The organism is Nitrobacter winogradskyi (genome assembly GCF_006539545.1).
Taxonomy (GTDB): Bacteria; Pseudomonadota; Alphaproteobacteria; order Rhizobiales; family Xanthobacteraceae; genus Nitrobacter; species Nitrobacter winogradskyi_A.
In genome coordinates, this window is record NZ_BJNF01000086.1 from 1 (window position 1) to 45,183 (window position 45,183).

Below are 45,183 nucleotides of genomic sequence, written 5' to 3' on the forward strand. Positions count from 1 at the left end.
AAGAGCTGAGTCATTGAAGCAGTAGGCCAATGCCCGAGCTGCCTGAAGTCGAAACCGTGCGTCGCGGCTTGCAGCCGGCGATGGAGGGCGCGACCATCGTCCGCGCCGAGACCCGGCGCAAGGATCTGCGGTTTCCGTTCCAGACCGATTTTGTCGCCCGACTGGAGGGTCAGGCGGTGACCGGGCTCGGGCGGCGCGCAAAGTACCTGCTGGCGGACCTCGCATCCGGCGATGTGCTGCTGATGCATCTGGGCATGTCCGGCTCGTTCCGCGTGATCGATGCGGCAGGTGTTATGTCTCCAGGCGATTTCCATCATCCGCGCGACGAGGGCCGTGCCCACGATCATGTGCGTTTTACGATGTCCTCCGGCGCCGAGATCGTGTTCAACGATCCGCGCCGTTTCGGGTACATGAAGATTGTCGCCCGCGAGGCGCTTGGCGATGAGCCGCTGCTGAAAGGACTCGGGCCTGAGCCGCTCGGCAACGAATTCGACGCGGCCATGCTGGCGCACGGCTGCCGCAACAGGAAGACCAGTCTCAAGGCCGTGCTGCTCGATCAGCGCGTGGTCGCGGGGCTCGGCAACATCTATGTCTGCGAGGCGCTGTTTCGCGCGCGGTTGTCGCCGCGCCGTCTCGCCGCAACGCTCGCCCTGAAAACCGGTGCGCCGTCCGAGCGCGCCGAACGACTGGCCGCGGCCATTCGCGACGTGCTCAATCAGGCGATCGAGGCGGGAGGTTCCTCGCTTCGCGATCATCGACAGACCACGGGCGAACTCGGCTACTTCCAGCACTCGTTTCGGGTCTATGACCGCGAGGGCGACAAATGCCGGACGCCGGCATGCAAAGGCACCGTGAAGCGATTCACCCAGAACGGACGCTCGACGTTCTGGTGTCCGGTCTGCCAGACGTAAACCGGCTTAGCGCGTATTCCGCAAAAGTGGATACCGGTTTTGCGATCAGAATACGCGCAAGTTTTTGATTGAACGTGTTTTCTTACGGCTAACCGGATTCCACTTAGCCGGAAAACGCTATAGCGAGCCGGTTTATCTCCGCACGCAGATGACGCGAACCACGGTGGCCTCCGCATCAAACGATCCATCGAACGGATCCACATCGTTGGCTTTCAGAAAAGCGCGCAGGGCTTCCGCTGGAGCCAGCATGGCCTGCGCGGAAGGCGCCGCACCCGAAAGGCCGGCGATGTCCGCAGGCTTCAGGAGCGCAAGTCCTGCGAGCTGTCCGTTTGCATCGAGCGCCGCCGCGCCGGAAAAGCCTGATGCGGGCGCCGGCGTCAGCATCGATTCGCCGCCGCCGCCCTGCGCCACCGAGGCCTTGACGCGACTGACGGCCGAGCCGCCGCCCTGGTTTTGCGGATCGGTGATGCCGACCAGATCGACGCCGCCTTTGGCATCGGGGCCGAGCGCGATCGGCTGCAACCCGTGCGCGCCGTAGACGCGCAGCAGCGCGAGGCCGTGATCCTTGTCGCTGGCGATCCTGTCGGCGTAGCCATGGCCCGTGACGACGATCGACCGGCATCCGTCGGTGGCGTCGTGACCGGTCAGGATCGTGCCGTCTTTGCTCACGATCACCCCGCTTGCATATTCCACGAGCTTGCGCGGCGGCGGACCGTTCGTCGGAAACGGATCGAATGCGCTCGACATCGCGATCACCACGGGCTCCATGACGCCTTCGGTGGCCTGATCGTAGAGAATGGTCAGGATGCGGGCTTCGCTGTCGCGGAGCTGGCCGCGCATGTAGAATTTCTTCAGGCCCTGTGTGCCCGACAGCACGAAGACATCCGGTTTGACGGCGCTGTAGGTAACCTTGCGGCCGGGGGGTTGCCTGCGTTCGTGATCGGCAAGCCTGGCGGTTGTGAGGCCGGCTTCCTTGCGGCGGGTCACGCTGATCTGGATGGTGCCGGTGGAGGAACTCCATGTCGTGCCGTCGCCTGCGCTCGATTGCTGCGGCGTCAGCCTCATGGGCAGGCCCAGCCGGACGCCGGTCGCCGCGTCGGTCGTGATCTTCCAGCCGACATTCACCCGCGCCTTCCGCGCGGCAGCAGTGAGAACGTCGCGTTCCTGCGGGTTGAGCACGCCGGTCTGCTTGCCGGCCTGGTCCTTCTGAAATGCCTTGATCGCAGCAATCAGCCGGTCGCCGACCTCGCCATTGATGAGGCCGTTGTAGTGACCGGTCCATGCCAGGTCGGACTGAAGCGCCTGCCGCGCCGCTGGCGCCATCGCCCTTACGGTATCGGCCGGAGTTTGCGCCGGCGGGGGGACGGCGGCTTCCGGTTTGCTTCTCGCGCGTCCGATGGTGTCGCCGGGTTGCGCCTGGGCGTACATCGTGGTGGCCACGATCATCAACGCCGCGGCGATCATCGCTCGCATGGCAGCTTTCGTCTCCGTTGAAACGGCGCTATTGAAACACATCTGCTGGGCCGGCAACAGCGGCCATCGGGGTTGTGGTCTGCGTGCCGCATTTGATCGACGGAGAGAACGGCAGGACCATGCTGAGCGCCGACGAACTTGAACGCTATTCCCGGCACATCGTGATGCGCGAGGTCGGCGGTCCGGGCCAGAACGCGCTGCGTAATGCGCGCGTGCTGATGATCGGAGCGGGAGGTCTCGGCGCGCCGGCGCTGATGTATCTGGCGGCCGCTGGCGTGGGGACGCTCGGCGTCATCGATGACGACATCGTGACGCTGTCGAACCTGCAACGCCAGATCATTCATGCGACGCCGGATATCGGCAGTCCCAAGGTCGAGAGCGCCGCGGACAAGATCCGCGCGCTCAACCCGCATGTCGCGTTCCGCGCGCACCATATGCGGCTGGATGCGTCGAACGCGATGGCGCTTTTGGCGGACTATGACATCGTCGCCGAGGGCTCGGATAATTTCGCCACCCGCTATCTGGTGGCGGATGCGTGCTTTCTGGCGAAGAAGCCGCTGGTGACCGCCGCGCTCGGGGTGTTCGACGGATCGCTGACGACGATCCGCGCGCACGAGAGAAACGCCGACGGCGCGTTCAACCCGACCTACCGTTGCCTGTTCCCCGAACCGCCGCCGGAGGGCACGGTGCCGAGCTGCCAGCAGGCGGGCATTCTCGGCGCGCTGGCCGGCGTGCTCGGCTCGATGGCGGCGTTGGAGGTGATTCGCGAGATCGTCGGATTCGGCGAGGGGCTGGTCGGACGCCTATTGATGGTGGATGCGCGCGCAATGCGGTTCGAGACGCTGAATTACAGGCGCGATCCGTCAAATCCGCTCAACGGCGATCATCCGACCATCACCGATTTAAGCGGCTGTCGCTGACCTCAAGATGAGGATCGGGGAATCTGATCCATATCCGTCATGCCCGGCTTTATACCGGGCATCCACGTCTTCCTTACTCAATCATTAATCCTGAGCAAGGCGTGGATGGCCGGGACCATGGAGCATTATCGCTTCTGATTGAATCAGAAGCGAAGCTCTGGATTGCTGTTTTGACGCGTTTTCTTCACGCGAACCGGTATCCACTTCGCTTGAAAACGCTCTAGTTACAACATGCTCGGCAGCACGCGGTCCGGCGGCTTGTGGTTGTCGAGGAAGGTGCGGATGTTGATGATGACCTTCTCGCCCATCTCGACGCGGCCCTCGATGGTGGCCGACCCCATATGCGGCAGCAGCACGACCTTGCCGGCCTTGGCAAGGCGGACCAGTCTCGGGTTGACCGCCGGTTCGTGCTCGAACACGTCAAGCGCGGCGCCCGCGATCTCACCGGCTTCGATCAGCTTGGTCAGCGTGTCCTCGTCGATGACCGTGCCTCGCGCGGTGTTGACGATATAGGCGTCCTTGCGGATCAGCTTGAGGCGGCGCGCCGACAGCAGATGGAAGGTGGCCGGGGTATGCGGACAGTTCACCGAGATGATGTCCATCCGCGCCAGCATCTGATCGAGCGAATCCCAATAGGTGGCGCCGAGCTCGTCGGCGATCTTCGGCGCAACGGGCTTGCGGTTATGGTAGTGGATCTGCAGACCGAAGGCGTGAGCCCGGCGCGCCACGGCCTGGCCGATGCGGCCCATGCCGATGATGCCGAGCCGCTTGCCGCCAAGACGCCGGCCCAGCATCCAGGTTGGCGACCAGCCCGGCCAGTCACCGCCCGCCGTCAGCAGCGCCGCGCCCTCAATGAAACGGCGCGGCACCGCGAGGATCAGCGCCATGGTCATGTCGGCGGTATCTTCGGTGAGAACGTTCGGCGTGTTGGTGACGGTGATGCCGCGCTCGTGCGCCGCGACGACATCGATGTTGTCGACGCCGTTGCCGAACTGCGCGATCAGCTTCAGCTTGCAGTCCGGCTGTTTCAACACCGCCGCGTTGATATGGTCTGTCACCGTCGTAACCAGGATGTCGGCGGTACGGACGGCGTCGATCAGCTGGTCGGGTGTCATCGGCCGGTCGTCGAGATTGAGTCGCGCATCGAACAGTTCGCGCATTCGGGTCTCGACCGAGTCGGGCAGCTTGCGCGTGATCACAACCAGAGGCTTCTTCTTGATCGACATTGGGTGCTCTCTAGTTTCCGGTTTCGAAGTTCGCAGACCGCTGCGGCAACCCCTTGATGAGAAACGAAGTGACGCCGTTACGCCGGGTGCGTCCAAATCCGGGAAACGGCCTGTGGCGAAAATGCGATAGCATTCAGTCCCTGTTAACCCACACGGTCGAAACTGCGGCTGCTGGCTGATATCGGCGTCGCCCTGGTATCCCGGGTTCCTCGCATCTTACGTGCATTTTCCCGGGCGTGCCCCGGTCATCCTGGGTCTGGTCCTCTCTAGCAGAAGGTCGTGCCAAGGCAAGACGGGGTCCGGAGGGCGGGCCGGCCGGATCTGGCGGCGTGGTGAGCTTCTCGGGGGCAGGTGATGATGGTGAAATGGCGCGCTCTTTCCATGGTGTTCGCAGCCGCGACGCTGGGTGCGGTTGCGATCGAAACGACCGCCGACGCCAAGGATTCCGCGCTGTCCACCAGCGGTCTGCCGGTTCCGCGCTATGTGAGTCTGAAGTCCGACCATGTGAACGTCCGCGCGGGCCCGACCAAGGATAACGACGTCGCCTGGGTCTATACCAAGGCCGGCCTTCCCGTCGAAATCACCGCGGAATTCGAGAACTGGCGCCGCATCCGGGATTCCGAGGGCGCCGAGGGTTGGGTCTATCACTCGCTGCTGTCAGGCCGCCGCACCGCAGTCGTTACGATGAAGGCGAAAGACGACTTCGCACCGTTGTATGATCGCGCTGATGTTCAAGGCAATGTGGTCGCCCGCTTGCAGGCCGGCGTCGTAACGCAGGTCAAGCGTTGCGCCGCAGGATGGTGCCATGTCATGGGAGACGGCTTCGACGGCTGGATCGAGCAGCAGCGGCTCTGGGGCGTTTACGCCGACGAGAAGGTCAACTGATCGTCGGTGGGTCCTGTCCGCCGGAATTGCCGGGGAGCCTTTCCGCTTCCGACAGAATTCGGCGCGAGGCTCTATGATCTTGATTCGACGCGCTTCTTCGCGCGGATCCTTGTCCCCGGGCACCATCGCGGACATGCCTGGCTCGAAACGCTCCAGGCGCTTCTGAAAAAACGCACCTCTCATAAAAACAAATGCCCGGCGCAGGGCCGGGCAATGCGAACGCGACCGTGTGGCGGTTCAGCGCTTCTTGCGCAGGCGCACGACCATATCGATGCGGCTGATCTCGTAGCCTTCCGGCACGTTCGGCATCTTCTGCAGCACCAGATGCGGATCGGGAATGTCCACCAGCTCGTGATTGTTTTCGAGGTAAAAGTGGTGGTGGGCGGTGACGTTGGTATCGAAATACGTCTTGGTGCCGTCGACGCTGACCTGACGCAGCAATCCGGCATCGGTCAACTGATTGAGCGTATTGTAGACGGTGGCCAGCGAAACCGGAACCTTGGCGAGGGTGGCTTCTTCGTAAAGCATTTCCGCCGTGAGGTGGCGCGCGCCCTTGCCGAACAGCAGCCAGCCCAGCGCCATGCGCTGCCGCGTCGGCCGCAGCCCGACCGATTGCAGCATTTCGTTGACGTCGTGCCAAGGGCAGCCCGTCAAAGTCGGCTGCCGTCCGTGACTGATCGCCGCGATATCACGGTCCTCCTCGGTCACAACCACGATGTTCTCGCTTGTACTCACGCCAGGCATTCGAAGCTCTTATCCAGCCGTCAACAGTCCCCACAGGAACCAACTATTTCGAACTATAGGAACAAAGGCGTTCAGATGCAAGTTTTTCGCAACTAGAATGGCTCAAAACTGGTGCCGGATCCGCCTTGGGGGCAAAGTGATGCGCGGAAGCGGGCAAACGGCGCCAATGAACATACACCCCGCAAGCCGGATCGCAAATCCGGGCGGAGGCTCGCGATCCTGTAAACCGCCTCTCTCGATCGGTGGGCTATCGGCCGGCGAATCCGCGCGCGGTTGGCTCGCTCCCCCCGAAACAACGGCTTGCATCCGGCGATCCGCGGCCACGGGTGCTCTTTGCCCCCTTCCGACCCTGTGTTAGAGAGCCACGAAGGCGAGGATCCCGGGATCGGTGTCCGACCGAGGTGCACCCACGTCTCGTGCGCCTTTCCAATCATCCATTGCCCAACAGAGAGAAAGGCCACGCAGCATGCAGGACCGGCGCAGCAGCTATGATTATGAAGGTTTGCTGGCGTGCGGCCGGGGGGAACTGTTCGGGCCGGGAAACGCCCAGTTGCCGTTGCCGCCGATGCTGATGTTCGATCGTATCACCGAAATAACGGAGGATGGCGGGGAGTTCGGAAAAGGATTGATCCGCGCCGAACTCGACGTCAAACCCGACCTCTGGTTCTTCGGCTGCCATTTCAAGGGCGATCCGGTGATGCCCGGCTGCCTCGGGCTCGATGCGCTATGGCAGATGGTCGGATTTTTTCTCGGCTGGACCGGGGGCGCGGGCCGGGGCCGAGCGCTCGGTCTCGGCGAGTTGAAGTTCACCGGTCAGGTGCTGCCGCCCGTTCGCAAGGTCGTATATAATGTCGACATCAAGCGGGTGATGCGCTCGAAGCTGGTGCTCGGGATCGCGGACGGGTGGCTTTCCGCCGACGATGATATTATTTACCGCGCGAAAGACCTGAAGGTCGGTCTGTTCAAGCAGGATGCAGAGTCGGGGGCCTGACAGCCGGGGCCGCCGGATGGTTCAGCTTGCGATTTTTTGACGAGGACGCTTCATGAGACAACATGACTTTGGTGCGAGGAGATCATGAAGCGGGTGGTCGTCACGGGGATGGGCATCGTCTCATCCATCGGAAACAGCACGCAGGAAGTGCTGTCCAGTCTCTTCGAGGCCAAGTCCGGCATCACGCGCGCGGAGAAGTATGCCGAACTCGGCTTCCGCTCTCAGGTGCAGGGCGCGCCGACGTTGAATCCGGCCGACGTGGTCGATCGCCGCGCGATGCGCTTTCTGGCCGAGGGCGCGGCGTGGAATCACGTGGCCATGGAGCAGGCGATCCGCGATTCGGGTCTTGAGCCTAACGAGATCTCCAACGAACGTACCGGGATCATCATGGGCTCCGGCGGTCCGTCCGCGCGCACGATCGTGGAAGCGGCCGACATCACCCGCAGCAAGGGGCCCAAGCGCGTCGGCCCGTTCGCGGTGCCGAAGGCGATGTCGTCCACCGCATCGGCGACGCTCGCCACCTGGTTCAAGATCAAGGGCGTCAACTATTCGATCTCGTCGGCCTGCGCGACCTCCAACCACTGCATCGGCAATGCCTATGAGACCATTCAGATCGGCAAGCAGGACATCATTTTCGCCGGTGGCTGCGAGGAACTCGACTGGTCGCTCTCGGTGCTGTTCGACGCCATGGGCGCGATGTCCTCGAAATACAACGATACGCCGGCGACCGCCTCGCGTGCCTATGACGTCAGTCGCGACGGCTTCGTGATCGCCGGCGGCGCCGGCGTCGTGGTGCTGGAAGAACTCGAACACGCGAAGGCTCGCGGGGCGCGCATCTACGGCGAAGTGGTCGGCTATGGCGCGACGTCGGACGGCTACGACATGGTCGCGCCGTCGGGCGAAGGCGCCGAGCGCTGCATGAGGATGGCGCTGTCGACGGTGAAAACCAAGGTCGACTACATCAATCCGCACGCGACCTCGACGCCGGCCGGCGATCCGCCGGAGATCGAGGCGATCCGCAAGGTGTTCGGCGTCGGCGACAAGTGTCCGCCGATCTCCGCCACCAAATCGCTGACGGGGCATTCGCTCGGCGCGACCGGCGTACAGGAAGCGATCTACTCGCTTCTGATGATGAACAACGGCTTCATTTGCGAAAGCGCCAACATCACCGAACTCGATCCGGTGTTCGCGGATATGCCGATCGTGCGTAAGCGTATCGACGACGCCAGAATTGGCACGGTGATGTCGAATTCGTTCGGCTTCGGCGGAACCAATGCCACGCTGGTTTTCAAACGACTGGATGCCTGATTTGTAGCGGCTGCTCGCAAGACCGGCGGCGGTCACAGTACCCATTTGTCAGGACCGGGCTAGGCGCGAAGCGTGTTTTGCGCGGATCACTAGGCCATCCCAACCTTCCAACCTGTCCACGTCGTCAAGGCGTGGATGCCCGGCACGGGGCCGGGCATGACGGAGTTTCCACATGACACACCTGATGCAAGGCAAGCGCGGCCTGATCATGGGCGTCGCCAACGACCACTCGATCACCTGGGGCATCGCCAAGACGCTGGCCGCCCACGGCGCGGAGTTGGCCTTCACCTATCAGGGCGAGGCGCTGGCCAAGCGGGTGCGGCCGCTCGCCGAATCGGTTGGCAGCAAAATGGTGCTGCCGTGCGACGTCGAGGACATCGCTTCTGTCGACAAGGTGTTCGCCGATATCGGCAAGGCCTGGGGCAAGATGGATTTCCTGGTCCATGCCATCGCGTTCTCCGACAAGAGCGAACTCAACGGCCGTTATGCCGACACGACGCGCGAGAATTTCGCGCGCACCATGCTGATCTCGTGCTTCGCCTTCACCGAGGCGGCCAAGCGCGCCGCCGCCCTGATGGCGGATGGCGGCAGCATGCTCACGCTGACCTATAATGGCGGCGACCGCGCGATGCCGAACTACAATGTGATGGGCGTGGCTAAGGCGGGGCTGGAAGCATCGGTGCGCTATCTGGCAGTCGATTTCGGCGCGCGGAACATTCGCGTCAATGCCATTTCGGCCGGCCCGATCCGCACGCTGGCCGGCGCCGGCATCGGCGATGCGCGCTTCATGTTCGCGTTCCAGCAGAAACATTCGCCGCGGGGACGCGGCGTCAGTCTCGACGAACTCGGCGGCGCCGGGCTTTATTTATTGTCGGATCTGTCCGGCGGAGTCACCGGCGAGATTCACTTCGTCGATTCCGGCTACAACATCATCGCGATGCCGCAGCCCGACGCGTTGCGCAGCGAAGGCATGAGCAACGGCGCGCCGAACGACGCGGCGAAGTAGGTCCTGGAGTCTTTCACCGTTCCGTGGAGACGGTGAAAGACTTTATCTTTTTCATTTGACGGGTTTTCTTCACGCGAACCGGATTCCATCCTTAGGGCTCAAGCCCGAGGACATGCTTCGCTCGAAAACGCTATAGAAGCAGCGCGCGGCAGTCGTCCTCTTCCGCGGTGAGGCTGTATCAGCCTGCCGCGATTTTCTCCGCGCGTTGAAACGCCGGCCGCGCCACGCAACGGTCGATGTAGCGATCGAAAGCTGGCCGCGGCGGCACCATCTTGAACTGGCGGATCGCAAAGTTCAGTCCGGAGCCGATCACGATGTCGGCGGCGGAGAAGTCGTCGCCGAGAATCCACGGCCCCTTTTCCACGGCCTTGTCGAGCACGTCGAACACCTGCGTGGCGTCCCCCCATGCGGCCGTGCTCGATGGCACCTGGAGCTTGGCGAAGATCTGGAGCAGCGCCGGTTCAATGCAGCTCGGTCCGAAGAACAGCCATTGCAGATATTTTGCCCGGCGCGCATCCCCGAGGGGCGGGGCCAGCTTCGCATCCGGGAAACGCTCGGCGACGTAGGCGCAGATCGCCGCCGCTTCGGCGATCGCGATGTCACCGTCGGTCAGCGCGGGCACCTTGCCCATCGGGTTGATGGCGAGAAATTCCGGTGTCTTCTGCGCGCCGGTGGAGATGTCGATCAGAGTCCGCTCATAGGGTTGACCGCTTTCCTCCATCAGCCAGAGCGCGGTGAACGAGCGCGAGCGCGGCGACCAGTAGAGTTTCATCATCGAACAGCGGTCCTTTCGTCAGGCGGTCCCGCATAAACAGGAGGGGATGGCCATACCGCTATAATAAAAAGCCCCTGCGGGAAATCGCAGGGGCTTTGGTTGAGGTGTGTTGTCGCGATCAGGCCTTGAGATCGAAGCGATCGGCGTTCATGACCTTGGCCCATGCGGCGGCGAAGTCATTTGCGAACTTCTCCCCGGAATCGGCGCATGCATAGACTTCCGCGAACGCGCGGAGCTGGGAGTGCGAGCCGAAGATCAGATCGACGCGCGTGCCCGTCCACTTCAGCGTGCCGGTCTTGCGGTCGCGGCCTTCGTAAACGCCGTCTTGACCGGCGACCGGTTGCCACTCGGTATCCATGGTGAGCAGGTTGACGAAGAAGTCGTTCGTCAGCTTGCCCGGCCGGGTGGTGAAGACACCGTGCTTTGAGTCTGCGGCATTGGCGCCCAGCACGCGCAGGCCGCCGACGAGAAGCGTCATCTCCGGTCCGGTCAGGTTCAGCAGTTGCGCGCGATCCACCAGCGCTTCCTCGGGCGCCATGAACTGGTGCCTGTCGCTGATGTAGTTGCGGAAGCCATCCGCGCGCGGCTCCAGCGGTGCGAAGGACTCCACGTCGGTCTGGTCCTGTGACGCATCCATGCGTCCGGGCGTGAACGGCACCTTCAAGTCGATCCCGGCGTCTCTGGCCGCCTTCTCGACCGCGGCCGATCCGCCGAGCACGATCAGGTCGGCGAGCGAGACCTTTTTGCCGCTGGTCCGCGCGCCGTTGAATTCGGCCTGGATCTCTTCGAGCTTCGCCAGCACCGCTTTCAGCTGGATCGGCTGATTGATCTCCCAATCCTTCTGGGGGGCAAGCCGGATGCGCGCCCCATTGGCGCCGCCGCGCTTGTCGGAGCCGCGGAAGGTGGAGGCCGAAGCCCAGGCGGTCGAAACCAGCTGCGCGACGGTGCAGCCGGAGGCGAGGATCGTGGCCTTCAGGTCGGCGATGTCATGGTCATCGATCAGTTCATGGTCCACGACCGGGATCGGATCCTGCCAGATCAGTATTTCCTTCGGTACCAGGGGACCGAGATAACGGTCGCGCGGTCCCATGTCGCGATGGGTGAGCTTGAACCATGCGCGGGCGAAGGCGTCCGCGAACTGGTCGGGATTCTCAAGGAAGCGCTTTGATATCTCTCCGTAGATGGGATCAAAGCGCAGCGACAGATCCGTGGTCAGCATGGTCGGCACATGCTTCTTCGACGGGTCGAAGGGATCCGGGGTGATGGCCGGGGCGTCCTTCGCCCTCCATTGGTGAGCGCCGGCCGGGCTCTTGGTCAGCTCCCATTCGAACCCGAACAGCGTATCGAAGAAGTTGTTGTCCCACCTGGTCGGGGTCTGGGTCCAGGTCACCTCCAGGCCGCTGCCGATGGCGTCAGCCCCCTTGCCCGTGCCTAACCGGCCCTTCCAGCCGAGACCCTGATCCTCGATCGGGGCGGAGTCCGGGACCGGCCCAACCAGCGACGCATCGCCGGCGCCGTGGGTCTTGCCGAAGGTATGGCCGCCCGCGATCAGCGCGACGGTTTCTTCGTCATTCATCGCCATGCGGAGAAATGTCTCGCGGATATCCTTGGCGGCTGCGAGCGGGTCCGGTTGGCCGTTCGGCCCTTCCGGATTGACGTAGATCAGGCCCATCTGCACCGCGGCGAGCGGCTCCGCCAGCTCACGTTCGCCGCTGTAGCGCTCGTCGCCGAGCCAGGTACCTTCCGGACCCCAGAACAATTCTTGCGGCTCCCATTCGTCGACACGGCCGCCGGCGAAACCCAAGGTCTTGAAACCCATCGATTCCAGCGCGGCATTGCCTGCGAGGACATAAAGGTCAGCCCAGGAAATCTTGCGGCCGTACTTCTGCTTGATCGGCCACAACAGGCGGCGCGCCCGGTCGAGCAGCACGTTGTCCGGCCATGAGTTCAGCGGCGCGAAGCGCTGCTGGCCGCCGCCGGCGCCGCCGCGGCCGTCGGTGATGCGATAGGTGCCCGCGCTATGCCACGCCATGCGGACCATCAGTCCGCCGTAGTGGCCGAAATCGGCCGGCCACCAGTCCTGCGAATCCGTCATCAGCGCTTTCAGATCGGCGATGACAGCGTTCAGGTCGAGGCTTGCGAACTCGCTGGCGTAGTCGAAGTCCCGGCCCATCGGGTTGGACAGGTTTGATTTCTGATGCAGGACCTGAACATCGAGCTGCTCAGGCCACCAGTCGCGATTCTTGTGTCCGCGACCGCTCGCAAACGGGCATTCGCCAGCTCTTTTATCGTTCGTCTTTGCGTCCATGATTGTCTCCGATGCTGTGCTGTCGCGTTGCCGGTCGGCCGCCAGCGCCATTCCGAAGCCGCGGATTACCGAGGAAGTGATCGACGCGGAGCTAAGCTCGCTTCTGTCCGGCGCTCCGGCGTCGGTCGTCGATAGGGTTCGGATCAGCCGAGGCCGCGGATCCTCCGGCAACATGAGGATTAGCTAAGTGTGGGGGAGATCCTTGATAAGGTCCATTCGATTTGTCTTCATAGCGCGATAAGCATATCTGATCGAAGATGGTGACCCTCAGACAACTCCGCTACCTCGCCGCGCTCGCCCGCCACGGTCATTTCGGGCGCGCAGCCGAGGCGTGCGCCATCACCCAGCCGGCGCTGTCGATGCAGATCCGGGAACTGGAACAGTTTCTTGGCGTGACGCTGGTGGAACGGCGGCCGGGCGAGGTGATGCTGACCGAAATCGGCCGCGAGATTTCCCGCCGCGCCGAGGACGTGCTGGCCTCAGCGCGCGATCTCGTCGATTTCGCCCGCCATCGCGGCCGCCCTCTGACAGGACGCCTGACCCTCGGCATTATTCCGTCGCTCGCGCCGTATCTGCTGCCGCGCATCCTGCCGGCGCTTCAGTCGCAATTTCCGGAGCTCGAACTGGAATTGCGCGAGACGCAGACCCGGCTGCTGGTCGAGGAGGTCAAGGGCGGCATGCTCGACGCCGCCATGCTGGCGCTGCCACTCGGCGAGCCCGATATCGATACGCTTGAGCTGTTCAACGATCTGTTCCTGCTCGCGGTGCCGGCGAGCGATCCTCGGCCTCGCGGACGCCGCGTGGCGGCGCGCGACATCGATCAAACGCGGCTGATCCTGCTGGAGGATGGCCACTGCCTGCGCGATCAGGCTCTCGCGTTCTGCGCCACGATTCCGCGGGGACCATCGCCCGGCGCGACCGGCATGACGTTCGGCGCGTCCAGCCTTGCCACGGTGATGCAGATGGTGGCCGGCGGCTACGGTCTGACGCTGATCCCGCAGATCGCCGCCGATGTCGAGGCGCGCGACGAGCGCGTCAAGATTCTGCGGCTTCAGGATCCGCAGCCCGGCCGTTGCATCGGGCTGGCGTTTCGCAAGACGTCGCCGCGCAGGGCCGATTTCGCGGCGTTGGGCGAGGTTGTGAAGGGATGTATTGCGGCGAACCACTCTTGAGTCGTCCGCTCGTGAGGGAGGGAGATCGCCGCGTCTGGTGAAGCACGTTCGCCGACGCGCGGCTCCAACGAAACGAACACAATAAAAAAGGGCGGCTCGAAGCCGCCCCTTGGTCATTTTGTGACTGCACCTGATTCTATGCTTTGTGCTTTGACGCGTTTCTTCGCGCGAACCGGATTCCATCGTCAAGCCCGGGGACATGCTTCGCTCGAAAACGCTACATACTTACTCGCCTGCTGCTTCCCGCGGCGCGTCGCTTTCGGCTTTCTGCTTGGCTTCGAGGTCCTCGCCGGTTTCCTGGTCGACCACCTTCATTGACAGCCGGGTCTTGCCGCGGTCGTCGAAGCCGAGCAGCTTGACCTTGACCTTGGCGCCTTCCTTGACGACGTCGGAGGTCTTCTGCACGCGGCCGGCGGCGAGCTGGCTGATGTGAACGAGGCCGTCCTTCGCGCCAAAGAAGTTCACAAAGGCGCCGAACTCCATCACCTTGACCACCGTTCCTTCGTAGATCTCGCCGACCTCGGGATCGGAGGCGATCGACTTGATCCACTTGATCGCGGCCTTGATCGATTCGCCGTCGCTCGAGGCGACCTTGACGGTGCCGTCGTCCTCGATGTTGACCTTGGCGCCGGTCTTCTCGACGATCTCGCGGATCACCTTGCCGCCAGTGCCGATCACTTCCCGGATCTTTTCGGTCGGGATCTTGAAGGTCTCGATCCGAGGCGCGTGTTCGCCGAGTTCGGCGCGAGCGCGATCGAGCGCCTTGGACATTTCACCCAGAATATGGATGCGGCCGTCCTTGGCCTGGCCGAGCGCGACTTTCATGATCTCCTCGGTGATGCCGGCGATCTTGATGTCCATCTGCAGCGAGGTGATGCCGGCTTCCGTGCCGGCCACCTTGAAGTCCATGTCGCCGAGATGGTCCTCGTCGCCGAGGATGTCGGACAGCACGGCGTAGCGGCTGCCTTCCAGGATCAGTCCCATCGCGATGCCCGCGGTCGGCCGCTTCAAGGGAACGCCGGCGTCCATCAGCGACAGCGAGGCGCCGCACACCGACGCCATCGAGGACGAGCCGTTCGACTCGGTGATCTCCGAGACGACGCGGATCGTGTAGGGAAACTCGTGATGCGGCGGCAGCACCGGACGGATTGCGCGCCACGCCAGCTTGCCGTGGCCGATCTCGCGGCGCTTGGCGCCGCCGAGGCGGCCGGTCTCGCCGACCGAATAGGGCGGGAAGTTGTAGTGCAGGAGGAACGTCTCCTTGTACGTCCCGGCCAGCGAATCGATATACTGCTCGTCCTCGCCGGTGCCGAGCGTGGTCACCACCATCGCCTGGGTCTCGCCGCGGGTGAACAGCGCCGAACCGTGGGCGCGCGGCAGCACGCCGGCTTCGGCGACGATATTGCGCACGGTCTTGACGTCGCGGCCGTCGATGCGCTTGCCGGTGTCGAGGATGTTCCAGCGAACGATCTTGGCCTCGAGCTCCTTGAACACGCCGGCGACGCGCAGCTTGTCGTATTTCGGCTCCTGGCCTTCCGGGAAGAAGTGAAGAAGCGCCTTCTCCTTGACCTTGCCGACGGCGGCGTAGCGGTCCTGCTTGACGGGAATGGCGTAAGCCGCGCGCAGATCCTGCTCGACCAGGCCGAGCATCTCCTTCTCGATCTCGGTATCGTCGATGACCTTGAGTTCGCGGGGCTCCTTGGCGGCCTTCTCGGCGAGTTCGATGATCGCGTCGATCACCGGCTGGAAGTGGCGGTGGCCGAACATCACCGCCTTGAGCATGATTTCTTCCGAAAGCTCCTTGGCCTCGGACTCGACCATCAGCACAGCGTCCGCGGTGCCGGCGACAACCAGATCGAGCTGGGTGTCGACGATTTCGTCGAGCGTCGGGTTGAGCACGTATTCATCATTGATGAAGCCGACGCGGGCGGCGCCGATCGGGCCCTTGAACGGCGCGCCGGACAGCGTCAGCGCGGCCGAGGCGGCGACCATCGCCAGGATGTCCGGATCGTTTTCCATGTCGTGCGACAGCACGGTCACGATCACCTGGGTCTCGTTGCGCCAGCCGTCGGCGAACAGCGGGCGGATCGGTCGGTCGATCAGGCGGGAGACCAGCGTCTCCTTCTCGGTCGGACGGCCTTCACGCTTGAAGTAACCGCCGGGGATGCGGCCGGCCGCATAGGTCTTTTCCTGGTAGTCGACCGTCAGCGGCAGGAAGTCGACGCCTTCGCGCGGCGACTTGGCGGCGACCACGGTGGCAAGCACGACGGTCTCGCCGTACGTGGCGACCACGGCGCCGTCGGCCTGGCGCGCGATCTTGCCGGTTTCAAGCTTGAGGGGACGTCCGCCCCAATCGATTTCAACGGAGTGTTGATTGAACATCGGATCCTTCTTTCATCGGATCCCGGAATGGCGGACGCCAGATGCCATAAGACCATGCCAAGATTGCGAGACGCTGGCGGTTAGCGCAGCGTCCGGCGATCCTGCCATGGCCTCGAGGTGGAAAATGGCCTCGAGGTGGAAAATGGCGTTCGTCCCTTCCGGGGTGCGGGCGCCGGCCTCCGGCCTTTCGTCCCGCGCGGCTGGGCACGAAGCCCATTTGCGCCAGCCGCCGGAATGCGGCTGGGCTAACGCACAGGCGGACACGAACTCGCCGGTGCGGTGATATTCACCGGGCGTGGTGGATACGACGTTTCGCATCCGCCAGCCCGGGCCATGTGAGCGATCGATCAGCGGCGGATGCCGTGCTTTTCGAGCAGCGCCTTGTAACGCGCCTCGTCCTTCTTCTTGACGTAGTCAAGAAGCGAACGCCGCGTCGACACCAGCTTCAACAACCCGCGGCGCGAGTGATTGTCCTTGGTGTGAGTCTTGAAGTGCGCGGTGAGGTTGGCGATGCGTTCCGACAGGATCGCGACCTGAACCTCGGGCGAACCGGTATCACCGGACTTGTTGGCGCTGGTCTTGATGACTTCCGCTTTGCGTTCTGCGGTAATCGACATCGTAAACTATCCTTGGCGATTGGGACTGGCGGTCAGTCCGGAGAGGTTGAACACGCGCTTGGGGATGAGTTCGCCATTGCCAAGCTCGGCGAGGGCCAGAAGCCGGCCCGCCACCGTGACATAGACTGTGCCGCTCATATTGGGCGCATCCCGTCCGCGCAACAAAACGGCCTGGCCCCGATGGAGCCTTGCCGCATCCGCCCGTGTGACGGCCAGTGCCGGGATGTCGTCCAGCGCGGTCTCAACGGGCAAAAGCGCGTCGGCGAGGTTTCCCTCGCCAGACGCGGCTCTATCGCACAAAGCCTGCAGATGTTCCAGCGGAATCATGCTCGTCTCGTCGAACGGGCCGACCAGCGTCCGGCGCAGCGCGCAGATATGGCCGTAGCAGCCCAGCAGCCGCCCCATGTCGCGGGCGAGCGCGCGGACATAGGTCCCCTTGCCGCATTCTGCCTCGAACACCGAATGTCCGCTATCCTGATGATCGGCAAGGTTTAAATGGTGTATCTCGACCGGGCGGGGCGCCAGCGGCACGACCTCGCCGTCGCGCGCCAGATCGTAGGCGCGCTCGCCCTGGATCTTCACCGCCGAATATTGCGGGGGGATTTGCTCGATCCTGCCGGTGAAGCTCGGCAGCAGCGCCATGATCGCCTCCGCCGTGGGACGCGCGGCGCTGGTCACAACCGCGCGGCCCTCGGTGTCGTCGGTGTCGCGTTCCTCGCCCCAGGCCACCGTGAAGCGGTAGCGCTTGCGGCCGTCCATCACGAACGGCACCGTCTTGGTGGCCTCGCCGAGCGCGATCGGGAGCCCGCCGGAGGCGAGCGGATCGAGCGTCCCGGCATGGCCGGCGCGCTTGGCGGAGAACAGCCGCTTCACCACCGCGACCGCCTGGGTCGAGGTCATGCCGACCGGCTTGTCGAGCGCAACCCAGCCATGGACGTCACGCTTGTCGCGGCGCGGCTGGTTGTTGTGTTGTCTTTTCCGGACCGGCGCGTTGAGAAAGTTATCGTCGGCCGCGGATTTATTTTTGTCGGCGCCGTTCGAATCGCTGATTTTGGAATCGATGGCGGCGTCAGGCGTGGTCATGATCGGTCAGCTTTCGTCGGTATCCGGTGCGAGGTCTCTCTGTACCGCAGGAGTTCTCAATAACTTCTCGATACGTTCCGCTTCGTCGAATCGCTCGTCGACCCGGAAGCGGATGTCAGGTGCAAATTTTAGGTTAACGCGTCGCGCGACTTCGCCGCGCAGGAATTTTCTGTTGCGATCCAGCGCATCGATCACGTCAGCGGTGTCGTGACCGCCGAGCGGCATCACGTAGATTGTCGCGAGCTTGAGGTCGGCCGACATGCGGACTTCGGGCACGGTGACAAGGTGTCCTTCAAGAACGGGATCATGAACCTGACCCTGTGCCAGGATATCCGCGATCGCGTGACGCACGGTTTCCGCGACGCGCAACTGGCGGTGCGAGCCGCCGGGATGTTTCTCTGGCTGGTGACGACGCGGCATGAACGTCCTTCGAAAACACTCGTCATGGCCGGGCCTGTCCCGGACATCCACGTCTTTTTCTTCCTGTAGAGTTTCTCAAGACGCGCATGCCCGGACGAAGCCGGGCATGACGTCGCATTCGAGTTGATCCGACGCTCTTGTGAGATTTGGACTCACAGCGAGCGCTGGATGGTCTCCACGCGGTAGCACTCGATAACGTCGCCGACGCGCATGTCGCCGTAACTCTCGAACGCCATGCCGCACTCCTGTCCCGACTGGACTTCCTTCACCTCGTCCTTGAAACGCTTCAGCGTCGACAGCTTGCCTTCGTGCACCACGACGTTGTCGCGGATCAGGCGGACATGGGCGCCGCGTTCCACATTGCCGTCGGTCACGCGGCAACCGGCCACCTTGCCGACCTTGGAAATGTTGAACACCTCCAGAATCTCGGCGTTGCCCAGCATGGTTTCGCGCAGCGTCGGCGCGAGCAATCCGCTCATCGCCTTCTTTACGTCGTCCACGAGGTCATAGATGATGTTGTAGTAGCGGATCTCGATGCCGTTGCGCTTGGCCGCAGCCGCGGCCTCCTTGTTGGCGCGAACGCTGAAGCCGATGATCGCGGCGTTGAAACCTTCAGCCAGCGTGACGTCGGATTCGCTGATGCCGCCGACGCCCGCATGAAGGATGCGCGCGGCCACTTCGTCGGTGCCGAGCTTCTCCAGGGAGCCGAGGATGGCTTCCAGCGAGCCCTGGACGTCAGCCTTGATGATCAGCGGGAAATCCTTGCGGCCCGCCGTCTTGAGCTGCGACATCATCTGCTCGAGCGATCCGCGCATGCCGGAGGCGCTCGCCGCGGCGTTCTCGCGCTTCTGGTGGGCGCGATAGCTTGTGACCTGGCGGGCGCGGGCCTCGTTCTCGACCACGGCAAGCCGGTCGCCGGCCTCCGGCGGTCCGTTGAAGCCCAGCACCTCGACCGGCACCGACGGGCCGGCCTCGTTGACGGTTTCGCCCTGATCCGAAATCAGCGCCCGGACGCGTCCCATCTCGGCGCCGGCCACGATGATGTCACCGACCCGCAGCGTGCCGCGCTGGACCAGCACGGTGGCGACGGGCCCGCGGCCGCGATCCAGCTTGGCCTCGATCACGGTGCCTTCGGCGGGCCGCGAGGCATTGGTCTTGAGGTCGAGCAGGTCGGCCTGCAGGGAGATCATTTCCAGCAGCTTGTCGAGGTTGGTCTTGTTCTTGGCGGAGACCTCGACGTCGACCACCTGGCCGCCCATCGATTCGACCTGCACCTCGTGCTGCAGCAGTTCGGTGCGCACGCGCTCCGGCTTCGCGTCGGGCTTGTCGATCTTGTTGATCGCGATGATCATCGGGACCTTGGCGGCCTTGGCGTGATTGATGGCCTCGATGGTCTGCGGCATGACGCCGTCATCGGCGGCGACGACCAGAATGACAACATCCGTCACCTTGGCGCCGCGGGCGCGCATTGCGGTGAACGCGGCATGGCCCGGCGTGTCGATGAAGGTGATCTTCTTGCCGTCCGGCGAGGTGACCTGATAGGCGCCGATGTGCTGGGTGATGCCGCCGGCTTCGCCCGACACCACGTTGGCGTGTCGCAGAGAATCGAGCAGCGAGGTCTTGCCGTGGTCGACGTGGCCCATCACGGTCACGACCGGCGAGCGGGGCTCGATATCGGTCGAGTTGTCGGCCACATCGAACAGGCCTTCCTCGACGTCGCTTGCGGCGACGCGCTTGACGGTATGGCCCAGTTCTTCAGCGATGAGCTGCGCGGTGTCGGCGTCGATCACGTCGGTGATCTTGTGCATCGCGCCCTGCTTCATCAGCATCCGGATCACGTCCACCGCGCGCTCGGCCATGCGGTTGGCGAGTTCCTGGATGGTGATCGCTTCCGGCACCACGACCTCTCGAACCAGCTTTTCCTTCGGCTCGTTCGAGGCATGACCCTTCAGGCGCTGGGTGCGGCGGCGGAACGAGGCGATCGATCGCTCGCGCACGTCGTCGGCGCTGAGCGCCGTCACCAGCGTCAGGCGGCCGCGCTGCTTGGCGGGCGCCGGCTTGGCGGCCGGCTTCGGGGCAACCACGGGACGCGCGGGGCCGCCGGGACGGCGCACCAGGCGCGGAGCCTCGTCCTCGTCGCTGCCGTCGGCGGCCACAGCGGCCGGCCGCGCTGGAGGGGCCGCGCGCGTGGTGGTGGTCGTGGTCTTGGCCGGCGCGGGCTTGGACTCGGTTTGTCCGAAGCGGCGCTTGGCTTCGATCTCGGCCTTACGCTTGGCCTCTTCTTCCTGGCGGTGACGCTCTTCCTCGGCCTTGCGGCGGGCCTCGGCGGCCTCGCGCTCGGCCTGCTCGATGCCTTCCTTGCTGTTGCGGCGGGCGGCTTCGGCTTCCGCAATCCGGCGCTCCTCCTCGGCGCGCACCTTGGCCTCGGCCAACGCGCTTGCGCGCGCGCTGCGCTCGTCCTCGGTGAGCTTCCGCAGCACGACGCCCGAACCCGCGCGTGGAGCGGCGGGTGTCGCCGCGCGAGCCGGCGGAGCCTTGGCGGCCGGCGTCCTGACACTGGCCTGCTCCGAGGTTCCAGCCGGTTCCGGGCCCGGGGAGTCGCCGCCGATTCGACGCTTGCCGCGTTTTTCCACCACCACCTGCTTGGTACGGCCGTGGCTGAAGCTCTGGCGCACGGTGCCCTGCTCGACGCGTGGCTTGAGCGTCAAGGTCTTGGTCGGGCTGACGCTCAGAGTCTTGTCGCCAGGATTTTTCGCATCAACCATTCAGCAGTCCCAATCTTGTTGCGCCGTACGCGTTCGCACGGGTCGTGTCGTTAGAATTCTTGCCGTATTCAGCTGTCCTGCCGCTGCCCGCCATCCTGGTATCGAACCAGTGTCTGGCTGCGCTGCTGGAAAGTCCTGCCCGCCGGACCTGCGAGCAGGGCAGCATGTATCACATTTGCCCTGCCAAGTGCCAAATCCAATTCTGCCGAGTTCAGGGCGGTGACAACCGGGATTTCCCGCGCTCCCCCGGACCCGGCCGCTATTTTCCTGACGGCGGCGTCCAGTTTCCGGATTCCGTCGGCCGCGCCGTCCGCGGCGTGGAGCAGGGCAACCGCCTGACGACGAAGCAGCGCGTCCTCCACCTTCGCAAATCCCGCGACGACCTGACCGGCCTTGGCGGCCATGGCCAGCGCGTCCATTGCGCTGCGGACCATCAATTGCCGGGTGTCCTCAGCCAGCGAGGCCGGCACGCGGACGTCCCGCTTGAAGCCCCTGCTGAACTGGTTACGGCGGACCGCCTCCGCAACAGCGGCGTGCGAGGCCGAAATCCACAAGCCCCGGCCGGGCAGCTTGCGCTTCAGGTCCGCGATTACCTCGCCCGAGGGTGATACCACGAACCGGATCAATTCGCCGATCGGGCGCACCTGTCGGGTGACCGCGCACATCCGGGTCGTCGCGGACCTGTTGGTCCGCGGCCCCTGATCCAGATCTGCCGGGTCGGCGATCGCGAGCATGTCCTCAGCTTTCTCCCAGATCACGATGGTTTTGGATCGGATCGATCCAAAACCATAAACGTGATCGATTCCAATATTTTGAGACGCGGGATGCGGGCGGAAAACCGCACCACACTTTTGCTCATCCCGCTCTAGAGCGTTTTCAAGCGAAGCGGACACCGGTTCGCGTGAAGAAAGCGCGTCAAATCAAAATCTGAGAGCCTCGCTTCTGATTCCGTCAGAAGCGACAGGGCTCTAAGGCGTTCGCTTCATTCGGCCGGCTGATCTTCAGCAGCGACATCCTCAGCCTCCGCCGGTTTCGCGAGGTCGGCCTCGCTGATCCAGCCGGCACTCAGGCGAGCCTGCATGATGATGGCCTCGGCGTCCTCCCGCGAAATCTCGATGCCGTCGAAATAACCCGCGTGCTTGACCGCCTCGCCCTCCTTGCGTTCGGTCCAGCCGACCAGATCGTCGGTGGCGCAGCCGGCCAGATCCTCGATGGTCCTGACGTCGTTCTCGCCGAGCTTCACCAGCATCTTCGAGGTCACGCCGGGTACGGTCTTCAGCGCATCATCCACGCCAAGCTCCTTGCGTCTGTTTTCCAGTTCGGCTTCGAGCTGCTCCAGATACTCTCGGGCCCGGTTCTGCAATTCGGTCGCGGTTTCATCGTCAAAACCCTCGATGCCGGCGATTTCCCGCGTGTCGACCAGCGTCAGCTCTTCAACTGAGGTGAACCCTTCCGACGCCAGCAACTGGCCCACGACCTCGTCGACGTTGAGCGCTTCCATGAACATGCGGGTCGCATTCTCGAAGTCCGCCTGGCGTCGCTCCGATTCCTCCTGCTCGGTCAGGATGTCGATATCCCAGCCTGTCAGTTGCGAGGCAAGCCGCACGTTCTGTCCGCGCCGTCCGATCGCGAGCGACAACTGGTTGTTGGTATCGGGGACCACGACCTCGATCCGCTCGCGGTCTTCGTCGATCACGACTTTCGCGACCTCCGCCGGCGCAAGCGCGTTGACGACGAAGGTCGCGATATCCGGCGACCACGGGATGATGTCGATCTTTTCGCCCTGCAACTCGTTGACGACCGCCTGAACACGCGAGCCGCGCATGCCGACGCAGGCGCCGACCGGGTCGACCGAGGAATCACGCGACACCACGCCGATCTTGGCGCGGGAACCGGGGTCGCGCGCCACCGCCTTGATCTCGACAATACCGTCGTAGATTTCCGGCACTTCCTGCGTGAACAGCTTCACCATGAACTGCGGATGAGTGCGCGACAGGAAGATCTGCGGGCCGCGGGTTTCACGGCGCACGTCGAAGATATAGGCCCGGACGCGGTCGCCGTTGCGGAATACTTCGCGCGGCAGCATCTCGTCGCGGCGAATGACGGCTTCGCCGCGGCCGAGGTCGACGATCACGCTGCCGTATTCGACACGCTTGACGATGCCGTTGACGATATCGCCGATGCGATCCTTGAACTCCTGATATTGCCGGTCGCGTTCGGCCTCGCGCACCTTCTGCACGATCACCTGTTTGGCGGACTGCGCGGAGATGCGGCCATATTCCAGCGGCGGCAGCGTATCGGCGATGGTGTCGCCGATCTGTGCGCCGGGATTGGCTCGCTGGGCGTCCTTCAGCGAGATCTGGTTCGCGGCATTCTCGACCTGTTCGACCACCAGCATGTGGCGGGTGAGCTGGAGCTGTCCGGTCTTCGGGTGAATCTCCGCATGAACATCAGTCTCGCTGCCATACCGCGCCCGCGCCGCCTTCGCGATGGCGTCCTCCATCGCGGCGATCACGATGCCGCGGTCGATGGTCTTTTCGCGCGCCACCGCGTCTGCGATCTGCAGCAGTTCGAGCTTATTGGCGCTGACGGCGGCCATGACTTATTCTCCTTCGATGGGATCGATGTCACCGCGCCGCAGGCGTTCCGCGGCCAGGCGATGTTCCTTGGTGTTGTTCGGCGGGTTTTTCCCGGGAGCTTTTTTGCCGTTCTTGAGTTTCGGTTTCGGCGTGTGGCGCCTTGCCGGATCGGTTTTCGCGTGCGGCGGAGGAGCCGGCAGAATTCCGAGGCTCTGCTTCATCTCGCGTTCCGCGATCTTGCCCCGGCGCATCGATTCCGCGATCAATTCGTCCGTCAGAACCAGCCGGGCGTCGGCGATATCCTCCATGACGAGCAGGACCTCGCTTTCGTCGTCATCATTCCGGATGTCGTCCCGATGCAGGCGCACGGTATTGTCCTCGACGCCCTGAAGGACGCCGCGGAATCGCTTGCGGCCGCGATGGGCGACCGCCATCTCGATCTTCGCGAGGTGACCGGCGTAGCGTTCGAAATCGGATCGGCGCACCAGCGGCCGGTCGATGCCGGGCGACGAGATTTCCAGCCGATAGGCCTTGTCGATCGGGTCGGCGACATCGAGCACCGGCGACAACGCCTTCGAGATCGCCTCGCAGTCCTCGATCTGGATCGATCCGTCCGGCCGCTCGGCCATGATCTGGACCGTGCAGCCCGCTTCGCCTGAGACTTTGATACGGACCAGCCGATACCCCATGCCCTGCAGCACCGGCGCGGCGACGGCCGCGACCCTAGCTGCGACGCCGGGCTCGACCACCAGACGCGGCTCGTCGATCAGCTCATGGTCCGGGTTCTGGGCGGATGGATCGGTCATATTCAAGGAATCGGCCTGATGGTGGCGGGACGGCGCCCACCGCGTTGTCGCCCGATCGGCGGTTGCTGCTGAAGGAACCCGTCCCTCGGTGCATGAGGTCCATTCAGGAAACAAAAAAGAGCGGGTCCGGAAGGGCCCACTCTCGATACGTTATCGTATGAGAAAATTTTCGCTGATATAGCTGTTTTCGTGCTCCTCGGCAAGGCCGGCGCAGGCCAAAAAGCCGATTCCGGCGATCGAACAATGATGATGCCAGAGCATTGTCGCTTATGATTGAATCAGAAGCAAAGCTCCGGATTGTTGTTTTGGCGCGTTTTCTTCACGCGAACCGATCATCCATCCTTAGGGCTCAAGCCCCAGGACATGCTTCGCTCGAAAACGCTATAGCTCCCGCCTCATGCGGTGGTGCGTTCGCGTCGGAACCGCAGATACGCCGCGCGTCGGCCCTCGCGCATCGCTTTGCGGCCGTAGCGCGTCATGGTGTAACCGGGCCACGGATCCTGCCAGTCGGCTGTACGTTCAGCGAGCCAGAGGAAGTCCGGTGACCGCGCCAGATGCGTCAGCGTCCATGCGCAGTAATCGTCGATGTCGCTGACGAAGCGGAATTCGCCTTCCGGCTGAAGCACACGCGCCATCGCCGCAACGGTCGCGTCCTGAACGAAGCGGCGTTTCCAGTGGCGGCGCTTGGGCCACGGATCGGGATGGATGAGATCGATCCGCGCCAGCGAGGCTTGCGGCAGACATGCCAGCAGCTGCGACGCATCGCCGGCGAACAGGCGGATATTGCGGATAGCGTGAGTCTCGATCTGCACGAGGATCTTGGCCATGCCGTTGACGTAGGGCTCGCAGCCGATGAAGCCGGTGCGGGGAAACGCCAGCGCTTCGGCGACAAGATGCTCGCCGCCGCCGAAACCGATCTCGATGCGCGTCTCATCAACCGGCGGGTCGAACAGCGCGGCAGGGCCCGACGGTCCAATCCCGGCAGGATCGAAACCGAGGCGCGGCAGCAGATGCGCGATCAGATCGTTCTGGTGCGGCCGCAGCCTGTGCCCCTTGCGGCGCCCAAAGAACGAGCCTTGCGGGCGGTCGCGGCTTCCCGTGCGGACGAGCGAGGCTGGCTCATCGCATGAGGGATGAGAATTCTGATGGTTGGAAACCATAGCCGTCATCGCAAACAAGGGTTGAGGCGGCTAGCGCTGGTCGGACGGCTCCCTCGCCGCGATCTGTTCGACCATGTCGACGATGCTGCGACGGAGCTTTGCGTCCGTGATCCGGGTGAATGCGCGGGTCAGCGCGAGACCTTCGGAGGTCGCGAGGAAATCCGAAACATAGGCGGGCGAAGGCGCCTCGCTCAGACCCTCGGCCCTGGCGACGCTCGTGACGGGACTGCCCTCGAACAGGAACGAGACCGGAACCTGAAGGATTTCGGAGATCTGCTGGATGCGACTGGCGCCGACCCGGTTGGTCCCCTTTTCATACTTCTGCACCTGCTGGAATGTCAGGCCGAGAGCTTCCCCGAGTTTCTCCTGGCTCATACCGAGCATGATGCGGCGCATGCGCACACGGCTGCCGACATGCTTGTCAACAGGATTGGGCGCCTTGGTAGACATCTGCTAGGTCTCCTCGGAAGGGGGCCGCGATCCGTGGATACGCTTGCCGAACCATTATCGTCAAACACGACTCAACCACTTGAGAACAATTCTTAATTTAATCAGTCGGCTGCATTATACCAGCCGGGTAAGTTGTTACACGAATTATATCGATCGTGTGAACGAAGCGCTGCCGTGAACATCGTGCCCGGTGATCAAGATGACGTGCGCGTCGCGGCTAATGCCCGCGACGCCGTCGAATCACCAGGACGAGCGCCATGGTCACCATGATTGCGGCGGGAATATCACCTGCGCGGGCGTAGGGCGTTGGCGTCATGTTGACGGGCAGGCGGGAGTCCAGAACGCCTTCCACGCCGAGATCAAGCCGTGCGACAATACGCCCCACAGGATCAGTGACTACGGAAATACCGGTATTAGCGGCCCGCACGAGGGGCAGTCCCTGCTCGATGGCGCGCAGCCGCGCCTGCTGAAGGTGCTGATGGGGCCCCGTGCTGATGCCGAACCAACCGTCATTGGTGAGGTTGACGATCCATCCCGGCCGGCCGCCTCTGGTCTCCATTCCGCCCGGAAAGATCGCCTCGTAGCAGATCAGCGGAAGCACGCTCGGGGCGTTGGGAAGCTCGATAGTCCGTCGGCCCTTTCCCGGAATGAAACCGCCCTGGACCTTGGTGAGTTGAATAAAGCCGAGCTTTTCCATCAGCCCCTGGAATGGCAGGAATTCGCCAAACGGCACCAAATGGAGCTTGTCGTAGATCGACAGGATGCCGCCGTCATCGCCGATGACATAGATCGAGTTGTAAGCTCGCGTGATCCTGCCATTCGGCGGCAGGTCGGGAGCGCGCACCGAGCCGGTCATCAGGATCGTGCCTTTCGGCAGGAGATCGGCGATTTCCGCCATCGCGTCGGCTTCGCGGGTCAGAAAAAACGGGAAAGCCGATTCCGGCCAGATCAGGATGGTCGCGCCGCTGACGCCGGTTGACTGCGGTCCGGTGGCCCGGTCCGAGAGCGTCAGATATTTCTGCATCACCGCCGTCTTGGCGGAATAGTTGAACCGCGCGTCCTGCGCCAGATTGGGCTGCATGATACGCAGTCTGACATTGCCCGTGAATTCCGTTGGATGCCGCGATAGCCGGACCGAACCGTAGATGCTCATGGCGGCGAGCAGCATGAGCGCGATGACCGGGACGAGCCACGGTCTGCGGCTACGGTTTCGGCCGTCGATCAGCACCGCGGGGCTCGCGAAGATGGCGACGCTGAGGAACGTCAAACCCCACAGTCCTATCAGCGAGGCGGTTTGCGCCAGCGCCAGCGGCTCCGTCAGCGCGTAGCCGAATGCATTCCAGGGGAAGCCTGTCAGGACGTGTCCGCGCAGCCATTCACTGATCGTCAGCGCGGCGGCGAGCGCAAGAATGCGCGAGGCGTCTGTGGTCCAGATCAGGCGCGCCAGGGCGAAACCGAGCGACGTAAAGAGCGCGAGATAGGCCGGCAGGCCAAGGATGGCGAACGGCATCAGCCATGCGAAGGTCTGCGCATCGACCAGGAAGGCGTTGCCGATCCAATAGAGTCCGGGGACGAAATAGCCGAATCCGAACAGCCAGCCGGCGAGCGCCGCGGCCGGCACGCCGCGCAGACGGCCGGCGGAGCCGTCGATCAGCCAGGTCGCCACCGGAAAGGTGACGAACAGCAGCGGCCAGGCGTTGAGGGGCTCCATGGCAAGCGAGGAGGCGGCGCCGGAGGCAAGCGCAACGAACGCGCGCTTCCATCCCCATGACAGCGTGACGGCAAGACCCGCCATCCTGGCGCTGCCCGCGATGCTCAGGCTCACTGGGATTCGCCTCCATCGCCCGGCGACGAAGGAGCGGCCGGGTCGCCCTGCGATGGCGAGGTCGCATCCGGCGCGCTCTCCCGACGCCGACCGTCGCGGGGCCGGACCGGGGGACGCTCGGCGCGCAGGCCGATCCGCAGCCGCTTGACGCGGCGAGGGTCGGCGTCGAGCACTTCGATCTCGAACGGTCCCGGCCCCAGAATGACCTCGCCCCGCACCGGCAGGCGACCGACGTAAGTGACGAGGAAGCCTCCGAGCGTGTCCACCTCCTCGCCCGCTTCGCCGGTCTCGAACGCCTCGCCGATCATGGCGCGGACGTCCTCGAGGCTGGCGCGGGCATCGGCAATGAAGGAGTTCTCGGTCAGGCGCACGATTGATGGCGGCTCGTCGCTATCATGCTCGTCATCGATTTCGCCGACGACCTGCTCGACGATATCCTCGATCGACACCAGTCCGTCGGTACCGCCATATTCGTCGACGACCAGCGCCAGATGGATGCGCGAGGCCTGCATCTGCGCCAGCAGGTCGATCGCAGGCATCGATGGCGGCACGTAAAGCAGCTTGCGGGTGATGTCGGCCTCGCTCAGCGGCAGCGCCAGATCAACGGCCCGCAGGTCGAGACCGGCCGTCGTCTTCTTCTTGCGTTTCGCCGTGGACGGCATCGCGGTTCGCGCCCGCTGAGCCATGAAAGCGAGGAGGTCGCGAATATGAACCATGCCTTCGGGATCGTCGAGGTTTTCGTGATAGACCACGAGGCGGGAATGCGCCGCGCTTTCGAACAGGTTGATCAACTCGCCGAGCGGAATGTCGTGCTTGACCGCGACGATGTCGGCGCGGTGGACCATGACGTCCGCGATGCGTCGCTCGTGCAGGTTGAGGATATTGCGCAGCATGGTGCGCTCGACCGCGGTGAAACTGGTCTCGTCCGGGGTCGAGGCGTCGAGCACCACCTGAAGGTCGGCCCGGACCGATCCCGCCTTCCATCCGAACAGCGAGCGGATCGCGCGCATCAGCCAGCGCTCGGGGGCCGGGCGCAACACCTCGCCATTGTGCACGGGCACCGGCAGGTTGCGGCTATCCTGCGCCGGCGGGCTCTCGCTGGTCTGGTCCTCCGAAGGCACTCAGGTCATCCGTTCCGGGGGCGCGTAGGGATCAGGAATTCCGAGCTGCGCCAGAATTTGACGTTCGAGACTTTCCATTTCCTCGGCTTCCCCGTCGGTCTCGTGGTCGTAACCGATCAGATGCAGGAAGCCATGGACGGCAAGATGGCTGAGGTGATGATCGAATGTCTTGCGTTCGTCATCGGCCTCGCGGCGCAGGGTTTCATAGGCGATCGCAATGTCCCCTAGCATGCGCGGCGGATCGTCCGGCAGGCATGGACCGGTCGGCTGCAACGCCGGGAATGACAGGACATTGGTCGGCTTGTCGAGACCGCGCCAGTTGGCGTTGAGGGTGCGGATTCCGGTATCATCGGTCAGCATGATCGCAAGCTCGGCATCGCCGGTGTCCTCATCGACCATTCCGGCGGCGGTGGCGATGGCGCGATGAATGACGGCCTCGGCATCCGCCTCGGCGCGCCAGCAATCGGCGACGACGAGAATTTCAGTCACGGGAGTAGCGGAGCGGATCATGATGTGTTTCTCGCCGCCGCGTCTTGCGCGGACCGGCTGTTCCCTGCACTCAGTGTTCGGCATCAAGGCTTGCCGGCTGCCGGCCGTTGCGGCAGCCCCTCATAGGCGGCGACGATCCGCGCCACCAGTTCATGACGGATCACGTCCTCGGCGGTGAATGTCACCTGAGCCACGCCTTCGACTCCGTCGAGCAGCCGCGTCGCTTCCGTCAGTCCCGACGTCTGGCCGTTCGGCAGATCGACCTGCGAGGGATCGCCCGTGACGATCATGCGGCTGTTTTCACCCAGCCGCGTCAGAAACATCTTCATCTGCATCGAGGTGGTGTTCTGCGCCTCGTCGAGGATGATCGCGGCGTTGGTCAAAGTGCGGCCACGCATGAAGGCGAGCGGGGCGATCTCGATCTCGCCGCTTTGCAGCGCGCGCTCGACGATGCGGGAGTCCATCAGATCGTACAGCGCGTCATAGATCGGCCGCAGGTAAGGATCCACTTTCTCGCGCAGGTCGCCCGGCAGGAAGCCGAGCCGCTCGCCCGCCTCGACCGCGGGACGCGTCAGGATAATGCGATCGACTTCCTTGCGCTCGAAGAGCTGGGTGGCCTGCGCCACCGCGAGCCAGGTCTTTCCGGTGCCGGCGGGGCCTATGCCGAACACCAGCTCATGACGTTTCAGCGCGCGGATGTAGAGATCCTGCGCGGCGGTGCGCGCCCGCACCGGACGCTTGCGCAGATTGATGGCTTCGAACCCTGAGCGGGGCGCCTTGACGTCGTCTTCGAACAGCGAGCCTTGTGCGATCGCGGCGCGAATCGCGCCCTCGACCTCGCCCTGCGAGAGATCATGGCCCTGTGCCGCCTGGGCGTACAGCGTTTCCAGCACGCGTTTCCCGGCGTCGCAGCCGTCGCGCGATCCGGCGATGGTGATGTGGTTGCCGCGCGAATCGACGACCACGCCGAGCCGCCGCTCAAGCTGCGAGAGGTTCTGTCCGTAAGGGCCGACCAGCGCCGATACCGCGCGATTGTCCTCGAAATCGATGACGACCTGCGTTTCGGGCGGACCCTGGACCTCGGGTTTCCGGCTGGGAGCAAGCGGAGGAGAATCCGATGCGCTCTTGGGCAAGGGGTCAGACTCCGGCGGTCGTCTGGAACTGCGCGCCGCCCGTCGCGGCATGGTTCGAAGGTTCGCCGGATGCCGGCTGGGATGCCAGCGTTCCGAACAGGCTGTAACGTTCCAGGCTGGCGACGGTTACGGGCAGCACCTGTCCGATGATGGCATCGGACGCCTCCACATGGGCGGGCTGCAGGTAGGGGGTGCGGCCGACGATCTGGCCCGGCTTGCGTCCGGGACGATCGAACAGCACGTCGATCGTCCTGCCCAGCGCGGTCCGGTTGAAGGCGGATTGCTGGCTGTCGATCAGGTTCTGAAGTTGCACCAATCGCTGGTCCATGTCGGCCGTTGACACCGTCTCCTGCATGTCCGCCGCCGGCGTTCCGGGGCGAGGCGAGTATTTGAACGAATAAGCGGCAGCGTATCCGATCTGGCCGACGAGCGCGAGGGTGGCGGCGAAATCTTCCTCGGCTTCGCCGGGGAAGCCGACGATGAAGTCCGACGAGAACGCGATGTCGGGCCGGGCATCACGAAACCGGTCGATCACCCGGCGGTAATCATCGGCGGTATGCCTGCGGTTCATGGCGGCGAGGATGCGGTCTGATCCTGATTGCACCGGCAGATGCACGAACGGCATCAGCGCGTCGAGATCGCGGTGGGCGTCGATCAGGGTGTCCTCGACGTCGCGCGGATGGCTGGTCGAGTAGCGCAGCCGGACGATGCCCGGAATCCCGGCGAGACGATACAGCAGCTTGCCGAACGGCCAGGGCCGCCCGTCGGAACCCTCGCCGTGATAGGCGTTGACGTTCTGCCCGATGAGGGTGATCTCGCGCACGCCGTTGTCCGCCAGGCGCCGCACGTCGTCGATGACTTTCGCCACCGGACGCGACGCCTCGGCGCCGCGGGTATAAGGCACGACGCAGAAGGTGCAGAATTTGTCGCAGCCTTCCTGCACCGTCACGAACGCCGAGATGCCGCGGGCGCGGATCGCCTGCCGCGACGGCTGCGGCAGAAAGCCGAACTTGTCCGCGACCGGAAACTCGGTCTCCAGCGCCCGGCCACAGGTCTTTGCGCGTGCGAGCAGTTGCGGCAGATGATGATAGCTCTGCGGACCCACCACCACATCGACCACGGGCGCGCGCCGGATGATTTCCTCGCCTTCGGCCTGCGCGACGCAGCCGGCGACGACGATGTTCATGCCGCGGCCATCACGCGCCGCCTGTTCCTTCGCGGCGCGCAGGCGGCCGAGTTCGGAATAGACCTTCTCGGACGCCTTCTCGCGAATGTGGCAGGTGTTGAGAATGACGAGATCAGCGCCCTCGGCGCTGGCGGTCTCGACATACCCTTCCGGCGCCAGCGTGTCCGCCATGCGCTGGGCGTCGTAGACGTTCATCTGGCAACCGTAGGATTTGATATGCAGCTTGCGCGGCGGCATGCGGCTTTCCGGCATTTCGACAGGCACCTGCGACTTATTCGTCATCCATCGGCACGCAATAGAGTTCGAGCCGATGATCGACCAGCCGGTAGCCGAGCTTGCGGGCGACTTCGGCTTGCAGCTTCTCGATCTCGTCCGACGTGAATTCGATCACCTGGCCGTCGCGCAGGTTGATCAGATGATCGTGGTGGCTGTCGCGCATGGTCTCGTAGCGGGCGCGGCCTTCCCGAAAATCATGCCGTTCGATGATGCCGGCATCCTCGAACAGCTTCACCGTGCGATAGACCGTCGAGATCGAGATCTTGTCATCCACCGCGGCGCAACGCCGGTAGAGCTCCTCGACGTCGGGATGATCGGACGCCTCCGCCAGCACGCGCGCGATAACGCGGCGCTGTTCGGTCATGCGCATTCCGGCGGCCGCGCAACGCGTCTCGATCGTGGTTGGCTCCTGCACGGTCGTCGATTTGAGTGCCATCATCTCAAGTGTCCGGTTCCGATGGCGCATGATCCGCTCATATGTGCGTAAGATAATGCGCGCGAACGATATAAGGAGTGCGACCGGACGAAAAAACCGATGCACCTTTGCCGGTGGTTCTCCTTAGCTCCTTTTGCCACTCCGCAGAGGTTACGACAAGTTGCGGCGCATCACCAATGCGTTCAGTTCCAGCCCACCCGCCTCGCGGTAGTAACGTTCGCGGCGTCCGACGACGGCGAAACCCGCGCGTTCGTAGAGACGCCGCGCGGGTTGATTATTTTCCTCCACTTCGAGAAATACCGTCCGCACGCCGCGCCCGGCGAGGTGGCCAAGGTGCGTGAGCAGCAGATTGCGCGAAAACCCCTGGCCGCGATAGCCGGCGTCGATTGCGATCGACAGGATCTCGGCCTCGTCCGCGGCAATGCGGGAGACGGCAAAACCGATCACGCTCGATCGCAGCCGCAGACGCTGAACCAGCGTGTTGCGCTCGGCGATCATGGTCTCGAATTCGCTTTCGCCCCAGCCGCGATGAAATGATGCGCCGTGAATCGCGGCGAGGCGCGCCGCGTCGTTCGGGCTCGCGGGCTCGACAACGGGAACTGCGCGCTCCCTGCCGGGGAACCACGTCATCATGATGCGGCCAGCGCCCGTGGTTTTAGCAAGGAATCGCCGGCCGGCCTGGCGTCGGGCGCGCGCAGGTAATACGGTCGCGGCGGCGCGGCATCCGGGCTGACGGCCGCGCCGAGCCACGCCACCCACGCGATATCGGGCGCTGCCTGCTGATCGACCGCGACCGGCGGCGGAGCGTGCGCGGGCCAGCGGTCGGCGAGAAGCCTCGCGGCATTGCCGACCAGATGCGGCGCGCCGAAGCGCGATGCCGCGAGCGCCTCCGCGACCGGCGCGACACGCGGCTGGATCAGCGCGTCGCCGTCACCGTTCATGGCCTGAAAATAAACCTGATCATGCCGGGCATCGATGGCGGAGATCACCGGCGGCTTCCGATCCTCGCCGATCACCGGGGCCGCGAAGGCCGCGAGAGTGGTTACGCCGACCACCGGCTTGTTGGCGGCCAGCGCGATGCCCCGTGCGGCCGACAGCCCCACGCGCAGGCCGGTGAAGCTGCCGGGACCGGCGGTCGCGGCGATGCGGTCCAGCGCCGTAAAGCCGATTCCCGCGGATTCGATGACCCTGGCGATCAGCGGCATCAGGGCTTCCGCGTGGCCGCGCTTCATCGGCAGCGTTTCCTGAGCGATCAGGCGGCCATCGTCGGTGTCCAGTATGCCGGCGGCACAGGCATCGAGGGCGGTGTCGATCGCAAGGACGAGCATCGGACCAGACTAGCACCCTTGCCCAGGGATTACCTGCGGTTTGGACGAAGGAACCCGGGTTTTTGACACCAGATTGCCGCGATCGGGCTGTTTATCCTATGGTCACTATCGGGGTCCTGCTCAATTTAATCCGCATTTAACTAAAAGTCGCCTTAATGGCGCTTAGCAAGTCTGCCACAGCTTCGTGGGGAACTTTGGGGTTTAGCGAATCAGCCATGCGCAGCCTTGATCCGGGCATGCCGGCGTTGTGCAGCATCTTGGTGCACCGCCCGCGGAGACCGGAAAGGCCGCGACTCTGGATGTGGGGCGAATGACGTACGCTACGGGCAGACGTTACTATGAGGCTGCGGCTCACTCCGCCGATCTGCCCCGCAAGGCGGTTCCTCAGAATATACTGGGTTTCGCCGGGCTCGCCTGCATCGGGCTTGCCTGCGCCTGGACGCTCTACACCCATGTTTCCGGTGAGTCCGCGGAACTGGTCACGGCATCGCTGCCACCAGTTGTCTCGGGCCGTTCAGCGGAGCCTGTGCGCCGCATCGCGGCCGCGTATGAGGCCCTGGAGGAGATTCCGGGGGCGGGGGCCGCACAGGCGACCGTCGGAGTCCGCGCGGCCAGGTTTCCTGTCTCCAAGGCTCCTGTCTCGAAGGCTCATGTAGCCAATGCCCGTGTCGAGGATCCCCAAGCGAGGGTCCGCACCGCATTGCTCTACGGTCCGCGCTTTCTCGGTTCCCGGCCCGGCACCTTCGAGCCGGCGGCTGCCTCGCAGGCCGTTGCCTTCGCTTCCGCCGAGACCCAACCGGAGATCCTGCCGCTTCCGCAGGCACCGCAAATCGCTGCGATTGTTCCGATGCCGGCCCCGCGTCCCTCCGAACTGCGTCAGCTTCAGGCTGCCTCCGCCCCGTCCCGCAGCGAGATCGCGCAGGCCAGCGCCGCTGTCACGCCGGAGCCGAACAAGCCGTCGATCTTCGAGAAGCTGTTCGGCAGACCCGCGGCCGGTCTGCAATTGGCGTTCGCGGCGCCCGACGGCGGGGTGAGCAGCGACGGTGAGAGCCTGACCCTCGGCCGCATCCCCCAACATGAATCCACCGCCATCTATGACATTTCCGCGCGTACCGTCTACCTGCCGGACGGCACCCGGCTCGAAGCGCATTCCGGGCTTGGCAAAATGATGGACGATCCGCGCTACGCCGACAGGAAGATGCGTGGCGTGACGCCGCCTCACATCTATGACCTGTCGTTGCGGGAACGTCCGTTCCACGGCGTGGAGGCGATCAGGCTGAAACCGATCGGCGGCGAGGACAAGATATACGGGCGCACCGGGCTGCTGGCACACACCTATATGCTCGGGCCGAGCGGCGCCTCCAACGGCTGCGTGTCGTTCAAGAACTACGATGCATTCCTGCGCGCCTACAAGAACGGCAAAATCAAGCGGCTGGTGGTCGTCGCCAAGCTCTAAACCGGCCGCACCTCGACAACCTCGGGCACGAAGTGTTTCAGCAGGTTCTGGATGCCGTTCCGCAAGGTCACCGTCGATGACGGGCATCCGGAGCATGCACCCTTCATGTTCACGTAGACGATCCCGTCCCTGAAGCCGCGGAAGGTGATATCGCCACCGTCATCGGCGACCCCCGGCCGCACCCGCGTCTCGATCAGGTCCTTGATCAAGGTCACGGTCTCGGCATCCGCTTCATCGAAGAATTCGACGTCGCTGTCCGTGTTCGCTTCGCTGCTCCCCTCGCCGTCCGCCAACAGCGGCGCACCCGCCATATAGTGTTCCATGATGACGCCGAGGATGGCCGGCTTGAGATGCTGCCAGTCGCTGCCCTCTTCTTTCGTCACTGTGATGAAATCCGAGCCGTAGAATACGCCGGCGACGCCGTGGACGGCGAACAGCTTCACGGCGAGCGGCGAGCGGGCGGTCGTGCTGGCGCTGGTGAACTCCATCGTGCCTTTGCCGAGCACGGTGCGGCCCGGAAGGAACTTCAAGGTGGCTGGATTGGGGGTGATTTCGGTCTGAATGAACATCGGTCTCTCCGTCGCCGCCGGTTCAAGGCCGGCGCGTAGGTTCCCCTAGCAGATAGCCATCGCAAAGGCACGGTCAAGGGCGTGGAAGCGAGGGTCAAACACCTAGAGCGTTTTCGAGCGAAGCATGCCTCGGGCTTGAGCCCTAAGGATGGATGCTGGTTCGCGTGAAGAAAACGCGTCAAAACAATATCTGAGAGCCCCGCTTCTGATTAAATCAGAAGCGGAAAGGCTCTAGGACAGCGCGTCGATAGCGTCGTCGGTCAGGGCGCCCGGCACGATCGTCACCGGGATCGGAAAGTTCCCGGCGGTCTTGGCCAGCGTCGTGATGATCGGCCCCGGACCTTCGGGACCACCGCTCGCGGCGAGCACCAGCATCGATATATCCAGATCCTTCTCGATGACATCCAGAATTTGTTCGAGTGGATCGCCCTCGCGAATGATCCGCTCCGGCGTGATCGCGGCGATCCCGTTGGCCCGGCCGGAGGCGCGGTCGAGCGCCGCATCCGCGCCTTCATAAGCCTCGGCCCGGATCACTTCGGCGACGCCGAGCCATTCCTGATTGCGGTCTTCCGGCTCCACCACGCGCAACATGATGATGCCCCCGCCGACGCGGATGGCGCGGCGGCTCGCGTAATAAACGGCGCGATCCCATTCCGCGCTGTCATCGACCACGACCAGATATTTCGGCTTGTGGCCGCTCTCGTAGCTTCGGCGTTGTGCGCTCATGCATGTCCCGGTGCTGAACCAGCCGTCGCCATGCTGCCACGGCAAAGGCCGCCCCGACAAGCAGCTTGCGGGAGAGCAATCAACAGGAACCGATGTGGTGGAAGGTGATGTTAGAGCATTTTCCGGCGAAGTGGATACCGGTTCGCCGCAAGAAAATGCTTGATCAAACACCTAGCGCTTGCGGATGAAGCCGACGATGTCCTTCACCGCGTCCATGGTCTGCGATGCGATCGCGCTGGCGCGTTCGGCGCCCTCGATCAGAATCCGGTCGACATGGGCCGGATCGTCGGTGAGCCGTTTCATCTCATGGGCAATCGGCGACAGTTTCGCGACGGCGAGATCGACCAGGCTCGATTTGAAGCTCGAGAACTGCGCGCCGCCGAACTCGGCGAGCAACGCGGACTTGGGCTTCCCCGACAATGCCGCATAGATGCCCACCAGATTGTCGGCCTCGGGGCGGTTTTCCAGCCCCTTTTCCTCCGACGGCAGCGGTTCCGGATCGGTCTTGGCCTTGCGGATCTTCTGCGCGATGGTATCGGCGTTGTCAGTCAGATTGATGCGCGAATAATCGGATGGATCCGACTTCGACATTTTCTTGGTGCCGTCGCGCAGACTCATCACGCGCGTCGCGGGTCCGGTGATCACGGGCTCCGGCAGCGGAAAGAACGTGTCGCCATGGCCGTTGGCGGCGATCGATTCCGAAAAGTCGTTGTTGAATTTCTGCGCGATGTCGCGGCTGAGTTCGAGATGCTGTTTCTGATCCTCGCCGACAGGAACGTGGGTGGCGCGATAGACCAGGATATCCGACGCCATCAGCACCGGGTAATCGTAAAGCCCGACCGAGGCGTTCTCGCGATCCTTGCCGGCCTTTTCCTTGAACTGGGTCATGCGGTTGAGCCAGCCGAGCCGCGCCACGCAGTTGAGCACCCACGCCAGTTCGGCGTGTCCTGCCACCTGACTCTGGTTGAAGATGATGTGCTGCTTCGGATCGATACCGCTTGCGATGAAGGCCGCCGTCACTTCGCGGGTGGCGCGGCGTAACTCGTCGGGCCCGCCCCAGACGGCGACGGGCACGGTGATGGCGTGAAGATCGACCACGCAATAGAGACACTCGTGGTCCGCCTGCAACTTCACGAAATTAACGATGGCGCCGAGATAGTTGCCGAGATGCAGATTGCCGGTCGGCTGAACGCCTGAGAAAACCCGTGTCGTCATCGTCATGTTCCTGCTTGCCCGCGCGATTGATCGACATGCTCGCGAAACGCTCGCTCATGCCTTCGGTCGGGCGTGCCGTCCATTGTCACGCGCGGCTTTAGAGCATTTTCCGGCCAAGTGAAATCCGGTTCGCGTAAGGAAAACGCGTCAAAACATAATGATAGAGTCTTTATACCGTTTCCATGAAGCGGTGAAAGACTCTCAGGCGCGCAAGTCGCCGGATCGCGACCGCGCCAGCGCGGTCTGGATGGCGTTGCGATCGATGACCCGGAAGGTCAACAGAAGGAGGCCATAGATCGTGGCGCCCGCGGCGATCAGGATGACGAGCGTGGCCGCCTGGAGCAATCCGTGTGCGCCGGACATCGGGGCCAGCAGCCGCACGGCGAGCCACAAAACTCCGCCCATCACCAGCGCCGCCAGCGCGATGCGCGGCAGGCGCCGGCGCGCTTCCGTATCGATGGAAAATCCAAAGCCGCCAGCCATGCTGCGGGCAAGGCTCGCCGCGCTGCTCCACGCACCGAGCGCCATCGCTACGGCTACTCCGCAGACTCCGATCATCCATCCGAGCGCGACCGCGGACACGATTGTGACCGCGAGGCCCTTCAGTGTCGCAAGCAGCGGCGTCATTGTGTCGCCACGCGCGAAGAACGCCGGAGACAGCGCCTTGATCAGGATATGGGCGGGAAGGCCGAGGGCAAGGCAGCCGAGCGCCAGCGCCGTGGCGTGCGTGTCGGCCGCGGTAAACGCGCCGTGCTCGAACAGCACGCGAACGATAGGCTCGCTGAGAACGATCAGGCCGAGCGTCGCGGGCAAGGCGAGCGCCGCCGCCAGTTCGATTCCGCGTGATTCGGCGTGAACCGCCGCCGTTCTGTCGTCTTTGCTGAGGGCGCGGCTCATTTCCGGCACCAGCACGGTGCCGATGGCGACGCCCACCATTCCCAGCGGTAATTCGATCAGGCGGTTCGCGAAATAAAGCCACGACACTGCCGACGGCGACATCGAGGCGACGATCGCGCCGGCGACGATCAGCAGCTGTGGCCCGGAATTCGCGATCATGCCGGGCACGGCCTTGCGGGCGAAATCCCGCATCCCGGGGCCGAACGATATGCGCAAGGGACTTGCGAGATCGTCGCGGCGGGTCAGAAGCGCAAGCACCGCAAGTTGCAGCAATCCCGCGACGCCGACGGTTGCCGCCATCGCCAGCGCGGCAAATTGTGAGTCCCGTTGCAACCACAGCAGCAGCGCGGCGGCGAGAATCAGGGCGACGTTGAACAGCAGCGGCGAGAAGGCGGCGATGGCGAAGCGATGCCGGGCGTTCAGCAGGCTCATGATGACCGTCGCGGGGCCTGCGAAAGCGAGATAGGGCAGCATCAGCCGTGCGTCGGTGACCGCGAACTGCAAGCTCTCGCGACCGACGAAACCGGGCGCGAGCATCCCCACGAGAAGCGGCATCGCCACGCCGGCGACGGCGGCCAGCGCGATCAGCGTCGCGCTCACGGTCGCGAGCACGTTGCCGGCGAAGGCCGATGCGGCGGCAAGGCCGCTGACCTCGCGCAGGCGCATCCACGCCGGCACCAGCGCCACGTTCAGGGCGCCTTCACTGAGCATCCGGCGGATCACGTTGATGAACTGAAATGCCATCAGGAAGGCGTCGGCCACCGGGCCCGCGCCGAGCAGCGCCGCGGTCAGCGCGTCGCGCCCGAACCCGAGCAGGCGCGAAGCCAGGGTGCCCGAGGAGACGGTGAGAATGGAGCGGATCATGGCGAGGCTGCCGTACCGAGCTTGATGGCATGGGGACGCCATGATAGGCGGCACCTTCACAGGCTGGGAGTCTGAGCGGATTCCTCGCCATACCGCAATTGCCGCGACGGGATATTTTTAATGGCTGCAGCGAAATACGACGTGCTTGCGATCGGCAATGCGATTTTCGACGTTCTGGTGCGAACCGATGAGGGGTTTCTCGCCGCTCACGGCATGACCAAGGGCGGAATGGCGTTGATCGATGAGGCGCGCGCGGCCTCGATCTATGCCGACATGGGGCCTGCGACCGAAATGTCGGGTGGTTCGGCCGCGAACACCATTGTGGGTCTGGCGGGGTTCGGGGCCAGCACCGCCTATGTCGGCAAGGTGAAGGACGACCAGATCGGCCGCCTCTATATTCACGATATTCGCGCCGCGACGGTGGCTTTCGATACGCCGCCGGCATCCGACGGTCCCGCCACCGGCTGTTCCTACATCCTGGTGACGCCGGACGGGGAGCGCACCATGAATACCTATCTCGGCGCGGCACAGGATCTGTCGCCGACCGATATCGATCCGGACACCGTCGCGGCGGCGTCGATCCTCTATCTCGAAGGCTATCTGTGGGACCCCAAAGCCGCCAAGGAGGCGTTCCTCAAGGCCTCGCGGATCGCGCATGACGCCGGGCGGCAAGTCGCGCTGACCCTGTCGGATGCGTTCTGCGTCGATCGCTACCGTGATGAGTTTCTTGCATTGATGCGCGACGGCACCGTCGATCTGATCTTTGCCAACGAGTCTGAACTGCACTCGCTCTACCAGACGTCCGACTTCGATACGGCGCTCGCCCAGTTACGCCAGGACATCGCGCTCGGCGTCGTCACCCGAAGCGAGAAGGGCTGCGTGGTCGCGACGGAAGGCGGCGTTGTCGCGGTGCCCGCGTGTTCGATCGACAGGCTGGTCGATACCACGGGCGCAGGCGATCTGTTCGCGGCGGGATTTCTGTTCGGACTGGTGCGCGGGGCCGGCCACGAAGACGCGGGGCGGCTCGGCGCGCTCGCCGCCGCCGAAGTGATCCAGCACATCGGCGCGCGGCCGCAGGTGTCGCTCAAGGAACTGGCGCAAGCGAACGGGCTGCCGGTGTAGAGCGTCGCTTGTGATTGAATCAGTTTTCCGGCAGCGGAATGAATTCGTGCTCGTTCGGCACAGGCGCGAAGCGGCCGGTTTTCCAGTCGTCCTTGGCCTGTTCGATACGCTCCTTGCTTGACGAGACGAAATTCCACCAGATATGTCGCGGTCCTTCGAGCGCATCGCCGCCGAGGAACATCATCCGCGCCGGCTGTGTCGCGCGCACCGTGATGCGGTCGCCGGGTCGGAAGACCAGCAACTGCGGCGCTTGGTGCCGGTCGCCCGCGATCTCGATCTCGCCGTCGACGAGATAGATCGCGCGCTCCTCGTGGTCCGCGTCAAGCGGCACGCTCATGCCGGCCTCGAGCGCGACCTCCGCATAAAACCACGGCGACACCATCTCGACCGGCGAGGTCGCGCCGAACGAGCTGCCGGCGATGACGCGGGCGCGGAATCCCCTGTCCTGCACGGTCGGCAGGCTGTCCGCGCCGTAATGCTGGAACGTCGGCGCGATTTCCTCCTTGCCTTTCGGCAGGGCGATCCAGCTTTGCAGGCCGAGCATCGTCTGCCCGCCCGCGCGTTGCGCATCCGGCGTGCGCTCCGAATGCGCGATGCCGCTTCCCGCCGTCATCAGGTTCATGGCGCCCGGCTGGATTTCCTGGATGTGGCCTTCGCTGTCGCGGTGCATGATGCTGCCGTCGAACAGATAGGTGACGGTGGCCAGTCCGATATGCGGATGCGGCCGCACGTCCATCCCCTTGCCGGACACGAACTGTATCGGGCCGAAATGATCGAAGAAGATGAACGGACCGACCATTTGCCGCCTGCCATGAGGCAGTGCGCGGCGCACGGCGAATCCGTCGCCGAGATCGCGGACGCGCGGGACGATCACAAGTTCGAGCGCATCGCATGATTGGGGGTCGCCGAGCGCGGGATCGTTGGAAGGAAGCCAGCTCATATTGCCTCCGTCAGGTCATGACGATTTTCAGTCCCGATTATCGTGCGCGGTGGTCTGATTGACAACCGCGCGCGGTGAAATGGACTTCAGTTCGTCTTCAAGAACCCGTTGCGTTGAGCGGGAGGCTTTGCGGAGAGGCCCGGTATCGTTCGACCGCAACGTTTGGACAAGCCTTTGCCGCGACTTCCGGTGGCTATAAAGAATAGCGGCAGGCCGCGAGGTGGCCGACCCCGTCGCTTGAGTCTGGTTCAACTGCGTTAAATCAGACCTAGCCTTAACTTTTGATCGAGCATGATCTTATCCGAAAACCGGTTTTCCACTTTTCGGGATCATGCTCCTAGTCGAACAGGCCGAACGGATCCCACCCGGCGTTGCGGGCATAGCGCGGGCGCTCGACCCCTGGCGCGATCCTTGGGGAACGGGCATGAGCGAGTTGCTTACGCGTCGCCGTCTTCGCCGTGGGTTTTGGTTGGTCCGGGATCGCTTCCTTCGGCATTTCCGCGCGAGCTTCGTAGACGTGATTCGCCGGTAGATAACGGAGCTGGCGCTCCCATTGCAAACGATCCGGGGTGGGCGCCAGCGTGGCGATGTTCGGATAGAAGACCGGACGAGAATCCTGCTTGATTCGCTCGAAGCGCTGTTCCGAGTAGCGCCGGTTCAGAGCTTCCGTCTCTCCGGCGGATCGCTCAATAGGGCTCGCAAATCCGGAATCTGCGGAAGAAGGTTTCGCGACGACGACCGGTGCGAAGTAATAATCGACCTTGGCCTCGCGTTCGCCGGGCCACATCAGGTCCACCGCAAAAAGCAGGCCCAACAGGCAGCAACCCATCACCACGAAATAACGGAGGACCGGCATCATACTCACCAACGCCTACTACTCGGACAATTTAACGCGACCCGTAAGATTAGGTTCCTGATGTCGGGTTCAGGTTCAAGTGAATATCGGAAATATGGTTCACGCTCCCGAGACCGGGAACATATGGCCGCAGATTGCCACGAGGATGTGACTGTGGTCGTCTGCCGGGCGCGGGCAGCGGAGTTCGTTAACCGCCGGTTCCTCCGACCGTTATCCGCTCCATTCGCAAGGTCGGCTGACCGACGCCGACGGGAACGCCTTGACCGTTCTTGCCGCAGGTGCCGACACCGTCGTCCAGCGCGACGTCGTTGCCGATCATGGTGATGCGGTGCAGGTCGGTCGGTCCGTTGCCGATCAGCATCGCGCCTTTCAGCGGCGCTCCGACCTTGCCGTTCTCGATCCGGTAGGCCTCGGTGCACTGGAACACGTACTTGCCCGAAGTGATGTCGACCTGGCCGCCGCCGAAATTGACGGCGTAGATGCCGTTCTTCACCGAGGCGAGGATTTCCGCCGGATCACGATCGCCCGCCGGCATATAGGTGTTGGTCATCCGCGGCATCGGAACATGGGCGTAATCCTGGCGGCGGCCGTTGCCGGTCGGCTTCATGCCCATCAGCCGCGCGTTCTGTCGGTCCTGCATATAGCCGACCAGGATGCCGTCCTCGATCAGCACGGTCCGGCTGGTCGGCGTGCCCTCGTCATCGATGGAGAGCGAGCCGCGCCGCGCGGATATGGTGCCGTCGTCGACCACGGTGACGCCCTTGGCCGCGACCTGCTGCCCCATCAATCCCGCGAAAGCCGAGGTTTTTTTGCGGTTGAAGTCGCCCTCAAGGCCGTGTCCCACAGCTTCATGCAGCATCACGCCGGGCCAGCCGGGGCCGAGCACCACATCCATCTCGCCGGCCGGCGCGGGGATTGATTCGAGGTTGATCAGGGCCTGGCGGATCGCACCGTCCGCGACCTCGCGCCACGCTTTGCTTTCCACGAAACGGGCATAGCCTTCGCGGCCGCCATAACCCTTGCTGCCGGTTTCCTGGCGATCGCCCTGTCCGGCGACGACGGAAATGTTCACCCGAACCAGGGGGCGGATATCGCGATAGGTTTCGCCATCAGGCCGCATGATTTCCACGACCTGCCAGGTCGCGCCGAGGCTGACGGATACCTGACGCACCCGCGGGTCCTTGTCGCGCACATAGGCATCGATTTCCGCGAGCAGCTTGACCTTGGTCTCGAAACCCAGCCCGTCGAGCGGATTGTCGTCGCCGTAAAGCCGCACATTGGTATGGCCAGGCGCGACGGCGAAGGCGCCCTGATAGCCGCCGCGCACGGCGCCGACGGCATCGGCGGCGCGGATCAGGGCGGGCAGCGAAACGTCGGACGAATGGGCGTAGCCGACGGCGTCGTCCTTGACCGCGCGAAGGCCGAAGCCTTGCGAGGTGTCATAGGTCGCCTGCTTGAGCCGGCCGTTGTCGAACATCAGCGCTTCGCTCTGGCTGTATTCCAGAAACAGTTCGCCGTCATCCGCGCCTCGCAGGCCTCGCGCAATTTCGTGGCGGACGGAATCGCGGTCGAGATCGGCGCGGTCGAGCAGGGAGGCGGTGATCGGGCTGGTCATGCAAACTCCGGTGCAACGGCCCGTTCCGTGCGGTTCAGGCGGACAGACGTTCAAGATAGGTATGATTGCCACCAAATGGGAGGCTTGTCTGTCAAACTTCGTTGAAGGGCCGTTCGCGTATGCTGATCGCAAAACCATTATCGACTTTGTGGACTACACGCTAAGGCAGCTTGTCGTAACCTTCGCCGAGCCCGTTCAGGCTGAGCGGAAAGCCGATGCCTTCTTCGGGCGTTTCAAAGATGATGAATGTCGCCGTCTTCGCGCCGCGCAACTGTCCAAGCAGCTTGTCATCCAGAACCACCTCGGCGACGCAGCCGTTGGGAAGGCAGCGCACGAAACCGGCGCGGCCGACGTCGACATTGTCGAGCTTCAGTCCGAGGCCGGAGGGCAGCAGCACGCCGAGCGGCGCCACCACGCGCATCAGGCGGCTTTTCTGGTCGGCGGTCTTGAGCACGATCACCGTCAGCCCGGCATTGGAGCGATCTTCCGCCACCACGCTCTGGATCAAGGCGCATTGTTCGGCCTTGGCTCCGGGAGGGGTATCGCAGCGGATCTGCCAATCGCCGTGAACCGATTTGACGGCTCCCTGGGCCTTGGCCGCGCTGGCAAAGCCGGCGACCAGAAGTGCGGCGGCCCAACTCGCCAGGATATGGAGCGGCTGACGCCGGGCCGTCCTGCGCGAAGACGCATATCCGATATGCTGGTTAGAAGGCCCCATCCGGGTCGATCCTCTGCTTTCGACCATGCCTCGCCCGCCTGACGGTAAGTGACGGCGCCTAGAAGGGTGACGGCGCCTAGAAGGTGGTCCGGCCCGGATCAGCCCGAACCATGGCCGAATCTGCGAAGCGGCCCAGCCTGTGCCTACATCGGACAATCCGCCTGTCAAGCGGCGTGCTGCCGTGAGATGCCATGTTGCGCTCTGCTTCGTCGGCCAGATGCGTTGATCCGCCGGCGCGGCCCGCGCTGTCGTTTGAAGCATTGCTCAACTCGCTGTCCCTGGTCCCTTGCGAGGCGCGACAAATTATGGTTTGAGAGAGGCGGCTTTGGACGCATTCTAGCCAAACGGCGCGCAGGCTGTTCGCAGATGCGTCACATGAGCGGCAGGCTCGTCGTCGGCGGGAACTGCTTAGGGGGTTGTTTAGGGTGAA

42 protein-coding genes are annotated in these 45,183 nt (G+C 64.0%); 10 read left to right on the top strand and 32 right to left on the bottom strand.

Annotated elements, in window-relative coordinates:
* Window positions 1-29 precede the first annotated feature (29 nt).
* Window positions 30-911: a bifunctional DNA-formamidopyrimidine glycosylase/DNA-(apurinic or apyrimidinic site) lyase gene (gene mutM, locus NWI01_RS14855; protein ID WP_141384760.1), complete on the top strand. Its 882-nt coding sequence runs from the start codon at window positions 30-32 to the stop codon at window positions 909-911.
* 132 nt (window positions 912-1,043) lie between these two features.
* On the opposite strand, the gene NWI01_RS14860 is transcribed toward mutM, so the two are convergent.
* A complete protein-coding gene (locus NWI01_RS14860; protein WP_141384761.1) occupies window positions 1,044-2,384 on the bottom strand; it encodes a serine protease in 1,341 nt (446 codons plus the stop codon).
* Window positions 2,385-2,503: 119 nt separating this feature from the next.
* Between NWI01_RS14860 and NWI01_RS14865 the strand changes: the two genes are divergently transcribed.
* Window positions 2,504-3,304 (top strand): HesA/MoeB/ThiF family protein, encoded by an 801-nt coding sequence (locus tag NWI01_RS14865; protein WP_141384796.1) that lies wholly within the window; start codon window positions 2,504-2,506, stop codon window positions 3,302-3,304.
* A 224-nt stretch (window positions 3,305-3,528) separates the two neighbouring features.
* On the opposite strand, the gene NWI01_RS14870 is transcribed toward NWI01_RS14865, so the two are convergent.
* Window positions 3,529-4,530, bottom strand: a complete 1,002-nt coding sequence (locus NWI01_RS14870) for a 2-hydroxyacid dehydrogenase (protein ID WP_141384762.1) — start codon at window positions 4,528-4,530, stop codon at window positions 3,529-3,531.
* 354 nt (window positions 4,531-4,884) lie between these two features.
* Between NWI01_RS14870 and NWI01_RS14875 the strand changes: the two genes are divergently transcribed.
* Complete coding sequence (locus NWI01_RS14875) at window positions 4,885-5,415, top strand: SH3 domain-containing protein (RefSeq protein WP_141384763.1); 531 nt, start codon at window positions 4,885-4,887, stop codon at window positions 5,413-5,415.
* A gap of 237 nt (window positions 5,416-5,652) precedes the next feature.
* Here the strand turns inward: NWI01_RS14875 and irrA are convergent, their stop codons facing one another.
* Window positions 5,653-6,159, bottom strand: a complete 507-nt coding sequence (irrA, locus tag NWI01_RS14880) for an iron response transcriptional regulator IrrA (protein WP_141384764.1) — start codon at window positions 6,157-6,159, stop codon at window positions 5,653-5,655.
* Between the two features lie 466 nt (window positions 6,160-6,625).
* On the opposite strand from irrA, the gene fabA reads away from it, so the two are divergent.
* The 3 genes from fabA to fabI all read left to right on the top strand — a co-directional run bounded on the left by fabA (window position 6,626) and on the right by fabI (window position 9,464).
* Window positions 6,626-7,150 carry a bifunctional 3-hydroxydecanoyl-ACP dehydratase/trans-2-decenoyl-ACP isomerase gene (fabA, locus tag NWI01_RS14885; RefSeq protein ID WP_141384765.1) on the top strand — a complete coding sequence of 175 codons (525 nt, stop codon included), beginning with the start codon at window positions 6,626-6,628 and terminating at the stop codon, window positions 7,148-7,150.
* A gap of 84 nt (window positions 7,151-7,234) precedes the next feature.
* Window positions 7,235-8,458 (top strand): beta-ketoacyl-ACP synthase I, encoded by a 1,224-nt coding sequence (fabB, locus tag NWI01_RS14890; protein ID WP_141384766.1) that lies wholly within the window; start codon window positions 7,235-7,237, stop codon window positions 8,456-8,458.
* 172 nt (window positions 8,459-8,630) lie between these two features.
* Window positions 8,631-9,464, top strand: coding sequence for an enoyl-ACP reductase FabI (fabI, locus tag NWI01_RS14895; protein ID WP_141384767.1), 834 nt, complete (start codon window positions 8,631-8,633; stop codon window positions 9,462-9,464).
* A gap of 178 nt (window positions 9,465-9,642) precedes the next feature.
* Here fabI and NWI01_RS14900 read toward each other — a convergent pair whose 3' ends face one another.
* Window positions 9,643-10,239: a glutathione S-transferase family protein gene (locus tag NWI01_RS14900; RefSeq protein WP_141384768.1), complete on the bottom strand. Its 597-nt coding sequence runs from the start codon at window positions 10,237-10,239 to the stop codon at window positions 9,643-9,645.
* Between the two features lie 118 nt (window positions 10,240-10,357).
* Complete coding sequence (gene katG / locus NWI01_RS14905) at window positions 10,358-12,547, bottom strand: catalase/peroxidase HPI (RefSeq protein WP_141384769.1); 2,190 nt, start codon at window positions 12,545-12,547, stop codon at window positions 10,358-10,360.
* Between the two features lie 257 nt (window positions 12,548-12,804).
* Between katG and NWI01_RS14910 the strand changes: the two genes are divergently transcribed.
* Window positions 12,805-13,719: a LysR substrate-binding domain-containing protein gene (locus NWI01_RS14910; protein ID WP_141384770.1), complete on the top strand. Its 915-nt coding sequence runs from the start codon at window positions 12,805-12,807 to the stop codon at window positions 13,717-13,719.
* Between the two features lie 225 nt (window positions 13,720-13,944).
* On the opposite strand, the gene pnp is transcribed toward NWI01_RS14910, so the two are convergent.
* The 4 genes from pnp to rbfA form a co-directional block, all read right to left on the bottom strand.
* Window positions 13,945-16,101, bottom strand: a complete 2,157-nt coding sequence (pnp, locus tag NWI01_RS14915) for a polyribonucleotide nucleotidyltransferase (RefSeq protein ID WP_141384771.1) — start codon at window positions 16,099-16,101, stop codon at window positions 13,945-13,947.
* 347 nt (window positions 16,102-16,448) lie between these two features.
* A complete protein-coding gene (rpsO, locus tag NWI01_RS14920; protein WP_141384772.1) occupies window positions 16,449-16,718 on the bottom strand; it encodes a 30S ribosomal protein S15 in 270 nt (89 codons plus the stop codon).
* A 6-nt stretch (window positions 16,719-16,724) separates the two neighbouring features.
* Entirely contained in the window at window positions 16,725-17,801 is a 1,077-nt protein-coding gene (gene truB, locus NWI01_RS14925) for a tRNA pseudouridine(55) synthase TruB (RefSeq protein WP_141384773.1), read from the bottom strand.
* Between the two features lie 6 nt (window positions 17,802-17,807).
* Entirely contained in the window at window positions 17,808-18,170 is a 363-nt protein-coding gene (rbfA, locus tag NWI01_RS14930; RefSeq protein WP_244613795.1) for a 30S ribosome-binding factor RbfA, read from the bottom strand.
* On the opposite strand from rbfA, the gene NWI01_RS19740 reads away from it, so the two are divergent.
* Window positions 18,108-18,290 (top strand): hypothetical protein, encoded by a 183-nt coding sequence (locus NWI01_RS19740; RefSeq protein WP_244613796.1) that lies wholly within the window; start codon window positions 18,108-18,110, stop codon window positions 18,288-18,290. The genes rbfA and NWI01_RS19740 overlap by 63 nt on opposite strands.
* A gap of 83 nt (window positions 18,291-18,373) precedes the next feature.
* Here the strand turns inward: NWI01_RS19740 and infB are convergent, their stop codons facing one another.
* The 14 genes from infB to tsaB all read right to left on the bottom strand — a co-directional run bounded on the left by infB (window position 18,374) and on the right by tsaB (window position 33,775).
* Entirely contained in the window at window positions 18,374-20,986 is a 2,613-nt protein-coding gene (gene infB / locus NWI01_RS14935) for a translation initiation factor IF-2 (protein WP_141384775.1), read from the bottom strand.
* 68 nt (window positions 20,987-21,054) lie between these two features.
* A complete protein-coding gene (locus NWI01_RS14940; RefSeq protein WP_141384797.1) occupies window positions 21,055-21,720 on the bottom strand; it encodes an RNA-binding protein in 666 nt (221 codons plus the stop codon).
* A gap of 248 nt (window positions 21,721-21,968) precedes the next feature.
* Window positions 21,969-23,585 carry a transcription termination factor NusA gene (nusA, locus tag NWI01_RS14945; protein ID WP_141384776.1) on the bottom strand — a complete coding sequence of 539 codons (1,617 nt, stop codon included), beginning with the start codon at window positions 23,583-23,585 and terminating at the stop codon, window positions 21,969-21,971.
* Between the two features lie 3 nt (window positions 23,586-23,588).
* The gene (gene rimP, locus NWI01_RS14950; RefSeq protein ID WP_141384777.1) at window positions 23,589-24,371 is read right to left on the bottom strand and encodes a ribosome maturation factor RimP; all 783 of its coding nucleotides are present in this window, start codon (window positions 24,369-24,371) and stop codon (window positions 23,589-23,591) included.
* Between the two features lie 395 nt (window positions 24,372-24,766).
* On the bottom strand, window positions 24,767-25,540 hold the full coding sequence (locus tag NWI01_RS14955; RefSeq protein WP_141384778.1) for a tRNA (guanine(46)-N(7))-methyltransferase TrmB: 774 nt from the start codon (window positions 25,538-25,540) through the stop codon (window positions 24,767-24,769).
* 21 nt (window positions 25,541-25,561) lie between these two features.
* Window positions 25,562-25,981 carry a helix-turn-helix domain-containing protein gene (locus NWI01_RS14960; protein ID WP_141384779.1) on the bottom strand — a complete coding sequence of 140 codons (420 nt, stop codon included), beginning with the start codon at window positions 25,979-25,981 and terminating at the stop codon, window positions 25,562-25,564.
* A gap of 217 nt (window positions 25,982-26,198) precedes the next feature.
* Window positions 26,199-27,776, bottom strand: a complete 1,578-nt coding sequence (gene lnt, locus NWI01_RS14965; RefSeq protein WP_141384798.1) for an apolipoprotein N-acyltransferase — start codon at window positions 27,774-27,776, stop codon at window positions 26,199-26,201.
* 26 nt (window positions 27,777-27,802) lie between these two features.
* Window positions 27,803-28,927, bottom strand: a complete 1,125-nt coding sequence (locus NWI01_RS14970) for a hemolysin family protein (protein WP_141384780.1) — start codon at window positions 28,925-28,927, stop codon at window positions 27,803-27,805.
* On the bottom strand, window positions 28,928-29,437 hold the full coding sequence (gene ybeY / locus NWI01_RS14975) for an rRNA maturation RNase YbeY (protein ID WP_181410509.1): 510 nt from the start codon (window positions 29,435-29,437) through the stop codon (window positions 28,928-28,930). It abuts the gene before it with no gap.
* 62 nt (window positions 29,438-29,499) lie between these two features.
* Window positions 29,500-30,549 carry a PhoH family protein gene (locus NWI01_RS14980; protein WP_141384782.1) on the bottom strand — a complete coding sequence of 350 codons (1,050 nt, stop codon included), beginning with the start codon at window positions 30,547-30,549 and terminating at the stop codon, window positions 29,500-29,502.
* Window positions 30,550-30,553: 4 nt separating this feature from the next.
* Complete coding sequence (miaB, locus tag NWI01_RS14985) at window positions 30,554-31,987, bottom strand: tRNA (N6-isopentenyl adenosine(37)-C2)-methylthiotransferase MiaB (RefSeq protein WP_181410512.1); 1,434 nt, start codon at window positions 31,985-31,987, stop codon at window positions 30,554-30,556.
* A 19-nt stretch (window positions 31,988-32,006) separates the two neighbouring features.
* Complete coding sequence (locus NWI01_RS14990) at window positions 32,007-32,450, bottom strand: Fur family transcriptional regulator (RefSeq protein ID WP_141384784.1); 444 nt, start codon at window positions 32,448-32,450, stop codon at window positions 32,007-32,009.
* A 147-nt stretch (window positions 32,451-32,597) separates the two neighbouring features.
* Window positions 32,598-33,080, bottom strand: coding sequence for a ribosomal protein S18-alanine N-acetyltransferase (gene rimI / locus NWI01_RS14995; RefSeq protein ID WP_141384785.1), 483 nt, complete (start codon window positions 33,078-33,080; stop codon window positions 32,598-32,600).
* Window positions 33,077-33,775 (bottom strand): tRNA (adenosine(37)-N6)-threonylcarbamoyltransferase complex dimerization subunit type 1 TsaB, encoded by a 699-nt coding sequence (tsaB, locus tag NWI01_RS15000; RefSeq protein WP_141384786.1) that lies wholly within the window; start codon window positions 33,773-33,775, stop codon window positions 33,077-33,079. Before tsaB ends, rimI begins: the two co-directional genes overlap by 4 nt.
* Window positions 33,776-34,085: 310 nt before the next feature.
* Here tsaB and NWI01_RS15005 point away from each other — a divergent pair, with 310 nt between their 5' ends.
* Window positions 34,086-35,231 (top strand): DUF2778 domain-containing protein, encoded by a 1,146-nt coding sequence (locus tag NWI01_RS15005; protein ID WP_141384787.1) that lies wholly within the window; start codon window positions 34,086-34,088, stop codon window positions 35,229-35,231.
* Here the strand turns inward: NWI01_RS15005 and NWI01_RS15010 are convergent.
* The 4 genes from NWI01_RS15010 to murJ form a co-directional block, all read right to left on the bottom strand.
* Entirely contained in the window at window positions 35,228-35,800 is a 573-nt protein-coding gene (locus NWI01_RS15010) for a NifU family protein (protein ID WP_141384788.1), read from the bottom strand. The genes NWI01_RS15005 and NWI01_RS15010 overlap by 4 nt on opposite strands.
* Before the next feature lie 231 nt (window positions 35,801-36,031).
* The gene (locus NWI01_RS15015; protein WP_141384789.1) at window positions 36,032-36,526 is read right to left on the bottom strand and encodes a universal stress protein; all 495 of its coding nucleotides are present in this window, start codon (window positions 36,524-36,526) and stop codon (window positions 36,032-36,034) included.
* Between the two features lie 171 nt (window positions 36,527-36,697).
* Window positions 36,698-37,747, bottom strand: a complete 1,050-nt coding sequence (trpS, locus tag NWI01_RS15020; protein WP_141384790.1) for a tryptophan--tRNA ligase — start codon at window positions 37,745-37,747, stop codon at window positions 36,698-36,700.
* Between the two features lie 195 nt (window positions 37,748-37,942).
* Window positions 37,943-39,502 (bottom strand): murein biosynthesis integral membrane protein MurJ, encoded by a 1,560-nt coding sequence (gene murJ, locus NWI01_RS15025; protein ID WP_141384791.1) that lies wholly within the window; start codon window positions 39,500-39,502, stop codon window positions 37,943-37,945.
* 120 nt (window positions 39,503-39,622) lie between these two features.
* Here murJ and NWI01_RS15030 point away from each other — a divergent pair, with 120 nt between their 5' ends.
* Window positions 39,623-40,624 (top strand): adenosine kinase, encoded by a 1,002-nt coding sequence (locus tag NWI01_RS15030; RefSeq protein ID WP_141384792.1) that lies wholly within the window; start codon window positions 39,623-39,625, stop codon window positions 40,622-40,624.
* 19 nt (window positions 40,625-40,643) lie between these two features.
* Here NWI01_RS15030 and NWI01_RS15035 read toward each other — a convergent pair whose 3' ends face one another.
* From NWI01_RS15035 to NWI01_RS19030, 5 genes are all read right to left on the bottom strand, one after another.
* Window positions 40,644-41,564 (bottom strand): pirin family protein, encoded by a 921-nt coding sequence (locus NWI01_RS15035; RefSeq protein WP_141384793.1) that lies wholly within the window; start codon window positions 41,562-41,564, stop codon window positions 40,644-40,646.
* Between the two features lie 337 nt (window positions 41,565-41,901).
* Window positions 41,902-42,423: a hypothetical protein gene (locus NWI01_RS15040; protein ID WP_244613793.1), complete on the bottom strand. Its 522-nt coding sequence runs from the start codon at window positions 42,421-42,423 to the stop codon at window positions 41,902-41,904.
* Window positions 42,424-42,607: 184 nt separating this feature from the next.
* Window positions 42,608-44,035 carry a metalloprotease TldD gene (gene tldD / locus NWI01_RS15045; RefSeq protein ID WP_141384794.1) on the bottom strand — a complete coding sequence of 476 codons (1,428 nt, stop codon included), beginning with the start codon at window positions 44,033-44,035 and terminating at the stop codon, window positions 42,608-42,610.
* A 160-nt stretch (window positions 44,036-44,195) separates the two neighbouring features.
* The gene (locus NWI01_RS15050; RefSeq protein WP_244613794.1) at window positions 44,196-44,753 is read right to left on the bottom strand and encodes an invasion associated locus B family protein; all 558 of its coding nucleotides are present in this window, start codon (window positions 44,751-44,753) and stop codon (window positions 44,196-44,198) included.
* 76 nt (window positions 44,754-44,829) lie between these two features.
* Window positions 44,830-45,021 carry a hypothetical protein gene (locus tag NWI01_RS19030; RefSeq protein ID WP_181410511.1) on the bottom strand — a complete coding sequence of 64 codons (192 nt, stop codon included), beginning with the start codon at window positions 45,019-45,021 and terminating at the stop codon, window positions 44,830-44,832.
* Window positions 45,022-45,183 lie beyond the last annotated feature (162 nt).

Bases quoted from the DNA above. Each gene is read 5' to 3' on its own strand.
- mutM (WP_141384760.1), top strand. From the start codon at position 30: ATGCCCGAGCTGCCTGAAGTCGAAACCGTGCGTCGCGGCTTGCAGCCG.
- NWI01_RS14860 (WP_141384761.1), bottom strand. From the start codon at position 2,384: ATGCGAGCGATGATCGCCGCGGCGTTGATGATCGTGGCCACCACGATG.
- NWI01_RS14865 (WP_141384796.1), top strand. From the start codon at position 2,504: ATGCTGAGCGCCGACGAACTTGAACGCTATTCCCGGCACATCGTGATG.
- NWI01_RS14870 (WP_141384762.1), bottom strand. From the start codon at position 4,530: ATGTCGATCAAGAAGAAGCCTCTGGTTGTGATCACGCGCAAGCTGCCC.
- NWI01_RS14875 (WP_141384763.1), top strand. From the start codon at position 4,885: ATGATGGTGAAATGGCGCGCTCTTTCCATGGTGTTCGCAGCCGCGACG.
- irrA (WP_141384764.1), bottom strand. From the start codon at position 6,159: ATGCCTGGCGTGAGTACAAGCGAGAACATCGTGGTTGTGACCGAGGAG.
- fabA (WP_141384765.1), top strand. From the start codon at position 6,626: ATGCAGGACCGGCGCAGCAGCTATGATTATGAAGGTTTGCTGGCGTGC.
- fabB (WP_141384766.1), top strand. From the start codon at position 7,235: ATGAAGCGGGTGGTCGTCACGGGGATGGGCATCGTCTCATCCATCGGA.
- fabI (WP_141384767.1), top strand. From the start codon at position 8,631: ATGACACACCTGATGCAAGGCAAGCGCGGCCTGATCATGGGCGTCGCC.
- NWI01_RS14900 (WP_141384768.1), bottom strand. From the start codon at position 10,239: ATGATGAAACTCTACTGGTCGCCGCGCTCGCGCTCGTTCACCGCGCTC.
- katG (WP_141384769.1), bottom strand. From the start codon at position 12,547: ATGGACGCAAAGACGAACGATAAAAGAGCTGGCGAATGCCCGTTTGCG.
- NWI01_RS14910 (WP_141384770.1), top strand. From the start codon at position 12,805: ATGGTGACCCTCAGACAACTCCGCTACCTCGCCGCGCTCGCCCGCCAC.
- pnp (WP_141384771.1), bottom strand. From the start codon at position 16,101: ATGTTCAATCAACACTCCGTTGAAATCGATTGGGGCGGACGTCCCCTC.
- rpsO (WP_141384772.1), bottom strand. From the start codon at position 16,718: ATGTCGATTACCGCAGAACGCAAAGCGGAAGTCATCAAGACCAGCGCC.
- truB (WP_141384773.1), bottom strand. From the start codon at position 17,801: ATGACCACGCCTGACGCCGCCATCGATTCCAAAATCAGCGATTCGAAC.
- NWI01_RS19740 (WP_244613796.1), top strand. From the start codon at position 18,108: ATGAACCTGACCCTGTGCCAGGATATCCGCGATCGCGTGACGCACGGT.
- infB (WP_141384775.1), bottom strand. From the start codon at position 20,986: ATGGTTGATGCGAAAAATCCTGGCGACAAGACTCTGAGCGTCAGCCCG.
- NWI01_RS14940 (WP_141384797.1), bottom strand. From the start codon at position 21,720: ATGCTCGCGATCGCCGACCCGGCAGATCTGGATCAGGGGCCGCGGACC.
- nusA (WP_141384776.1), bottom strand. From the start codon at position 23,585: ATGGCCGCCGTCAGCGCCAATAAGCTCGAACTGCTGCAGATCGCAGAC.
- rimP (WP_141384777.1), bottom strand. From the start codon at position 24,371: ATGACCGATCCATCCGCCCAGAACCCGGACCATGAGCTGATCGACGAG.
- NWI01_RS14955 (WP_141384778.1), bottom strand. From the start codon at position 25,540: ATGACGGCTATGGTTTCCAACCATCAGAATTCTCATCCCTCATGCGAT.
- NWI01_RS14960 (WP_141384779.1), bottom strand. From the start codon at position 25,981: ATGTCTACCAAGGCGCCCAATCCTGTTGACAAGCATGTCGGCAGCCGT.
- lnt (WP_141384798.1), bottom strand. From the start codon at position 27,776: ATGGCGGGTCTTGCCGTCACGCTGTCATGGGGATGGAAGCGCGCGTTC.
- ybeY (WP_181410509.1), bottom strand. From the start codon at position 29,437: ATGATCCGCTCCGCTACTCCCGTGACTGAAATTCTCGTCGTCGCCGAT.
- miaB (WP_181410512.1), bottom strand. From the start codon at position 31,987: ATGCCGGAAAGCCGCATGCCGCCGCGCAAGCTGCATATCAAATCCTAC.
- NWI01_RS14990 (WP_141384784.1), bottom strand. From the start codon at position 32,450: ATGATGGCACTCAAATCGACGACCGTGCAGGAGCCAACCACGATCGAG.
- rimI (WP_141384785.1), bottom strand. From the start codon at position 33,080: ATGATGACGTGGTTCCCCGGCAGGGAGCGCGCAGTTCCCGTTGTCGAG.
- tsaB (WP_141384786.1), bottom strand. From the start codon at position 33,775: ATGCTCGTCCTTGCGATCGACACCGCCCTCGATGCCTGTGCCGCCGGC.
- NWI01_RS15005 (WP_141384787.1), top strand. From the start codon at position 34,086: ATGACGTACGCTACGGGCAGACGTTACTATGAGGCTGCGGCTCACTCC.
- NWI01_RS15010 (WP_141384788.1), bottom strand. From the start codon at position 35,800: ATGTTCATTCAGACCGAAATCACCCCCAATCCAGCCACCTTGAAGTTC.
- NWI01_RS15015 (WP_141384789.1), bottom strand. From the start codon at position 36,526: ATGAGCGCACAACGCCGAAGCTACGAGAGCGGCCACAAGCCGAAATAT.
- trpS (WP_141384790.1), bottom strand. From the start codon at position 37,747: ATGACGATGACGACACGGGTTTTCTCAGGCGTTCAGCCGACCGGCAAT.
- murJ (WP_141384791.1), bottom strand. From the start codon at position 39,502: ATGATCCGCTCCATTCTCACCGTCTCCTCGGGCACCCTGGCTTCGCGC.
- NWI01_RS15030 (WP_141384792.1), top strand. From the start codon at position 39,623: ATGGCTGCAGCGAAATACGACGTGCTTGCGATCGGCAATGCGATTTTC.
- NWI01_RS15035 (WP_141384793.1), bottom strand. From the start codon at position 41,564: ATGAGCTGGCTTCCTTCCAACGATCCCGCGCTCGGCGACCCCCAATCA.
- NWI01_RS15040 (WP_244613793.1), bottom strand. From the start codon at position 42,423: ATGATGCCGGTCCTCCGTTATTTCGTGGTGATGGGTTGCTGCCTGTTG.
- tldD (WP_141384794.1), bottom strand. From the start codon at position 44,035: ATGACCAGCCCGATCACCGCCTCCCTGCTCGACCGCGCCGATCTCGAC.
- NWI01_RS15050 (WP_244613794.1), bottom strand. From the start codon at position 44,753: ATGGGGCCTTCTAACCAGCATATCGGATATGCGTCTTCGCGCAGGACG.